Source organism: Pseudomonas sp. EL_65y_Pfl2_R96 (genome assembly GCF_963970905.1).
In the GTDB taxonomy this organism is placed as follows: Bacteria; Pseudomonadota; Gammaproteobacteria; order Pseudomonadales; family Pseudomonadaceae; genus Aquipseudomonas.
On the sequence record NZ_CAXAQH010000036.1, the window covers coordinates 1 to 57,671 of the forward strand.

At 61.8% G+C, this 57,671-nt stretch carries 24 protein-coding genes and 2 pseudogenes (1 of these 26 running past the window's edge); 11 read left to right on the forward strand and 15 right to left on the reverse strand.

Going from position 1 to position 57,671, the window contains the following annotated elements; all coding sequences use genetic code 11:
• From AACY49_RS25880 to AACY49_RS25895, 4 genes and pseudogenes are all read right to left on the reverse strand, one after another.
• Window positions 1-598, reverse strand: a pseudogene (locus tag AACY49_RS25880) (type IV secretion protein Rhs); the annotation flags it as partial.
• Between the two features lie 225 nt (window positions 599-823).
• Window positions 824-2,269, reverse strand: coding sequence for a mechanosensitive ion channel domain-containing protein (locus AACY49_RS25885; protein ID WP_339527260.1), 1,446 nt, complete (start codon window positions 2,267-2,269; stop codon window positions 824-826).
• A 189-nt stretch (window positions 2,270-2,458) separates the two neighbouring features.
• Complete coding sequence (gene ycaC / locus AACY49_RS25890; protein ID WP_258699909.1) at window positions 2,459-3,085, reverse strand: isochorismate family cysteine hydrolase YcaC; 627 nt, start codon at window positions 3,083-3,085, stop codon at window positions 2,459-2,461.
• 126 nt (window positions 3,086-3,211) lie between these two features.
• Window positions 3,212-4,078 carry a pirin family protein gene (locus tag AACY49_RS25895; RefSeq protein ID WP_339527262.1) on the reverse strand — a complete coding sequence of 289 codons (867 nt, stop codon included), beginning with the start codon at window positions 4,076-4,078 and terminating at the stop codon, window positions 3,212-3,214.
• A gap of 105 nt (window positions 4,079-4,183) precedes the next feature.
• Here AACY49_RS25895 and AACY49_RS25900 point away from each other — a divergent pair, with 105 nt between their 5' ends.
• A complete protein-coding gene (locus AACY49_RS25900) occupies window positions 4,184-5,092 on the forward strand; it encodes a LysR substrate-binding domain-containing protein (RefSeq protein ID WP_258699907.1) in 909 nt (302 codons plus the stop codon).
• 201 nt (window positions 5,093-5,293) lie between these two features.
• Window positions 5,294-6,097: a 2,5-didehydrogluconate reductase DkgB gene (dkgB, locus tag AACY49_RS25905; RefSeq protein ID WP_258699906.1), complete on the forward strand. Its 804-nt coding sequence runs from the start codon at window positions 5,294-5,296 to the stop codon at window positions 6,095-6,097.
• Between the two features lie 3 nt (window positions 6,098-6,100).
• Here the strand turns inward: dkgB and AACY49_RS25910 are convergent, their stop codons facing one another.
• From AACY49_RS25910 to AACY49_RS25935, 6 genes are all read right to left on the reverse strand, one after another.
• Entirely contained in the window at window positions 6,101-9,331 is a 3,231-nt protein-coding gene (locus AACY49_RS25910; RefSeq protein ID WP_339527265.1) for a transporter substrate-binding domain-containing protein, read from the reverse strand.
• Window positions 9,332-9,952, reverse strand: a complete 621-nt coding sequence (locus tag AACY49_RS25915) for a response regulator transcription factor (protein WP_258699904.1) — start codon at window positions 9,950-9,952, stop codon at window positions 9,332-9,334.
• A gap of 153 nt (window positions 9,953-10,105) precedes the next feature.
• The gene (locus AACY49_RS25920) at window positions 10,106-10,558 is read right to left on the reverse strand and encodes a response regulator (RefSeq protein ID WP_339527267.1); all 453 of its coding nucleotides are present in this window, start codon (window positions 10,556-10,558) and stop codon (window positions 10,106-10,108) included.
• 221 nt (window positions 10,559-10,779) lie between these two features.
• Entirely contained in the window at window positions 10,780-13,497 is a 2,718-nt protein-coding gene (gene mgtA, locus AACY49_RS25925; RefSeq protein WP_339527269.1) for a magnesium-translocating P-type ATPase, read from the reverse strand.
• A 524-nt stretch (window positions 13,498-14,021) separates the two neighbouring features.
• Window positions 14,022-15,359: a lysine N(6)-hydroxylase/L-ornithine N(5)-oxygenase family protein gene (locus AACY49_RS25930; protein WP_339527271.1), complete on the reverse strand. Its 1,338-nt coding sequence runs from the start codon at window positions 15,357-15,359 to the stop codon at window positions 14,022-14,024.
• Between the two features lie 130 nt (window positions 15,360-15,489).
• Complete coding sequence (locus AACY49_RS25935) at window positions 15,490-15,972, reverse strand: sigma-70 family RNA polymerase sigma factor (RefSeq protein ID WP_309475868.1); 483 nt, start codon at window positions 15,970-15,972, stop codon at window positions 15,490-15,492.
• Between the two features lie 333 nt (window positions 15,973-16,305).
• Between AACY49_RS25935 and AACY49_RS25940 the strand changes: the two genes are divergently transcribed.
• The 3 genes from AACY49_RS25940 to AACY49_RS25950 are packed head-to-tail and all read left to right on the forward strand — an operon-like array spanning window position 16,306 to window position 20,854.
• Entirely contained in the window at window positions 16,306-17,478 is a 1,173-nt protein-coding gene (locus AACY49_RS25940) for an efflux RND transporter periplasmic adaptor subunit (RefSeq protein ID WP_339527274.1), read from the forward strand.
• A complete protein-coding gene (locus AACY49_RS25945; RefSeq protein WP_339527276.1) occupies window positions 17,479-19,452 on the forward strand; it encodes a MacB family efflux pump subunit in 1,974 nt (657 codons plus the stop codon).
• 7 nt (window positions 19,453-19,459) lie between these two features.
• Window positions 19,460-20,854 (forward strand): efflux transporter outer membrane subunit, encoded by a 1,395-nt coding sequence (locus AACY49_RS25950; RefSeq protein ID WP_339527278.1) that lies wholly within the window; start codon window positions 19,460-19,462, stop codon window positions 20,852-20,854.
• A 130-nt stretch (window positions 20,855-20,984) separates the two neighbouring features.
• Here AACY49_RS25950 and pvdP read toward each other — a convergent pair whose 3' ends face one another.
• Window positions 20,985-22,613, reverse strand: coding sequence for a pyoverdine maturation tyrosinase PvdP (gene pvdP, locus AACY49_RS25955; RefSeq protein ID WP_339527280.1), 1,629 nt, complete (start codon window positions 22,611-22,613; stop codon window positions 20,985-20,987).
• A 327-nt stretch (window positions 22,614-22,940) separates the two neighbouring features.
• Here pvdP and pvdM point away from each other — a divergent pair, with 327 nt between their 5' ends.
• The 6 genes and pseudogenes from pvdM to AACY49_RS25985 all read left to right on the forward strand — a co-directional run bounded on the left by pvdM (window position 22,941) and on the right by AACY49_RS25985 (window position 32,632).
• Window positions 22,941-24,311, forward strand: coding sequence for a pyoverdine-tailoring dipeptidase-like protein PvdM (gene pvdM, locus AACY49_RS25960; RefSeq protein ID WP_339527282.1), 1,371 nt, complete (start codon window positions 22,941-22,943; stop codon window positions 24,309-24,311).
• Window positions 24,308-25,588, forward strand: a complete 1,281-nt coding sequence (gene pvdN, locus AACY49_RS25965) for a pyoverdine-tailoring periplasmic protein PvdN (RefSeq protein WP_339527284.1) — start codon at window positions 24,308-24,310, stop codon at window positions 25,586-25,588. Before pvdM ends, pvdN begins: the two co-directional genes overlap by 4 nt.
• A gap of 10 nt (window positions 25,589-25,598) precedes the next feature.
• Window positions 25,599-25,715: pseudogene (locus AACY49_RS25970) on the forward strand (metal ABC transporter ATP-binding protein); the annotation flags it as partial.
• Window positions 25,716-25,749: 34 nt separating this feature from the next.
• Window positions 25,750-26,637, forward strand: coding sequence for a dihydropyoverdine dehydrogenase (gene pvdO, locus AACY49_RS25975; RefSeq protein ID WP_339527286.1), 888 nt, complete (start codon window positions 25,750-25,752; stop codon window positions 26,635-26,637).
• A 131-nt stretch (window positions 26,638-26,768) separates the two neighbouring features.
• A complete protein-coding gene (locus tag AACY49_RS25980; RefSeq protein ID WP_339527288.1) occupies window positions 26,769-28,427 on the forward strand; it encodes a cyclic peptide export ABC transporter in 1,659 nt (552 codons plus the stop codon).
• Window positions 28,428-28,456: 29 nt separating this feature from the next.
• Window positions 28,457-32,632 (forward strand): amino acid adenylation domain-containing protein, encoded by a 4,176-nt coding sequence (locus tag AACY49_RS25985; RefSeq protein ID WP_339527289.1) that lies wholly within the window; start codon window positions 28,457-28,459, stop codon window positions 32,630-32,632.
• A 170-nt stretch (window positions 32,633-32,802) separates the two neighbouring features.
• On the opposite strand, the gene AACY49_RS25990 is transcribed toward AACY49_RS25985, so the two are convergent.
• The 4 genes from AACY49_RS25990 to AACY49_RS26005 all read right to left on the reverse strand — a co-directional run.
• Window positions 32,803-35,283, reverse strand: a complete 2,481-nt coding sequence (locus AACY49_RS25990) for a TonB-dependent siderophore receptor (protein WP_339527290.1) — start codon at window positions 35,281-35,283, stop codon at window positions 32,803-32,805.
• Between the two features lie 343 nt (window positions 35,284-35,626).
• Window positions 35,627-38,860 carry a non-ribosomal peptide synthetase gene (locus AACY49_RS25995; RefSeq protein WP_339527291.1) on the reverse strand — a complete coding sequence of 1,078 codons (3,234 nt, stop codon included), beginning with the start codon at window positions 38,858-38,860 and terminating at the stop codon, window positions 35,627-35,629.
• The gene (locus tag AACY49_RS26000; RefSeq protein WP_339527292.1) at window positions 38,857-52,374 is read right to left on the reverse strand and encodes a non-ribosomal peptide synthase/polyketide synthase; all 13,518 of its coding nucleotides are present in this window, start codon (window positions 52,372-52,374) and stop codon (window positions 38,857-38,859) included. Before AACY49_RS26000 ends, AACY49_RS25995 begins: the two co-directional genes overlap by 4 nt.
• On the reverse strand, window positions 52,374-57,671 hold part of the coding region annotated (locus AACY49_RS26005; RefSeq protein WP_339527293.1) for a non-ribosomal peptide synthetase (this coding region is incomplete at its 5' end). 5,546 nt of the annotated region lie beyond the right edge of the window; 5,298 of 10,844 annotated nt are visible. The genes AACY49_RS26000 and AACY49_RS26005, both read right to left, overlap by 1 nt.

Below are 57,671 nucleotides of genomic sequence, written 5' to 3' on the forward strand. Positions count from 1 at the left end.
TGCCGTCCCACACACCTTCAATGGCCGCCCAACTGCCCGCGAGCATTCCATTGCCTACAGCCACCGAAGACGATTGCGACCACTTCGGCTTGAACGTCCGCCACTCATCTCGCAGCCAGCTGTCGAGTTCCTTCGTCAGGCCATCGTAGGAAGAGAAAAGATCTTCAACTTGCTGTGGTGTGACTTCGTTGTGGACGTGAATGCGGTAGAGCTTGCCCTCTTCCCCTCGGAATGTTCCCTTGCCGTTGTTATCGAGTGTGACCGGCGTCGACTCCCCGCCCTCCTGCGCAATCACATCGACCTGAATATTCCCCACGGGAATGTCATAAACCGATTCGAACTTGCTCTCGATTTCGAGCTTTCCGCCTTTCGGGCACTGCACGACGGTGGAGATAAACTTGTCGTCACCGCTGCTGACAACGGTGCTGGAGCCTCCGAACCGGATGATCCGCTCCATGCCCATCAGCGAAGGCAGATCCGCCACGTGGCTGGCCTTGTCGGCGGCTCGGTTGAACCAATGCTTGAGCTGTTCGCGATAGAGCGAAAGGGTGTGCGGGAAGCTGTCGAGTTCCTGCTCGATGCGGATAACGTGCTCCATCAACGCACCGAAAAGTACGGAGTTGCTAGAGAAAAGGAGTCGAACATGAGCAATCCCTCGCGCAGAAAATTAGGCGCGGGGACTGTGCGGGGGATCGATCAGGAAAGAAGTCGGGAAAGGTGGAAATGGATGTAGGAAGATTCGCTGATTAACAGCGAGTAAATAACGCGCAATCCAGGTGGGAGCGAGCCTGCTCGCAAAGGGCCGGAACAGGCCACCAACACATCAGCCGCTACGCTTGCGCAACCACTGCAAAAACCCCTTCTTCTCCACCACCTTGGGTGTTTCCTGAATCAGCGTCTGAGCCTTGTTCAAGCGGAAATCCAGCAACGCCTTCATCGCTTCGCCGATGTCATGCCGCGCATCCAGGCACGGCTGGAGGTATTCCCTCTCGATCCGGTACAACGTGCAGACCGTCTTGGCGCTAAAGTCCGCCGGCATCGCCATATCGGACAAAATTCCGCCCTCGCCGATCACCTCTCCCGGCCCCATGCGCCCGGTTTCGAACTTGACCCCGCCACGGCTCAACTCCACCGACACGACGCCGGATTCGATGATGAACAAATGATCGCTGACCTCCCCCGCCGGCAGGATCATTTCACCGGGGCGGAAAGTTTGCAGTGTCATGTTCTGGCTGAAGGTTTCTTTCTCTTCCTGACGCAGGGTCGAGAAAATGTTCGAGGCGTCCAGCAATGCCCGTGGCCGCGACAGGTTGGCAGGTGCATTCGGTTCGACGTTCGACAACAGGCTGACACCGCTGGCCTGCAAGTGCCGGAACGCCAGGTCGAACAGCAGATTGCGGACCATGCGTTTCTGGTCCATCGAGACGACGAAACCACTGATTTCGTATTCCACGCCCGTGGCACTGGAGCCTTTCAACGCTACGCACGGCGCCGGTTTATTCAATAGATAGCGGCATCCTTGCATCGCCCGTTCCAGCGCGTCGATCACCGTTTGCGGACGTGCGTGCGGGCTCAGTTGCAAGCTGATGGAGACGCCGAAAATGTCACTGGGCCGGCTGAAGTTGATGAGCTTGGCCTTGGCGGCCAGGGAGTTGGGGATCACCGCCATGCTGCCCTGGGCCGTTTGCAGGCGCGTCGCGCGCCAGTCGATGTCGATGACCCGGCCTTCGGTGCCGTCGATGGAGATCCAGTCATCGAGTTGATAGGGTTTGGTGGTGTTGAGGACGATCCCGGAAAACACGTCGCTGAGGGTACTTTGCAAGGCCAGGCCGACGATGATTGCCAACGCGCCGGACGTTGCCAGCACGCCCTTGACCGGCAGATCGAGTACATACGCGAGGGCGGCGATAATCGCGATCAGGAAGATCACCGCGCCAAGCAAATCCTGCAGCAAGCGCCCGGTGTGCCCGACCCGTTGCATCATCACCGCACCGATCAGCACCGTCAGAGTGCGCGCACCAAACAGCCACCAGCCGATCTGCAAACCGGTGGCCGCCAGGTGCAGCGGGACGTTGTCGACCCAGGGCGCCGTCTCCATGGGGTTCATGCCTTCGTTGAACAGCAGCATGCTGAACAGCGCGAAAATCACCACCCGCACCGCCAGTTTCCAGTTGCTGCCGCTGGCCGTGATCAAACGCCACAATCCCAGATCGATCAGGATAAGAATCAATGCGCTGATCAATGGGTGTTCGGTGAGCAGTGACAGCATCGAGCGACTCCAGCAATAGTACGGATGGGCACAGTGTAGGAGGATTTGATGTCTTCAGAACACCACAAAACACTGTGGGAGCGGGCTTGCCCGCGATGGCAATTGATCAGTCACCGGGATGTTGACTGATCGACCGCTATCGCGGGCAAGCCCGCTCCCACAAGTTATGTGTGTATGTGCTGCCAGGGTTTACTTGCTGTTAGTCAGGGTGTTGTAGCTGGTCATCAGGTTGCGGTAGTCCGGGATGTGGTTGGAGAACAGGGTCGCCAGACCTTCCACGTCGTTGCGCCAGTCGCGATGCAGTTCACAGGCCAGGCCGAACCAGGTCATCAACTGGGCGCCGGCCGACGACATGCGGTCCCACGCCGATTGACGGGTCAGTTCGTTGAACGTTCCGGAGGCGTCGGTCACCACGAATACCTCAAAGCCTTCGGCCAGGGCCGACAGCGCCGGGAACGCCACGCACACCTCAGTCACCACACCGGCGATGATCAGTTGTTTCTTGCCGGTGGCCTTGATCGCCTTGACGAAGTCTTCGTTGTCCCAGGCATTGATCTGACCAGGGCGAGCGATGTACGGCGCATCCGGGAACAACGCCTTGAGTTCCGGCATCAACGGGCCGTTAGGACCGGTTTCGAAACTGGTGGTCAGAATTGTTGGCAGCTTGAAGTATTTGGCCAGGTCGGCCAGGGCCAGCACGTTGTTCTTGAAACGGTCCGGATCGATGTCGCGCACCAGAGAAAGCAGACCCGCCTGGTGATCGACCAGCAGAACGGCGGCGTTATCCTTGTCGAGACGTTTGTAGGAAGTAGTCATGGGTAATCCTCGCTTTTTATCGATGCCGAACGGGCCGGCGTGAGTGAACACTGATTTTTCGTTAAACCGCGGCCAAGCAAGCGTAGTGAGTCAAGCCCGGCACGCCACAGCCTTACAACAATGATTTCAGCCGCTCATCCGGCCGAACCGACCGGACTGGAAGTCGGCGAAGGCCTGATGAATCTCCTGCTCGCTGTTCATCACGAACGGGCCGTGGCCGACGATGGGTTCGTCGATCGGCTCGCCGCTGAGCAGCAACACCACGGCGTCGTAACTGGCTTCCAGGCTGAGCTGATCGCCGTCGCGCTCGAACAGTGCCAACTGCCCTTCACGCACCTGTTCCTTTTGGTTGACCTGAACCGTGCCACGCAGCACCACCAGTGCCGTGTTGCGCCCTTCGTGCAGATCCAGGGTCAGCAACTTGCCGGCGTTCAAGCGAACATCCCACACGTCGATCGGCGTGAAGGTCCGCGCCGGGCCGCGATGGCCGTCGAACTCACCGGCAATCAAACGCAGGCTGCCAGCGTTGTTCTTGAGCGGGAGGCTCGGGATGTCACCGTCGACAATCGTCTGGTAACCGGGGGCGGCCATCTTGTCCCTGGCCGGCAGGTTGACCCACAGTTGAACCATTTCCAGCGTGCCGCCGGTTTTGGCGAAACCTTCGGAGTGGAATTCTTCATGGAGAATCCCCGAGGCCGCGGTCATCCATTGCACGTCGCCGGGGCCGATCTTGCCGCCGCTGCCGGTGGAGTCGCGGTGCTCCAGCTCGCCCCTGTAGACGATGGTCACCGTTTCGAAACCGCGATGCGGGTGCTGGCCGACGCCACGACGCTCGGTGGTGGGGGTGAATTCGGCGGGACCTGCGTGATCCAGCAGCAGAAACGGGCTGATGTGTTTGCCCAGGTTGTCGTAGGAAAACAGCGTGCGAACCGGAAAACCATCGCCGACCCAGTGAGGTCGTGGGCTGGTGTAGACACCGATGATGTTTTTCATTTTTTCCTCCAAATCTGTTGTGTGACGCGATGGACAAAGCTTAAAACCGGCGCCTTTTGTGCGCTAGACTGCAAAAATCAGCCTTAGCGTTCTATTTGGAGAACGATGGTGGAAGACCTCAATACCCTTTACTACTTCACCCAAGTGGTGGAACACCGCGGTTTCGCCCCGGCCGGGCGCGCGCTGGACATGCCCAAATCCAAGCTCAGCCGACGCATTGCCGAGCTCGAAGAACGCCTCGGTGTGCGCCTGCTGCACCGCACCAGCCGGCATTGCTCGTTGACCGAAATCGGCCAGGCTTATTACCAGCGTTGCCTGGCCATGCGGGTGGAAGCCGAAAGTGCCGCCGAGCTGATCGAACGCAACCGTTCCGAACCGCAGGGCCTGGTGCGCATCAGTTGCCCCACCGCGCTGTTGAACACCTGGGTCGGGCCGATGCTGACCCGTTACATGCTCAAGTACCCGTTGGTCGAGTTGTTCATCGAAAGCACCAACCGCCGGGTCGATCTGATCCACGAGGGGTTCGACATCGCTCTGCGGGTGCGTTTTCCGCCGTTGGAAAACACCGACATGGTGATGAAAGTGCTGGGCAACAGCACCCAATGCCTGGTGGGCATTCCCGCGCTTGTGCAGCGCTTGTCGTCACCGCCCACGCCGGCCGACCTCAGCGGTCTGCCGAGCCTGCATTGGGGTGGCGCGCAGCGTGAATATCAGTGGGAGTTGTTCGGCGCCGACGGTGCCAGCGCGCTGATTCGTCATACCCCGCGAATGGTCACCGACGACTTGCTGGCCTTGCGTCACGCGGTGCTCGCCGGGGTCGGCATCGCCCACCTGCCCAAAGTGGTGGTGCGTGATGAGATTGCCGCCGGTCGGCTGGTGGAACTGGTGCCGGGCTGGACACCCAAGTGCGGGATCGTGCATGCGATCTTCCCTTCACGACGCGGGTTGCTGCCGTCGGTTCGTACCTTGATCGACTTTCTGGGCGAGGAATTCAGCCACAGCGATATGGCTTAGGGGCGGGGTTAAATTCCGACACCGAGTCGCGCCTTTCGCGAGCAAGCCCGCGAAGGCGTCAGACCACACACCATCAATGCCACTGAACCCTCACCCATTCATGACTTACGGTAAACAGTGCTTTGCCGATCCAGCGGTTTTTCTCAAGGGTCCGGCCGGGGATACTCCCGCCTGTTCCCACTGCAACCCCTGGAGTCATTGATGTCTATCCCTGCATTCGGTCTTGGTACGTTTCGCCTGCAAGGCCAGGTGGTCATCGATTCGGTGAGCACCGGTCTTGAACTGGGCTACCGGGTCGTCGACACCGCGCAAATCTACGAGAACGAAGCCGAAGTCGGCCAGGCCATCGCCGCCAGCGGCATTGCCCGTGAAGCGTTGTTCATTACCAGCAAAATCTGGGTCGCCAACTTTGCCAAAGACCGGTTGATCGACAGCCTCAAAGAGAGCCTGAACAAACTGCAAACCGATTACCTGGACCTGACGCTGATCCACTGGCCGTCGCCGGAAGATCAGGTGCCGGTCGAAGAATTCATGAACGCGCTGCTCGAAGCCAAACGACTGGGCCTGACCCGGCAGATCGGCGTGTCCAACTTCACGGTCGACCTGATGCAGCAGGCCATTGCCGCGATTGGCGCCGAGAACATCGCCACCAACCAGATCGAGCTGCACCCGTACCTGCAAAACCGCAAGGTCGTCGAATTCGCTCAACGCCAGGGCATCCAGATCACCTCTTACATGACCCTGGCCTACGGCGAAGTGCTGAAGGATCCGGTCATTTTGCAGATCGCCGATCGCCTTCAGGCAACACCGGCCCAGGTCACCCTGGCCTGGGCCATGCAACTGGGGTACGCGGTGATCCCCTCTTCCACCAAACACGCCAACCTGCAAAGCAATTTGCACGCCTGCACCCTGACCCTGAGCGACGCCGACATGGCGCTGATCGCGGGCCTGGATCGCGGCCTGCGGCTGACCAGCCCCAAGGGTATTGCGCCGCAGTGGGATTGAGTTTCAACCCCGGCTCAAGTGCTTATCCAGCGCTGACATCGCGAGCTGCAATCGATCGACAGCTTCGTCGAGCAGCGCCGAATCCCCCACGTCGATGACACGCTCCAGTTGCTCGCAATGCTCGATCAAGCGCTGCGCCCGAACCATGCGCGCACCGCCCTTGATGCGGTGCGCCAGTTCTTGCAGGCCTGGGCGATTGCCACTGGCGTGCGCCTGGAGCAGATCATCCCGATCCACCCGGTTGGTCACCGTCAGTTCGCGCACCAGACAATCAATCAACGTACGGTCCGCACCGACGTATTGCTCCAAGCCACTGAGGTCCATTTCCGGCGTTGAGGGTTCCTCAATAGGTTCTGGCACCTGACTGGCAAACCTGGACGCCAGCCAAGCGTTCAAATCCGCTAGCAGGATGGGTTTGAACAGGCAGTCGTCCATGCCCGCCTCCAGACAGCGCAGCTTCTCCTCGGGCTGCGCATTGGCGGTAAACCCCAGAATCAGCGTCGGCGGCAAACGTTGGGCACGCTCTTCATCGCGTATGGCACCGGCCAGCTCATAACCACTGAGCATCGGCATATTGCAGTCGGTGACGACCAGATCGAAGCCATGTTCGCGCCATAGCTCAAGCCCCCGCGCGCCCTCTTCAGCCTCCAGAACACGATGCCCCAGGTGGCTCAGCTGCCGTGAAAGCAACAATCGATTGGCCGGGTGATCGTCAACCACCAGAATCGTCAGTGGCCGCGTCGGCGCCTGCAACCCGATATTGCCCCCCACACTGGAAGGCAACGGTTGCAACGCGATCAGCTCAAGGTTGATATCAACCTGCGTGCCTTGTCCGAGGACGCTGTCGAGTTGCAAGCGGCCACCCATCATTTCGCACAGGGTGCGGCTGATCACCAACCCCAGGCCAGAACCGCTTCGAGCTGACTGTCGGCCGTTATCAGCCTGGATGAACGGGCTGAACAGCCGTTGCCGGTCGACAGCACTGATGCCAATGCCGGTGTCTTCAATACGCACGTTGACCGCCAGCTGCCCCGACGCAACGGGCGCCACCCGCAGTGTCAGGCTCACCTCGCCCTCTCGGGTGAATTTGATGGCGTTGCTCAGCAGATTGGACAGCACCTGCTTGAAGCGTGTGGGATCAATCAACACCTCGCAGTCGCTGTGTTCGTCCAGATCGATTCGCCACGCCAGCTCGTTCTGCCGTGCAAGGCCTTCGAAAACCCGACACACCGACGCCACCAGCGCCCGCAGATTGGCCCGTTCAGGGATCAGGGATAAATGCCCGGACTCGATACGCGCGATATCCAGAATGTCGCCGATCAGCGCCAGCAATTGTTGTGCGGCACTGGACGCCACCTCAATGGCGCAACGGTCGGTGACCCCCTCATCCGCACGCTTCAGCGCCAGTTCGAGCATGCCGATCAGGGCGCTCATCGGCGTGCGTATCTCATGACTCATGGTCGCCAGAAAGGTCGTTTTGGCACGGTTGGCATCGTCCGCCAGATCCTTGGCGTCCTGCAATTGCTGCAACCATTGCTGGCGCTGGCGGATCTGCCGACGCTGCCAGGCGATCCAGCCCAGGGCGAGCAACAGCAAGACGCCAGCCACGGCAAACGCCTGAAGAATGCCCTGGCGATGACGCAGCCAATAGCTGTCATCCACCACCACATCGTGGCTCCAGCGCGTCACCAGATCGTCCATTTCCTGAGGCGAAATGCTCAGCAATGCCTTGTTCAGAATCGAGTGCAACTCCAGCGCATCGCGGGCGGTGGCCAAGGCGATGTGGGCGGGTTGATCGCCTACGGTGCTGCTGACGCGCAGACGCTCGCGATACTGCCGGGCGATCAGGTAACGGGCGACGATCAATGAACTGAGCGTCGCGTCAGCCTGCCCCTCGATCACCCGTTCCATGCCCTCGGCCGGGCTTTGCACCTCGACCAGGCGCACCTGCGGCGCCTGGGCCTGGATGAACCCGAACAACGGATGACCGCGATAAATCGCCAGGCGCTTACCAGCCAGATCATCCAGCATCCTGGGGCTACCCTGGGTCGTTGCACTGACCAGCACAAACGGATTGCTGAGGTAGGCACGGGTAAAGAGCAACGTTTCTTCACGTTCGACACTGGGCGTGACCACGGGCAACAGGTCGATCTCACCGTCCTGGAGTTGCTCGATTTGCCGGTCCAGCGAGTGGCCGCGTTGCACCTCAAAGGTCAACCCGCTGCGCTGGCTGATCAGCGTCAGCAACTGCGCGGTCAACCCGCTGAGCCGGCCCTGGGCATCGTAGAACGTCAGCGGGGCAAAGTCGTCGATCGCGCCGACAGTGACCGTCGGATGCCGGTCCAGCCAGCGTTGTTCACTGGCGCTCAGACGCACCTGTTGCTGCCCCGCCGTACTGGCCCTGCCAGCACTCCAGCGCAACGTGATGACCGAGCGCTGGTCCATGGGAATCGCCGCCAGAGCCCTGTCGATGATGCCTTTGAGACGCGGGTTATCCGCCGCCAAAGCGAAGCCGAACGGATTGGCATCCAGACCGGAAGGCCCCGTCAGATGAACATTATTAAGGTAGTTGTTGTTGATCAGGTAATTGGCACTGATAAAGTCCCCCAGGTACACATCGTCTGGCCCGAATGCCACCGCGCCGAGCGCATCGAGTGCCGAGGGGTAGCGCTGCAAGGTCGCGTCGGGATAGAAGGTCTTGACCGTCTGGGCCGGCAGATAGTCTTCGACCATGGCGATACGTTTACCGGCCAGGTCGACGGGCATTCGCTCGTCCACTCGGGTGACCAGCATCGGCTGATCTTCGGCATAGGCTCGAGACCGGGTCAGCGCGGGGTCGGCCGCCTCGAAGTTGTTCGATGTTCCGAGCAGATCCAGCTCATGGCGTTTGAGGGCATCCATGGCGGCTTCACGAGTGGCATAGCGCAGCACGTCGATCTTGACGTGCAGCAGTTGCCCCAGCAGCTCGGCGTAATCGGCCGTGATGCCCTCCAGCTCATCGCGGTGGCGCGTCACCTCGAACGGAGGATAGTCCGGCCCCGTCACCCCGAGGCGCAGGACCCGTTTATCGCGTAGCCATTGCCAGTCCTTTTCATCCAGCTTGACCTCAAAACCCTCCACTGTGGAGCGCCCCAGCAGATACAACCGCTGCGGTTCGTCGGCCAGCGCCGGCGGAACCTGAATCACAAGGCACAGCATCAAGGCCATCAGAAAGATGCGCACGGTCGGGCTCACTCAGATCAGATGATTGCGCTTGGCGAAATCCCGCAGGTGCACCGCTGCGCTCAGCCCCAGTTTTTCGATCAATCGGTGTTTGTAGGTACTGACGGTCTTGACACTCAAATGCCGATGCTCGGCGATTGTCTTGTTGGGCATGCCCAGGGCCAAATCCCGCAGGATGGTCAGCTCACGGTTGGAGAGTTTGTCGACCATCTGTTTTTCGCTGTATTGCAGGGGGTCTTGCGATCCCGAAGGCAGCCGGGCGAAAAAGGTGTAGCCGGTCATGACCGCATGCACGGCTTTTTGCAACTGACTCAGGACGTTGCTCTTGGCGACATACGCCATGGCCCCGGCGCGCATGCAACGATCCTGAAAAAACTGCGGGTCCAGCGACGTGAACACCAGCACCAGGCACGGCAAGTCACTGGCCTTGATCCGCTCCAGCACATCCAGCCCGTCACCTTCGGGCATGACCAGATCCAGCACCACCAGATCGGGTGAATGCTCACGGAGCATCGACAACACCTCGCTACCGCTGGAGGCCTCGTAAATTCGTTTGAACCCCTCCTTCTCCAGTACGATTTTGACTGCGGCGCGTACCACCGGATGATCGTCCACAATCAGCACTGACTTCATGACAACTCCCTGTGCAAAGACTCGACGATTGCGCACGAATACGCTCCGGATAACGACGGACCGGACGCAACGGCTACCCAACGACTGTGGCATGGGAGGCAGGAAGAATATACCTGTCAGAAATGACAGTTCAGACGAACGGTAGCCCCGGAATCAACCGATCCGTTGTCGATTCCACTCGTGATCCGGGGACGGTGCGGCTTCACATACAGGCGAATCGATGAGCGCCATCAGCCGTTGAATGGACGCAAGATCCGGCTGCGCTGCGTGGCTTACCTGAACCCTCTGCTGAACCTTCTGTGGAAAACCGGCGGCGGCAGAAACCGGCGGCAACTGTGCCCGCCGGCCATCGTAGATCAAGGCGTGATGAACCTGACGGTTATCGAGGAAGAACCCGAACAGGTCCAGCGCCCCACCCGCCAACGAGGCATTGATGAGCACCAGATCGAACGGTTCGCAACCGTATTCGACCAGGGTCAGCATTTCCACAAGGCTTTGCACCGGAGCCACCCGGTAATAACCGAGCTGGTTGAACAACCGCTCGGTTTTCATCCGGTGAAAATGCTGCTCGTCGGCGATCAGGATACGCAAGGCTTTGTTCGGCAAAGTGGGGCCCCTGAAGGGTGACAGATTCGTGGTGGGGCAAGGCTACGGAAGACTTGTCGTGCTTTCTGTAGGACTTTTCCTAAAAAATGAGTGCCTCTGTTCGACTTGACGATCAAAAAATCACAGCCTGTGTAGGAGCTGGCGCAGCCTGCGATCTTTTGATTTTTATTAAAGCAAGATCAAGAGATCGCAGCCTTCGGCAGCTCCTGCGTTTGGCAGCATTACTGCCAACCAAACCGCCGGATGTAGAACCCTTTCACCGCTTGGGTCAGCGCCATGTACGCCAGCAGAATCGCCGGCAGGAACACGAAATACAGCGACGGCAACGCCTGCAGTTTGAAGTAATGCGCCAGCGGCCCCATCGGCAGGAAGATGCCCACGGCCATGATCACGCCGGTCATCACCAGCAACGGCATGGCAGCGCGGCTTTGCAGGAACGGGACCTTCGGCGTGCGGATCATGTGCACGATCAGCGTCTGGGTCAGCAGCCCGACCACGAACCAGCCGGACTGGAACAGGGTCTGGTGGTCCGGGGTATTGGCATCGAACACGTACCACATCAAGGCAAAGGTGCTGATGTCGAAGATCGAACTGATCGGGCCGAAAAACAGCATGAAGCGCCCGACGTCCGCCGGCTGCCAGCGTTGTGGTTGTTTCAGCATTTCTTCATCGACGTTATCGAACGGGATGGCAATCTGCGAAATGTCGTAGAGCAGGTTCTGCACCAGCAGGTGCATCGGCAGCATTGGCAGAAACGGGATGAACGCACTGGCCACCAGCACCGAGAACACGTTGCCGAAGTTCGAGCTGGCGGTCATTTTGATGTACTTGAGCATGTTGGCGAAGGTCCGTCGCCCTTCCAGCACGCCCTCCTCCAGCACCATCAGGCTCTTTTCCAGAAGGATGATATCCGCCGCTTCCTTGGCGATGTCCACCGCGCTGTCCACCGAAATACCGATGTCAGCAGTGCGCAACGCCGGTGCATCGTTGATGCCGTCGCCCATGAAGCCGACCACATGGCCGTTACCCTTGAGCAGACGGACGATACGCTCCTTGTGCGACGGCGTGAGTTTGGCGAAGACGTTGGTGGCCTCCACCGCCACCGCCAGTTCGGCGTCGCTCATGCGTTCGATGTCGTTGCCCATCAGCAGGCCTTGCTGCTCCAGCCCGACTTCGCGGCAGATTTTCGCGGTCACCAGTTCGTTGTCGCCGGTCAGCACTTTCACTGCCACACCGTGGGCGGCCAGGGCCTTGAGCGCTGGCGCGGTGCTTTCCTTCGGAGGGTCGAGGAAAGCCACGTAGCCGATCAACGTCAGTGCCTGTTCATCGGCCAGGCTGTAAGTGTCGCGCCCCGCGATCATCGGCCGCGCTGCAACGGCAACGACACGCAGACCTTCGGCATTGAAGGTGGCAGTGACCTGACGAATCCGCGCCAGCAATTCATCGCTCAGCGCCTCGTCGGCATCGCCGTGGCGCACTCGGGTGCACACCGCCAGCACTTCTTCCACCGCGCCTTTGCAGATCAGCAGGTGCGGCTGGTCACGCTCGGCCACCACCACCGACATGCGCCGACGGGTGAAATCAAATGGAATCTCGTCGACCTTGCGAAACGCCGTGCCGACTTTCAGCTCACGGTGGATTTCCACGTGCTCCAGCACCGCCACGTCCAGCAGGTTTTTCAGGCCGGTCTGGTAATAGCTGTTGAGGTAGGCCATTTCCAGCACGTCATCGGAGTCATTGCCCCAGACATCGACGTTGCGCGCGAGGAAGATTTTGTCCTGGGTCAGCGTGCCAGTCTTGTCGGTGCACAGCACGTCCATGGCGCCAAAGTTCTGGATCGCGTCGAGGCGTTTGACGATGACTTTTTTGCGCGACAGGAACACCGCGCCCTTGGCCAGGGTCGAGGTGACAATCATCGGCAGCATTTCCGGGGTCAGGCCCACGGCGATCGACAGCGCGAACAGCAACGCTTCGGTCCAGTCACCCTTGGTGAAGCCGTTGATGAACAGCACCAGCGGCGCCATGACGAACATGAAGCGGATCAGCAACCAGCTGACTTTGTTGACCCCGGTCTGGAACGAGGTCGGCGCGCGATCGGTGGCACCGACCCGTTGCGCCAGCGCACCGAAATAGGTGTTGTTGCCAGTGGTGAGAATCAACGCCATCGCCGTTCCGGACACCACGTTGGTGCCCATGAACAGAATGTTGTCGAGGTCCAGCGGGTTGTGGGTGTCGTTGTCCTGCTGGCGGGGAAATTTCTCCACCGGCATCGATTCACCGGTCATCGCAGCCTGGCTGACGAACAGGTCCTTGGCGTTGAGTACCCGGCAATCGGCGGGAATCATGTCACCGGCCGAGAGCACGATCAGGTCGCCCGGCACCAGTTGTTTGATCGGCAGTTCGAGGCGTCGCGCACCGTTGTCCGCCAGCTCCCGACGCATCACCGTGGCGGTGTTGCTGACCATCGCCTTGAGGGCGTCGGCGGCCTGGTTGGATTTGGTTTCCTGCCAGAAACGCAGCAAGGTCGAGAGCACCACCATCGAGAAAATCACGATGGCGGCTTTCAGGTCTTCGGTCAGCCAGGAGATGACCGCCAGCAAGGTCAGCAGCAGGTTGAACGGATTTTTGTAGCAGTGCCACAGGTGCGTCCACCACGGCAGCGGTTGCTCGTGCTCGACTTCATTGAGGCCGTATTGTTCGCGCAGCGCATCGGCCTCGGGTTCACTCAGGCCGTCAGGGTGGCTGCCGAGGGTGTCCAGCAATTGGCCGGTGTCGCTGTTGGCGGCGACGACCAGGGTTTGCGCAAGCGTCGGCGGGACTTCACGACTGACCGTGGTGTCAGTGAAGCTTTCCAGCAACGCCAACCGGCGGAAGTGCCTGCCGATATGGCGGGTACGCAGGAATCCGGCGAAGAATTCTTTGAGCAAGGTAAGGTTCATGGCAGTGCCCCCCAGGGTCAGCCGGGAAACCGTCGAGCAGGCGTGTCGAGGTGCTGCGATGGCGACACGGAGTCGAACATCACACGCGGTTGAGCGTCGATGAGAGGGACGTCGGGAGTCGGGCCGAAAACCGGCCACGATCGGGATGCCGCTACTCGCTTTCCGGCGAGATAACGGCACAAAAGGCTGCGCGTTATCTTGCCGGGAAAATGCCGGTTACCGAGACCGGCCGACAACTGTCACTCGAACAAGTACCCACTGTGGGTCTCCGCTATTGATGAAAACGCGCGAAGCTTACGCCGGGGGTTCTGCCGAGTAAACGCTGCACTGGCGTGTGATGGGGGGAATCGCGGGGTTCTTCAGGAAGGGTTCAGGATTGAGCTTCGGTGGTGCTTTTTAGGGCCCTATCGCGAGCAGGCTCGCTCCCACAGTGGATCTTCAGTGAACACAGATTTTGTGTAAGACAACGATCAAATGTGGGAGCGAGCCTGCTCGCGATGGCGGCCTTACTGTCGCAACAAATGTCAGCTGGCAGTCGCCAACAACAAATCCCTCACCGACCGGCCATGCCCACGGGATTTGCCATGGTCATACAGAGAGCCGGCAATTTCATCGGCACGGATCGGCAGGATCGACAGCAAGGTGTCGCTCAAGCCGTGGCTGGCCTGGCAGAAGCCCTGCATGTAGATGCCGGCCTTGCAACGCTCGTCAGTGATCAGCTTGTAGTTGCGATCGACCTCGAAATCGCCCAGGTACTGTTCCAGAGGCGCCAGCATTTTGCGGTGCATCTGGCGCTCGTAACCGGTGGCCAGCACCACAGCGTCGTAATGGCGAACCGTGATTTCACCGGTAGCATTGTTGCGCACCGCCAGCTCGATACCGCGCTCGGTGGCGGTGGCTTTTTCAACGGTGGTCAGGGTACGGAACGCATGGCGCGCGATGCCCGAGACTTTCTGCCGGTAGAAGATCCCGTAGATGCGTTCGATCAGGTCGATGTCCACCACCGAATAGTTGGTGTTGTGGTACTCGTTGACCAGACGCTCGCGTTCACTGCTGGCCTGCTGGAACACCAGGTCGGTGAACTCCGGCGAGAACACTTCGTTGACGAAGGGGCTGTCATCGGCCGGCTTCAGGGCCGAGCCACGCAGGATCATATCCACCTGCACCGACGGGAAGCTGTCGTTGAGGTCGATGAAGGCTTCCGCCGCGCTCTGCCCGCCGCCGATGATCGCGATGCTCATCGGTTGGTTGTTCACGCATGGCTGCCTGGCCATGCGCTCCAGGTACTGGGAGTGGTGGAACACCCGAGCGTCATCTTTGAGCGCCTTGAACGCTTCGGGAATGCGCGGTGTACCGCCAGCACTGACCACCACCGAACGGGTGGTGCGCACCTGCTGCAAACCCTGGGTATCGCGAGAAATCACCCGCAGTGCCTCGACCTGCTGGTTATGCAACACCGGCTCGATAGCCAGCACTTCCTCGCCGTAGCGGCTCTGCTCGGTAAATTGCCCGGCGACCCAACGCAGGTAGTCGTTGTACTCCATGCGGCACGGATAGAAGGTGCCAAGGTTGATGAAGTCCACCAGACGACCGTGGTGCTTGAGGTAGTTGACGAAGGAATACGGGCTGGTCGGGTTACGCAGCGTCACCAGATCCTTGAGAAAGGAAATCTGCAGTTCGCTCTGGGTGACCAGGGTGTTGCCGTGCCAGCGGTAGTCCGCCTGCTTGTCGAGAAACAGCACATCCAGCTCGCCCTGGCTCGGCCCGCGCTCTTGCAGGGCGATGGCCAGGGCCAGGTTCGAAGGGCCGAAACCGACGCCGATCAGGTCGTGAACGATGGGCGATGCAATTGCCTGTGTCATTTCCAGTGTCCTCTGGATAAACCCCGCAGCTGCGGGGATAAAGCCTGGGTGACCTGACCGGCCTTGTGCGGCAGCAGATCGTCTGTTGAATAGGAACGAGGACAATGAAAAAAAATTTAACGCGGCCTGATTAAGGAGCATCCCACTGGCGCATGCGCACCCGGCAATGCTTCATGGCATTGACGATGTGCTTTTCCACCAGCGCCCGGGAAATCCCCAGGTGCTCGGCGATTTGCGGGTGCGACAAGCCTTCGATCTTGCGCAACAGAAAACTCTCGCGACACAGCCGTGGCAACTCCGCCAGCGCGCGCTGGAGCATGTCCAGGCGCTGACCGTGATCGAGGCTGTTGTGGGGCGAGGGGATGAAGTAGCGCTCTTCGCTGTCGAGCACGTCCAGGGATTCGACCTGACGCAAGGCATTGCGGCGGTGGTCGTCGATCACCAGGTTGAGCGCGGTGCGATAAAGGAACGCCCGGGGTTGCTCGATCGGCGTGTCGCTGGAACGCTCCAGTACCCGCAGATAAGCGTCATGCACCACATCTTCGGCCACCTGACGGTTGCCTAGCTTGGCGTTCAGGAAACACACCAGCTCGCGATAGTAGTTTTCCAACATGACTCCCGGCCGCAGAGGGTGCGGTTTCTATCCTTGAGCCAGATCCGCGACCGCCAGGTAGGCAGTGGCACGATGCTGGCGATTTCGAGTGTGTAATTTATAGTAATTCTCATATAGATTTAAAGCGCTGTTTCCATTTGCCTGATAAATAGTGCTGTCCTATACCTGTAACCCTTGTCTGTCACGCTATGCGTCCACGCTTAAATTCCGCGCCTCCTCCATCGTTTACAGGACAGCTCCCCGTGTCTGTCGGCCCTCCGACAGCGTCCAGCTGTCGGCAGATGTTGCCTATCGGCTGAGCGACGGGCCGAATCCTATTGGCCGGAACCCTGCATGAAACGTCCCCGTCACACCCGACGCGCCCTGCTTGTAGCCCTTTGTCTGATCCCCGTTATCGCCGTCGCGGCCTGGCAGTTTCTGCCTCCCGGCCGTGATCGGTTCGCCACGGTCCAGGTCGCTCGCGGCGACATTGAAAGCAGCGTCACGGCGTTGGGGACCCTGCAACCGCGACGTTATGTCGATGTCGGTGCCCAGGCCTCGGGGCAGATTCACAAGATCCATGTGGAGGTCGGTGACGTGGTCAAGGAAGGCCAGTTGCTGGTGGAAATAGACCCCTCCACCCAACAGGCCAAACTCGACGCCGGACGCTTTTCCATCGACAACCTCAAGGCACAGCTTCAGGAGCAACGGGCACAACACGACCTGGCCCGGCAGAAATATCAACGCCAACAGCACCTCGCCGCTGGCGGCGCCACACGGGACGAAGATGTGCAAACGGCCCAGGCCGAACTGCGCACCACCCAGGCCCGCATCGACATGTTCGAGGCGCAGATCCGCCAGGCCCAGGCCAACCTGCGCAGCGATCAGGCCGAACTCGGCTATACGCGCATTTACGCACCGATGAGCGGAACGGTCGTCGCCCTCGATGCCCGGGAAGGCCAGACCCTCAACGCACAGCAACAAACGCCGCTGATCCTGCGCATCGCCAAACTGTCGCCCATGACGGTCTGGGCCGAGGTCTCGGAGGCTGATATCGGTCACGTCAAACCCGGCATGACCGCCTGGTTCACCACACTCAGCGGCGGCAACCGGCGCTGGAGCAGCACGGTACGGCAGATCTTGCCGATACCACCCAAACCGCTGGACCAGGCCAGCCAGGGCGGCGGCAGCCCGGCCAGTTCCAATAAAAGCGGCACCGGTCGCGTGGTGCTGTATACGGTGCTGCTGGACGTCGACAACACCGACAACGCGCTGATGGCGGAAATGACCACCCAAGTGTTCTTCGTCTCCCACCAGGCCAAAAACGTCCTGACCGCGCCGGTCGCGGCGTTGCAGGGCGGCCCGCAGGCAGACCGTCAAACGACTCGGGTGGTCGCCCAAAACGGTGCCATCGAACAACGGACGGTGCGCACCGGCATCAGCGATCGCCTGAAGGTGCAGATCCTCGACGGGCTGGACGAAGGCGATCACCTGTTGATCGGCCCCGCCGACGGCAGTGGAGGTTGAATGCAAACGCCCCTGATCGACCTGCAGGACATTCGTAAATCCTATGGTGGCGGTGACGCGCCGCACGTCCACGTCTTGCGCGGCATCGACCTGTCGATCCACGCCGGGGAGTTTGTGGCGATCGTCGGCGCTTCCGGCTCCGGCAAGTCGACGCTGATGAACATCCTCGGTTGCCTCGACCGGCCAACGTCCGGCGAGTATCTGTTCGCCGGCGAAAACGTCGCCCGACTCGACAGCGATGAACTGGCCTGGCTGCGCCGTGAGGCATTCGGTTTCGTGTTTCAGGGTTACCACCTGATTCCCTCCGGCTCGGCCCAGGAAAACGTCGAGATGCCAGCGATCTACGCTGGCACCCCAGCGACCGAACGCCACGCCCGCGCCGCCGCCCTGCTCGACCGCCTGGGCCTGGCCGAGCGCACCGGCAACCGTCCGCACCAGCTCTCCGGCGGGCAGCAGCAACGGGTGTCCATCGCTCGCGCCTTGATGAACGGCGGCCACATCATTCTCGCCGACGAACCCACTGGCGCCCTCGACAGCCACAGCGGCGCCGAGGTCATGGCCCTGCTCGACGAACTGGCGAGCCAAGGCCATGTGGTGATCCTCATCACCCACGACCGCGACGTCGCGGCCCGGGCCAAACGCGTGATCGAAATTCGCGATGGCCTGATCATCAGCGACAGCGCCCGCGACAACCCTTCCGCCCAGACCTCGGCCAATCCCGGTGCGCTGCAAGCGGTGGATTTGCGCAAGCGGCTGAGCGAAGGCAGCGAGGCCACCGGTGCCTGGAAAGGTGAACTGGTGGATGCCGTACACGCGGCCTGGCGGGTGATGTGGATCAACCGCTTCCGCACCGCCCTGACACTGCTGGGGATCATCATTGGCGTGGCCTCGGTGGTGGTGATGCTGGCCGTCGGTGAAGGCAGCAAGCGTCAGGTCATGGCGCAGATGGGCGCCTTCGGCTCGAACATCATTTACCTCAGTGGCTCCGCCCCCAACCCGCGTACCCCGCCGGGCATCGTGACCCTCGATGACGTCGCGGCGCTGGCCAGCCTGCCGCAGGTCATGCGGATCATGCCGGTCAACGGAGCGGAAGCCGGGGTACGTTTCGGCAACCTCGACCACCTGAGCTACGTCGGCGGCAACGACACTCATTTCCCGGCGATTTTCAACTGGCCAGTGGTCGAGGGCAGCTACTTCACCGAGGCCGATGAACGCAACGCGGCCGCGGTCGCGGTGATCGGCCACAAGGTGCGCAGCAAATTGCTCAAGGATGTCGCCAACCCCATCGGCCAATACATCCTGATCGAAAACGTGCCCTTTCAGGTCGTCGGTGTGCTCGCTGAAAAAGGCGCCAGTTCCGGCGACTCCGACAGCGACAACCGGATCGCCGTGCCCTACTCGGCCGCCAGTGTCCGGCTGTTCGGCACCCACAACCCCGAATACGTGGCCATTGCCGCGGCCGATGCGCGCAAGGTCAAAGAGACCGAAAAGGCCATCGAACAGTTGATGCTGCGCCTGCACAACGGCAAACACGATTTCGAACTCACCAACAATGCCGCGATGATTCAAGCCGAGGCGCGCACGCAGAATACCCTGTCGCTGATGCTCGGTTCGATTGCGGCGATTTCGCTGCTGGTGGGCGGGATCGGGGTGATGAACATCATGCTCATGACCGTGCGCGAACGGACCCGGGAGATCGGTATCCGTATGGCCACCGGTGCCCGTCAGCGCGATATCCTGCGCCAGTTCCTCACTGAAGCGGTGATGCTCTCGGTGGTCGGCGGGATCGCCGGCATCGCCCTGGCGCTGATCGTCGGCGGGGTATTGGTGCTCGGCGAAGTCGCGGTCGCCTTTTCCCTGGCGGCCGTCATCGGTGCCTTCGCCTGCGCACTGATCACCGGCGTTGTCTTCGGCTTCATGCCGGCCCGCAAAGCTGCCCGGCTCGACCCGGTCACGGCCCTTACCAGTGAATGATCGATCTATGAAACCGCAACTGAGCCTGTTGACCCTTTGCCTGTTACTCGGCGCGTGTGGCCACCCTGCCCCGCGCCCGGACAGCGGCATTCAACCCCCGCTGGCCTGGCAATCGCCGCACCGCGAAAGTGCTTCCCGGACGAGCCGGCAATGGTGGACGCAGTTTGGCAGCCCGCAGCTTGATCGCTTGATCGAACAGGCCCGCGTCGGCAGCTATGACCTGGCCGCCGCCATCGCTCGCGTGCGCCAGGCCCAGGCCGACACGGTGATTGCCGGCGGCTCGCAGCTGCCGGAGGTCAAGGCCGGCATGAACGCCAACCGGCAGAAACTGCTGCGCGGCAACGGCTACAGCCAACTCGATGCCAATAGCAGCAACAAAGCCGTGGACTACTTTGACGCCAACCTCAGCGCCAGTTACGAACTCGACTTCTGGGGCGGCAAACGCGCGTCCCGGGACAGCGCGCACTATGGGCTGCGAGCCAGCGAGTTCGATCAGGCCACGGTTGAATTGACCTTGCTCAGCGGGGTGGCCAACAGCTACGCGCAAGCCTTGTCGCTGGGTGAACAAAGTCGCATTGCCGAGCTGAACCTGGCCAATGCACAGAACGTTTTGAAACTGGTGCAGACCCGTTTCGACTCAGGCTCGGCCACCGCACTGGAACTGGCGCAACAGAAAAGCCTGGTGGCGGCGCAACAACGGCAACTGCCGCTGATTCGCCAGCAAGCCCAGGACGCACGGATCAGCCTCGCCGCCCTGCTTGGCCGGCCGGTCCAGCAACTGCCGCCTGGCCAGGAGTCCTTCGATCAACTGCAGTGGCCCGCCATCGGTGCCGGGCTGCCCAGCGAACTGCTCAGCCGTCGCCCGGACATCGCCCGCGCCGAAGCGCAACTGGCCGCCGCCCAGGCCAACGTCACGGTCGCTCGCGCCGCCATGCTGCCCGCCGTGACCCTGAGCGCCAGCATCGGCTCGGGCGCCAACACCGCCAACGATATTCTGCGCAGCCCTTTCTACAACCTCACCGCCGGGCTGGTCGCGCCGATTTTCAATAACGGCCGCCTCGGCGCCGAGCGCGACAAGGCCACGGCCCGTCAACAAGAACTGCTGGAAACCTATCGGGGCGCGATCATCAACGGTTTTGCCGACGTCGAAAAAGCCCTCAATAGCATTCGCGGCCTGGATGAGCAGCGGGAGTGGCAACGCGAAGAGCTGAACCAGGCACAGACCGCGTTCAACATTGCGCAAAGCCGCTATCAGGCCGGGGCCGAGGATTTGCTGACGGTGCTGGAAACCCAGCGCACGCTGTACGCGGCGCAGGATTCGAATGTGCAGCTGCGGTTGTCGCGGTTGCAGGCGAGCGTTGCGTTGTACAAGGCGCTGGGTGGGGGGTGGCAGGCGCTGTAATTTGCGTCGTCAGTGAGCCCGCCATCGCGAGCAGGCTCGCTCCCACAAGGGTTTGTGTTTGCCGGATGATTTGGGCACGACACATAACCTGTGGGAGCGAGCCTGCTCGCGATTGAACGATGACTCGGTCTCAGCTGGTAATCGGCTTGACCTTCAGATTCCGCGCATACCACGGCCGTTGCGGCACCCGCCGGAACAAATCCGCCAGTTTCTTTTCATCAGTGCCGAAGGTGATGCGCAGCGCCAGCTTCATGGTTTCCGGGTCCATTTCCACCGACTTGCCGACCTGCAATCCCGGCGTGGTGCTGCAGCCGTGGGTGCTCGGACCAAGCCACGGATCATCGACTTCAACCCAGCGCCCCGGCGCGAACCAGCGCACGCCGTTGACCTCAAGCCGGCTGACCTCCCCCGGATGGAAACGTTCGTGGGCGCGGAACCAGTCTTCCAGACGATCGTCGATCCAACCGTGAAAGTGCCAGAACACAGGGTTCACGTGGGATGAAAACGGGTCACCGAGGAAGTCGTTTTCCGGCGCATACCAACGCGCGGAAAAGTCCGCCGGATCCCGGGCGAAAGGCACCGGCTGACCGTTGGACGGATCGCGTGGCACCGAGGCCCAGCGCATGTGCAGCCAGTCGTGCAGGCCCAGCTCGACCTCTGAACCGAACTGCCCCAGGGTCATCTTCGACAGATAACGCGGGTCGCGATAACGGGACTCCCAGACCTGAAAATTGCTGTGGTAGGTCTCGGCGGTCTTGATGTCGCTGACCCACCGGGTGTACTCGGTGTCTTCGGCTGCCAGCCAGGTGGGCGGCAGCGCCGTGCCATCGTGATTGTCGAAATAGCGGGCGAAGCCCTGACGGTCGCGTTCAAGCTCCGGCTGCGGCATCGGAAAGCTCGACCAGGACGGCAGGTCCTGCATCGAACGCGCCGTGCCGAGCATGTGCCGGTGCATGAAGAAAAAGTCGACCCCCGAACCATTACGGTCCTTGCGCGGCCCCCGGGCATCGCGCTCATTGCCTCGCGGTCCCGGCTGCCAGCCGATACCGCGCAAGGCACCGCGCTGGGCTTCGGAGAGTTTGTGCCATTTGTCCCGCGTGGCATGCCAGAGCTGGTGGAACAAGCGGTGTTCGGCGGAAATCAGCCACGCCAGCAACGGCGGATTCAGACCGACCCGCTCCCGGGCTTCGGGAAACAGTCGTTTGCGCGCGACAAATCGATTGTCCAGTTCCGGCAAACCGAGCGGGTGATCCAGACGCAGAATCCGCCCGCTGAGCGTGCCACTGCCGGCATTGCCGAAATCAGCCCAGACCTCATCGAGCATGACCGCCAGCTCATAGGCCGGCGCACCGTTGGCCGATTGTGTGTCGACCAGGCGCCAGTACAACTGGCTGGCGTCAGGCGACACCAGATCGCCGATCACCCGGTAACGCGGTTCGGCTTCGCTGCGTAACTGCTGCGCGGTATCGAGGCAGCCACGCAGGCCACGGCCACGCTGGGCGATGTCGATAAACAGCTCCAGCCCGCTCTGCGGTAAACCGTCGAGACCTGCCCGGGATCCTTCAAAGCGGATATCCCAGATCCCTCGCAGCGAGTTGGCCAACTGCTGACCCGCAGTGTCCGCCAGGTCGACCGTCGCTTCGCCAGGGGTGATCGTGGGGTCGGGTTTCGTCCATTCGCGATGCCCATAATAAGCCGCAGGCACGGCAGCGCCAGTCAGCGCCAGGCCTGCCATGAACCATCGTCGAGAAATCGTCATTGCCCTACCTGTGTCAGCCATGAAGCAGGCTTTATCCAAGCTAGAACGTTTGTTGCGCGGGGAAATTTAAGCGTGCCAAACACAATCCCCTGTGGCGAGGGAGCTTGCTCCCGCTCGGCTGCGAAGCAGTCGTAAATCCGGCGCATGCGGTGTGCCTGGCAGAACGAGGTTGCAGGTTTCAGGACTGCTTCGCAGTCCAACGGGAGCAAGCTCCCTCGCCACAAGGTACCGCACAGAATCCTAATTTTTTCTGCCAGCCACTCGTTCCTCCCAGATAGCAAAGGCCCCTGCGCCTGCACCGGGGCGGCGAACCTGACAGAGATGGCAATGACAAAACCACGTTCGAAAAAGGCTCTTTACATCGGCCTGCCGCTGGCCTTGGCGATCAGCGCCGGCGCAGGCTTGGCGGTCTGGTATTACGTGTTCAAGGACAACCCCGGTTACCCGATCAAGGTCATGAAACAGGCCGACGAGTTGCACGAGCGCATGCTCTCCTTCGACAGCCACATCAGCCTGATGCAGAACTTCGGCACCCAGGGCAACGAAGCCGACAAGGACGGCAAGGGCCAGTTCGACCTGGTCAAGGCCAACCGTGGACAGCTGTCCGGCGCGGCCCTGACGATTTTCGGCTGGCCGGAACTGTGGAATGGCGCCAACGCGCCGCACAGGCCCACCGCCGGTTTCGTCGAAGAGGCACGCAACCAGCAAGAGATCCGCTACAAGATTATTTCCGGCATGGTCCGCGACTTCCCCAACCAGGTCGCCATCGCCTACACCCCCGATGATTTCCGTCGCTTGCACGGTGAAGGCAAGTTCGCGATTTTCATCAGCATGCTCAATGCCTACCCGCTGGGCCATGACCTGAACCTGCTGGACCTGTGGACGGCACGCGGCATGCGCATGTTCGGCTTCAGCTACATCGGCAATAACGACTGGGCCGACTCTTCGCGCCCCCTGCCGTTTTTCAACGATTCGCCAGACGCCCTCGACGGCCTCTCCAACCTGGGCAAGCAAGCGGTGCATCGCTTGAACGACCTGGGCGTGATCATCGACGTGTCGCAAATGTCGACCAAGGCCCTGGAACAAGTCGCGCAATTGAGCCGTACACCCATGGTCGCTTCGCACTCGGCGCCACGGGCAATGGTCGATATCCCGCGCAATCTCAGCGACAAGGAAATGCAGCTGATCAAGAACAGCGGCGGCGTGGTGCAGGTGGTCGGTTTCTCCCAATACCTGCGCCCGCTGACCCAGACCACCCAGGACAAACTCAACGAATTGCGCAAAGAGTTCGACCTGCCGCCCCTGCCGAACCTCGCCGTGGCATTGATGCCGGGCGATCCGGTCATCGCGGCCTGGCCGGAGAAAAAATTCGGCCAGTACGCCAGCCGTCTCTACGCGATTCTTGAAGAAGAACCCAAAGCCACCCTCAAGGACCTCGGTGACGCCATCGATTACACAGTGCGAAAAATCGGCATCGACCATGTCGGCATCAGCTCCGACTTCAACGAAGGGGGCGGCGTCAAAGGCTGGGAAAACGTCGGTGACATTCGCAATGTCACGGCGGAACTGATCTCCCGTGGCTACTCCGAGGCGGACATCGCCAAGCTCTGGGGCGGCAACTTCCTGCGGGTCTGGGATCAGGTGCAGAAAGCCGCCAAGCCGGCGCTGATTTCACAACAAGGCACGAGCAAACCATGAGCGATCGTCGCACCTTTCTGAAACAGGCCGGGATCCTCGCCGCCGGCCTGCCCTTGACGGCCGGCCTGGACAACGTCGCCAGCGCCACGCCACAGCCCTCGCAGCCTGGGGACAAATGGGCGCAGCTGCGGCAGCTGTTCGACCAGGATCCGGACTACCTGCATTTCTCCAATTTCCTGATCACCTCGCACCCCAAACCGGTACGTGAAGCGATCGAGATGCACCGTGCCGCCCTCGACAAAAACCCCGGGCTGGCGATGGACTGGGACCTGGGTGTGATCGAGCCGCGCGAAGAAGAGGTGCGCGTCTGGGCCGGTCGTTACCTGCAAGCCAATGCCAAACAGATCGCCTTGACCGGCAGCACCACCGAAGGCCTGGCGATGATTTACGGTGGCGTTCATGTGCGCCCGGATCAGGAAATCCTCACCACGGCCCACGAGCATTACGCGACCCACACCATCCTCGATCTGCGCACCCAACGGGACGGCACCCGGGTGCGCAAGATCAGTTTGTTCAAGGACCCGCAGACGGCCTCCAAAGCGCAGATCCTTGCCGTGATCGACCAGAACATCAAACCCGAAACCCGCGTACTGGGCATGACCTGGGTGCACTCTGGCAGCGGCGTGAAACTGCCGATCGCGCAAATCGGCGCGCTGGTGGAAAAGCACAACCGCCACCGCGCCGAGCAGGACCGCATTATTTACCTGGTCGACGGCGTGCACGGTTTTGGTGTCGAGGACCTGAGTTTTCCAACGATGAACTGCGACTTCTTCATCGCCGGCACCCACAAATGGATGTTCGGCCCCCGTGGCACGGGCATCGTGTGCAGCCGCAGTGAGGAGGTCAAATACGTCACGCCGATCATTCCGACCTTCTCCGAAGCCACGGCGTTCTCCACCACCATGACGCCGGGCGGCTACCACTCGTTCGAGCACCGCTGGGCGCTGAACGAAGCCTTCAAGCTGCATTTGCAATTGGGCAAGGCCGATGTTCAGGCGCGTATCCATGCCCTGAACAGCTATATGAAAAAACGCCTGCAAGCGCACCCGCAGATCGAACTGGTCACGCCCCTGAGCCCCGAACTGTCGTCCGGTTTCAGCTTCTTTCGGGTCAAGGGTCAGGACAGCGACAAGATCGCCGCCTGGTTGATGCAAAACCGCGTGATCGCCGATGCCGTGGAGCGCGACGTGGGTCCGGTGATCCGCACGGCGCCGGGGCTGCTCAACACCGAAGCAGAAGTCGACCGCTTCATCGCGTTGCTCGGCAAACAGCTCTGATCCCAGCCCCATGATGAATAGCGCAATCCATGTGGGAGCGAGCCTGCTCGCGAAGGCGTCCAGTCAGTCAACATCATCGTTAAATGACACACCGCATTCGCGAGCAGGCTCGCTCCCACAGGTTTCGCGCCTTTCCTTTCAACTTTTTATCGAGAGCAATGATGAACAGTGAGCTGCGTAGTTTTTCCTTGAAGACGCTCCCCGCACTGGCCTTCGCCGCCGTGGTTGCCGGCCTGCTGCCGGGCATCGCTCAGGCCGCCGCACCCGCCCCGCCCGGAAAGGTGTTCAAGGACTGCAAGGACTGCCCGGAGATGGTCGTGCTGCCCACCGGAACCTTCACCATGGGCACCCCGGACAATGAAGTGGGGCGCGAACCCGACGAAGGCCCGTTGCACCCAGTGACCTTTACCAAACCGCTGGCCATCAGCCGCTTTCAGGTGCTGGCCGGCGAGTGGGACGCCTACCTGCGCGACAGCGGTTACGTCATGCCCGACGGCGACACCCGGCCGGGCCGCGAGTGCAAGGCCGGCGTGCCGCGCTATGAGCGCACGGCCAGGCATCCAGCGGTGTGCATGGACTTCCCCGAGGTCAATGCCTACGTGACCTGGCTCTCGAAGAAGACCGGCAAACACTATCGATTGGTCAGCGAATCGCTGCGTGAGTATGCCGCCCGCGCGGGCAGCAGCGGCCCGTTCCCCTTCCCGTTCGATGAAGGCAAGGAATACAGCATCGCCAAACACGCCAACACCTACGGCGCCGCCGATGGCTACAACTTCACCTCACCGGCGGGCAGTTTCCCGGCCAACGCCTTCGGTGTGTATGACATGCACGGCAACGTCTATGAGTGGACCGCCGATTGCTACAACGAGAATTACGTCGGTGCACCGAGCGATGGCAGTGCGTGGTTGACCGGCGAATGCACAGCCCGGCGCATTCGCGGCAATGACTGGGGTGAAGCACCGGTGTTCTCGCGTTCGGGCAACCGTAATGCCACCTACCCCGACACCCGTGGCGACTGGATCGGTTTTCGCGTCGCGCGAGATCTTTGAGGCTCCCTCCTCCTGTCGCATGACCTGCAACAAACCCGTGCGCGGCTAAATCGCCGCCCACGGGTTTCGTCTTTTAAGCAGCCAAACTCTTGAACCTTTGCCCTTTAGCGGCACTTGAAGCGGAAACTTCCATGACCTCAAAATCCCGCGGAGCCTTCAGTGAAGTCCTCGGCCTGCTCAGGCCTTTCCGGGTCATCGTTGTGGTGTCGATCATGCTCGGCATGCTCGGTGGCCTCAGCATCACCGCATTACTGGCGACCATCAATGACGCGCTGAACGCCGCCGACACCCCGTCAACCCGGGTGTTGGCAACGTTTATCGGCCTGTGCGCGGTGGCGTTGCTGACGTCGATCCTGTCGGACATCGGCACCAACCATGTCGGGCAGCACATCATTGCCGGGCTGCGTAAATCCCTGGGGGAAAAAGTCCTGTTGGCACCGATCGAACAGATCGAGCGCTTCCGCAGTTATCGGCTGATTCCGGTGCTGACCCACGACGTCGACACCGTCAGTGATTTCGCCTTTTCCTTCGCGCCGCTGGCCATTGCGTTCACCGTCACCCTCGGGTGCCTGAGCTACCTGGCCTACCTGTCGTTGCCGATGTTTGCCTTGCTGCTGGTGGCCCTGGTGATCGGCACCGCGCTGCAATACGTGGCCCGGGCCAAGGGCATCAAGGGTTTCCAGGCGGCTCGCGAAGCCGAGGACGAACTGCAAAAGCACTACAGCGCGATTGCCGCCGGCGCCAAGGAACTGCGCATCCATCGTCCGCGCCGCCAACGCATGTTCAGCCAACGCATCGAAGGCACCGCTGATTTCATCTGCAACACGCACATCCGCGCGGTCAACACCTTCGTGGTGGCCAAGACCCTTGGCTCGATGCTGTTTTTCGTGGTGATCGGCCTGGCGCTGGCCCTGCAATCGCTGTGGCTGGGCACTGATAAAGCGGTGCTCAGCGGGTTCGTGCTGGTGCTGCTGTACATGAAGGGCCCGATGGAATACCTGGTCACCACCCTGCCGGTGGTCAGCCGCGCCAACATTGCGTTCAAGCGCATCGCCGATCTGGCGGAGCAGTTTTCTTCACCGGAACCGCACCTGCTGCTCAGTGACAAAGACGCGCCGAAACCGGTGGTCGAACACCTTGAATTGCGCGACGTGCATTTCGCCTTCCCGGCGGTGGACGGCAGCAAGCCCTTCGCCCTCGGGCCGGTCAACCTGTCCATCGTCCAGGGCGAGATCGTGTTTATCGTCGGCGAGAATGGCGGCGGCAAGACCACGCTGATCAAGTTGTTGCTAGGGCTGTATGCGCCGCAGGGCGGGGAAATCATCCTTAACGGTAAGCCGGTCCTGGCGCATGACCGCGACGACTATCGCCAGTTGTTCACCACGATTTTCGCCGACTACTACCTGTTCGACGAATTGGTGCAAGGCGAACAGAACGTTCCCGAAGACGCCAACCGTTACCTGGAACGCCTGGAAATCTCGCACAAAGTCAGCATCCGCGATGGCGCCTTCAGCACCACCGACCTGTCCACCGGCCAGCGCAAACGCCTGGCCCTGTTGAACGCCTGGCTGGAAGAACGCCCGGTGCTGGTGTTCGACGAGTGGGCGGCCGACCAGGACCCGGCCTTCCGGCGCATCTTCTACACCGAGCTGTTGCCGGAACTCAAATACCTGGGCAAGACCATCATCGTCATTTCCCACGACGACCGTTACTTCGATGTCGCCGACCAATTGGTGCGGATGGAAGGCGGCAAGGTCGTCGCGCAAAAAAAACCGTTGGCGACCGCCTGAACGATCCACCGCCGACTACGAGAGCCCCGATGAACGATTTGATCGATGATGATGTACTGGCGCTGTTGCTGGCCGATGCCGGTGATCAACCCCAAGGGATAACCACCCGCGCCAACCAGCGCCCGGCGCCGCTGTCTTTCGCCCAGCAGCGGCTGTGGTTTCTCCAGCAACTGTCACCGGACAACGCGGCCTACAACCTGCCCCGTGTCATGCGCATCACCGGCCCCCTGGCGCCCCGGCGGCTGGAAACAGCCCTGAACAAGGTGCTTGAGCGTCACGATATCTTGCGCAGTGCCTTCGTCGAAATCGATGGTTGCGCAATGCAGGTGGTCGATGCGCAGGCAACACTGGTGCTCGGCCATGAAGACCTGTCGGGTTTGTCGGACGAGGCCCGCGCCAACCGGATCGCGCTACGTATCGAGGCCCAGGCCGGCACGCCGTTCGATCTGCGTCAGGCGCCGCTGATGCGGGCGACACTGCTGCAGATTTCGGCCAACGAGCATCTGTTGCTGATGAACATGCACCACATCGTTTCCGATGCCTGGTCCAATGCCATTCTGATGCAAGACCTGACACGGGCCTTTGCCCAGGCCGGCAGCGGCGATACATCACCCTTGCCCCGCCCGGCCATCCAGTACGCCGACTATGCCGCCTGGCAGCGTGGCGAATACCTGCACAGTGCAACCTGCGCCAGCAGCGCCGAATACTGGCAAGAGTATCTGGGGCAAACATTGCCGGCCCTCGATCTGCCGGTGGACTTCCCACGAAATGCCCGGCACAGCCACCCTGCCGGGCAGTATGACTTCAGTGTGCCCGCGCCCCTCGCGCAAGCCCTGAACCGCTTCTGCCAGCAGCAAAAACTGACGCCTTTCGTCGTGACCCTCGGGGCCTGGCAATTGTTATTGAGCCGCTACAGTGGCCAATACGACTTTACCGTCGGCGTACCCAACGCCACCCGCAATCGCAGCGAAACCCAGGATCTGGTCGGCTTTTTCGTCAGCGCCCAGGTGTATCGGACGCGCATTGATCCGCTGCTGTCCTGCGCAGACTTTCTCCAGCGGCTGCGGCGCGAATCGCTGGCGGCGCTGGACCATGCGGATTACCCGCTGGAGTTGAGTTTCGATGCCCTGCAATTGCAGGCCAGCGCACAAGCCAATCCGCTGTTCCAGGTGCTGTTCAACTGGCGGGCCGACAGCGTGGAGCCTGCGCACATCGATCTGGACGGACTGGTGTTGGAGTTTCTTGACGCGGGGTCGGGTCAGGCCAAGTTCGATTTGTCGCTGGACGTCGCGTACTCGCCACACGGCCTGGCGGCGAGCCTGGAATACAGCCGCGACCTCTACACCCCCGAGACCATCGAGCGTCTGGCCGGGCACTGGCAGAATCTGCTACAGGCACTGGTCGATGATCCTGATCGCGCGCTCGGCGAACTGCCGTTGCTGGGCGAGGATGAGCGACAAGTGCAGTTGCAGCAGTGGAACCCGCCCGTGTCGGCCCAACCCGAGGAAGGCGTGCATCAATTGTTCGAACGCCAGGCGCTGGCCACACCGCACGCGGTGGCGCTGATCTGCGACGATCTTCAGCTCAGCTACGCCCAGCTCAACGCCGCCGCCAACGGCCTGGCCCACTCCTTGATTGCACAGGGTGTCGGACCGGAAGTGCTGGTGGGCATTGCCGTGGAGCGTTCGGCGCAGATGATCATCAGCCTGCTGGCGGTGCTCAAGGCCGGCGGCGCTTATGTACCGCTGGACCCCGACTACCCGCGGGAACGCCTGGCCTGGATGATTGAAGACAGTGGCCTGAGCGTGTTGCTGAGCCAGCGTTCGCTGCTTGATCGGCTGCCGTCGTTGCCTGGCGTCCAGCGACTTTGCGTCGACGACATCAATGTCCGGGGGACGCTGCCCGCCCCCAACCCGCCTTGCCGCACTACTGGCAAGAACCTCGCCTATGTGATGTTCACGTCCGGCTCCACCGGTCGCCCCAAAGGGGTCGGCATCACCCAGGCGGCGTTGACCCGTCACGCCCAGGTGGCATTGGCGTTTCTTGGCCTGACCGCACAGGACCGTTCCCTGCAGTTCGCCACGTTCAACTTCGATGCCTTCGTCGAGCAGCTTTACCCGGCGTTGATCTGCGGCGCCTCGGTGGTGCTGCGCGGGCCGGATATCTGGGACAGTGAAACCTGGTACCGCGAACTGCTCGACAAACAGTTCAGCGTCAGCGACCTCACCACCACCTACTGGAACATGCTGGCCAAGGACTTCGCCGCAGCCGGTCAGCGCGACTACGGTGCATTGCGGCAAGTGATCGTCGGTGGCGAAGCCATGCCACCGGAGGGCGTGGCGGCCTGGGGCAAGGCCGGGCTCGGGCACGTGCGGCTGCTGAACACCTACGGGCCGACGGAAACGACGGTCAGCGCCACGGTGCTCGATTGCAGCGACTACGTGACGGGGCATATCGCCCTGCCCAAAAGCATGCCGATCGGCCAACCTCTGGCCGGACGTGCGATTTACCTGCTCGATGCCGGCGGCCAGCCGGTGCCGGTGGGCGTCGTGGGTGAACTGGTGATTGCCGGCGACCTGCTCGCACGGGGTTACTTCAAGCGACCTGAGCTCACGGCCGAGCGCTTCATCCCCGACCCGTTCGATGCTCAGGGCGGCGGCCGTCTCTATCGCACCGGCGATCTGGCGCGCTACCGCGCCGACGGCGTGATCGAGTATGCAGGCCGGTTGGATCACCAGGTGAAGATTCGCGGTTTCCGCATCGAACTCGGGGAAATCGAGTCATGCCTGCTGCAATCGCCCCAGGTCCGTGAGGCGTTGGTGGTTGCCCGGGAAGGCGCGGCGGGTTTGCAGTTGACCGGCTATGTCGTGGCGCAAAGCGACTCGCTGAACGAGCAGCAACACCTCGACCTGCGCGAAACCCTCAAGACTGAACTCAAGGTCAATCTGCCGGACTACATGGTGCCCAGTCATCTGTTGATACTGGCCGCCATGCCGTTGAGTCCCAACGGCAAGCTGGACCGCAAGGCCCTGCCGCTGCCCGACCTCAGCCAGACACAGCGGCCCTTCATGGCGCCCGACACGCCGCTGGAAAAAGCGCTCGCCGAACTTTGGCAAGAAGCGTTGCAGGTCGACCGTGTCAGCCTGGACGACAATTTCTTCGAACTGGGCGGCCACTCGATTCTGGCCATTCAATTCATCTCGACCCTTAACACGCGCCTGGGTATCAAACTGGCGCTGCAACAAATGCTGGCTCACCCCAATGTCCAGGCGCTGGCCAGATTCATCGCCCTGGAACATCAGCAGAATGCGCAGTGCGTGGTCGAACTCAATGCCTCGACCGCGTCGGCACCGCCACTGTTCTGCCTGCACCCCAGCGGCGGTATCGTGTTCTGCTATCAGCCGCTGGCGAAAAAACTCAGCGCCCACGCCCGGACCTTCGGCGTGATGCACAAGGGCTTCGCCGACAAAGACTCGAACCCACAGACCTGGGCCGAGATGATTGCCGACTACAGCGCACAGATCGTCGAAAAACAGCCCCACGGCCCCTATCGATTGATGGGCTGGTCATTGGGTGGCGCGATCGCCATGGACGTCGCCGCTCACCTGGAACGCCAGGCCAAGGAAGTAACCTTCCTCGGCCTCGTCGACACCACCTTGCCCGAACATGACTTGCCCGCGGATCTGCCGCGCAAGCCTCTGGAAGAAGACAACCCGAACCACCTCAGCGCGGAAAACGAACTGCTGGCAGCACTCGAAGTATTCAACCTGATGTTCGCGCATCTGGAACCGGCGGCGGCGAACTTCATCGCCCGGAACCCGACGGCCGACCTCAAGGCCTTCTATCGCTGGGCCAGCGCACAGACGGCGACCGGGGAACAGGAAATGATCGCGACCCTGGAAGGTATCAAGCAGGAGATCATGAACGCCCAAGCCTATGCGATACATGAGCGTCTGGTGGCGGCGTTCGAAGAGTTCTCGCTGCCGCTGCTCAAGGTCCAGGTCAGTTGCTGGTGGTCGCTGTCGCATAAAACCCTGGAGCAGGTGCTGCATTCGGAACAACTGCTCAGGGCCCACAACGTGACAGGCCAATTGCACACCTCGATCCACTCACCGCTGCCACACCGCAGCATGATCTACGCCGAGTCGCTACTCGAGTCGTTTACCGAAGTGTTCCTCGGCTGCCAAGGTGAGTCATGTAGCTGACCTGGCGACGGCAAAAAAAACGCAGAAACCATGGCTTCTGCGTTTTTGTTTGTACTTCAGGTAATCGATCAAAAGATCGCAGCCTCGCGGACTCGGCAGCTGCTACAAGCATTAGCCCGCGCCCCTGGTAAAAGGGCGCGGGCCGGGACATTGACGCTAGTGCAAAGGACTCAGAACTCCGGTGTGTACTTCACGCTGAACATCACGTTGCGTGGATCACCGTAGTTGTTGTTGCCGTTAATCTGGTTGTAGGCCGCTGCGAAGTAGGTCTTGTCAAACAGGTTGTTGGCATTCATCGCCAGCTCGATTTCCGGGGTGAGCTGGTAACCGACTCGGGCATTCCACACGGTATAACCCGGAACGTTGACGGAGTGGTCGAAACCTACCGTGTGGGTTTGTGCGGTAAAGCCCACGCCGGTACTCACACGGCTCCAGTCGCCGCTCAACTGATAATTGCCCCACACACGCAGCATGTGTTTAGGCGTCCACCAGCTGAAGATTTTGCCTTCGTTATCAGGGTCGTCGAGGTATTGGGTGGTGTTGTAGGTGTAGCCGGCAAACAGTTGCAGATTGTCGATCACTTCGCCGCTGATTTCAGCGTCCAGACCCTGGCTGCGCACTTTGCCCGATGCCGTCGAGCAATACCAACCGTCGCAGGTTTGCGCACCCTGCGTATCGAGAACGGCACGGTTTTCCTGGTCGTAACGGAACAGGGCCACGGATGTATTGATCCGGCCATCCATCAACTCGCCCTTGAGACCCACCTCGTAGTTACTGCCGACAATCGGTTTAAGTACCGAGCCGGCGGTATCGCGTTCAGTTTGCGGTGTATATACGTCGGTGTAACTGGCGTAGACCGCCCATTCACGGCTCAGGTCATAAATGATGCCGGCGTAGGGCGTGACTTCCCCGGTTTCGGTGGCGGTGCTTTTTGGATCGTCTGTAATGCCGGTCGCGGTCTGGGTCGAAGACTTGTAATTGTAGTCGTACCAACTGACCCGCGAGCCGAGCACCAGGGTCAAGTCTTCAACAGGCTTGACCCGCCAGCTGCCGTACAGGCCTTTCTGGCGGATGTCGTATTGGCTGGGAGTCCCACGACCACCGGGGCTATTGATCAAGCCTTCGTAGCTGATCTGCGGACGGTCGTGATCAATGTCGAAGATATTGTCGGAGCTGTCATTGAAGGTTCGGGCGTATTTGTCGTCCGAGGTGTATTTGGAATAGTTGCCGCCCACCATGATTTCCTGCTGCATGGACAAGGCTTCGAACTTGCCGGTGAGGTTCATGTCCAGAGCGACTTTGGTGGAGTCCATGTCCGTCACGAAGTCAGCGTATTGCACGCCGCTGCCATCGGGATTGATGCCATCGCCGGAGGATTGCACCCGCTGGTTCTTCGCCTTGTTGGTTTCCGTCATGCGCACGGCGCCGACCTTGAAGGCCCAGTCGTCGTTGAAACGGTGTTCCAGATCGGTGTAGAGCGTGGTGACGTCGATATCCGAATGGTTCCACTTCGCCCCGGTGTACGTGCTGCGCGGCAGGTCGATGGGTTTACTGTCGGAGTAACGCGGGAAGCCGCGGACATTCGAGCGCGATTCGCCGTCGGACTGGCTGACCGCCACGCCCACGGTAGTGGCTTCGCTCAGATCGAAGTCCAGCGCGCCGTACAGCGAGGTGGTCTTGTACCATTCGGAATCAACGAACGTGTGGGTGTCGTCCTGGTCGACAAGGAAACGTCCACGGATGGTGCCGTTCTGGTTCAACGGCCCACCGGCGTCCAGTTGCAGACCGTAGTGATCCCAGGAGCCGGCCTTGCCGGTCAGGGTCACGGTCGGTGTGGCCTGACCGCGCTTGCGCACCAGGTTGACCGCGCCACCCGGGCTGCCGGTGCCTTGCAGCAAGCCCGACGCACCGCGCAGCACTTCCATGCGGTCGAAGAAAATCAAGTCCTGCGTGGCCCAGTTGCCCAGCGCGTAAGTGTTGCGCGGGATCGGCACACCGTCGTACTGCCAGTCATCGATCTGGAAACCGCGCGAAGAGAGGATCAAACCTCTGCCAACGCCTTGGGCACCGACCAGTCCGGTGGTCTTGTTGGCCGCGTCCTTGAGATCGACGATATCCTGATCATCCATTTGCTTGCGGGTCATCACCGTGACCGACTGCGGGATTTCCTTGAGGGTGTGGGTGCCCTTGCCGATGGTCACGGCATTCGAGGTGTAGGAATTCGAACCTTCGGTGGTCGCGCCCACCTGTTGCGCGTTGATGGTGGTGGCGCCCAGTTCCAGACCCTCGGTCGAACTGCCGCGTACCAGCATCAGCGTGTTGCCTTCAAAGCTGTAGTGCACGCCCGTGCCCTTGAGCAATTGGGCAATCGCCGCTTCGCTGCTCAACTTGCCGCTGACGCGTGTGCTGCGCAGGCCGGCCATGTCATCGGCGTTGTAGATCACCTGCTGATTGGTCTGCGTGCCAAACGCCTGCAGCGCCTGAGGCAAAGGCTGGGCAGGAATGTTGAGGGTGAAGTCTTCGGCGTGGACCTGCGCGCTGAGCGGCAGCAGGCAAGCCATGCCCAGACCGGCCAACGAGCGACGCGAGCACAGGGTTCTGGCAATGACCAAGGCCTTGAACAGAGGTTTCAACTCATGAATTGCTGACATCGTGCTCTCTATTTTTAATTGAAATGGATAGGATCCATGGGCAACCGAGTGCCCTGCCGCTGCCTGGACCTGTGAACCGCCTGGATCGGCTGCCATCTCGGGCAACACGTCGCAAGTCGATGACCGGCCCCTCCCCGGGCTCGATCGTTTGTCCGGGCAGCGGTAAAAATGTGTACGGCTGGGAAAAACTGAACCCTGTGGCTACCCTGCCCGGCTCGATTTATCTGCTTACGTAAGTAAGACGCAGCACCGTGCAAAAACCGGAATGAGTTTATTTATCATTTGCGCAAAAATTCAAAAAAAAGGCCGACGCATTGGGCGTCGGCCTTTTTTTTCTGCTACTTCAACCGTTTTGTGCAGCCTTGGCGTTTTGCAGTTGCCGGGCTTTTTCGGTGAGCAACGCTTTTTCTTCGGGGCTCATGTTGTCCAGACGCAGCCTCGCCTGGGCCATCTTCTCCAACTGACCCGGACTGCTTTCCCGGGAGCGCAACGCCGCCGCCAGACCCGCCACGGTCGGATGGTCAAACACCACGCCCGGCTGGATTTCGCACTGCAACAACTTGCGAATGCCGGCCACCAGTTTGATCACCAGCAAGGAATGCCCCCCGGCGGCGAAAAAGTCCCGGTCGATGCCCAGACGCTCACCCCCCAGCAACTGCGCCATGCGCGTCACCAGCAATTGCTCAAGAGCATCGCGGGGCTGCATGCCTCCATCGTCAGCCGAGGTGGACGCGAGTTGTTGCAAGGCCTTGCGGTCAACCTTGCCGTTGGCCAGTCGCGGGAAGCTGTCGATCAACTGCAAGTGCTGCGGCAGCATCACACTGGGCAGGCGCAACGCCAGTTCGTCGCGAACGGCATCGAGCAAAGTCGCCGAAGGCGCCTGATGCGGCACGATGAAAGCGAGCATCCCGTCTTGCGCGGACGGCCCCGGCAACACCAGTGCTTGCGCGACCTGTGGCAAACGCAGTAACTCGGCTTCGATCTCTGCCAGTTCGATGCGAAAACCCCGCACCTTGATTTGCTGATCGCGCCGACCGTGCAACGCAATCGACAGATCCGGGCGATAACGGGCCAGGTCGCCGGTGCGGTACAGGCGCTCCTGCGGATTGAACGGGCTCTGGATAAACACTTGCGAATCGGCCTCGACATTCACGTAGCCGCGACACAACTGCGCGCCGCCGAGGTACAACTCGCCCAGCAAACCGACCGGCGCCAGTTGCAGGTTATCGTCGAGTACAAACACCTGATTGTTGCCCAACACCCGGGACAGAACGCCGGCGTCAGGCACCGCCGCCTCCAGATCCAGCGGATGAACCAGCACGCCGACGGTGGCCTCGGTCGGGCCGTAGTGATTGAACACCCGGCAATCACTGCGCAAACCGGCGATCCGTTGCACCAATGCCTGGGCAATCGGCTCGCCGCCCAGCACCAGCGTGCGTGGCAGTTGCGCGCGTTCGCTGTCGAGCAGCGCAGCCAGGTGCGACGGAACGATCTTCAGGCAATCGATGGCTTGCCGTTGCAGGAAATCGGCAAACAAATTGCCGTCCTGCATCTGCTCATCGCTGGCCACATGCAGCGAGGCGCCGTTGAACAAGGCGCCGAACAGCGCCGTGTTGCCCAGGTCCGCCGCCACCGTGGAAGTGAAGCCGAACTGCTGGCATTGATCCAGCCCCAGAGCCTGGCTGACGTGAGCGGTGTAATTGAGCAATTGCCGGTGCTCGATGACCACGCCTTTCGGCATACCGGTGGAGCCGGAGGTGAACAGCACGTACGCGGCCTGATCGCCCTGTGTGTCGAGGCTGATGGCCGACGTGCTCGCCGGGGCCGATTGCAGCACCCGGTCCACGGTCGCCAGAGGCAACGGATAATCGTGCCATTGCGCGATGTGCCCGGCGTCGACCAGCAACAACGCAGCGCCGGCCTGTTCCAGCATCAATGCTTGACGGGCTTGCGGCCATTGCGGGTCCAGCGGCAGGTACGCCGCGCCGATGCGCCACGCCGCGAGCATGGCGATCACCAGCTCCGCCGAGCGTGGCAAGGCCAGCGCGACGATAGCTCCCGGCGCCATGCCCTGGGCTTTCAATGCCTGGGCCAACACCTCGACCTTCGCCTGCAACTGCCCGTAACTCAGGCGTCGATCGCCGTCAGTCAGGGCGATGGCTTGCGGCGTGGTCCGGGCCCAGTCGGCAATGCGCTGCGGCAAGAACCGGTTATCGACCAGTGCTCGCGCTGGCGGGTTGATCGACAGCAAGCGCTGTTGTTCGGCGGCTTCCAACACGTTCAGTTGACCGAGTTCGGCTTGAAGATTGGCAACGATGTTTTCGAGCAATACGCGCAACTGCGCCAGCAACCCTTCCATCGCCTGGACCGAGTAGCGGGACGGGTTGTAATGCAGGTGGAACGCGTGGGCGTTGCCCGCCTCGTCCGTTTCCAGTTCAAGCATTAATTCAAACAGTGCTTCGCGCACTGTCGAACGCGGAGTCCATTGCAAATCAGCGGACGTCGCGGCTTGCGTGGCCCGGCAAACAGCAAAACCATACGCCGGGCGAGCCGCCGTCGACGCCAGTTCAGGCGACCAGTATTCCTGCCACGTCCGGTGCTCATCCAGACGCGCCGCCAACTCCGCCACCCAGGTGCTGAACGCAGCATTCGCCGTCAGTGACAGGTTCAGCGGCAGGGTTTTCTCGAACACGCCCACGGCATCGCTGAAGTATTCGTAATCTTCGCGACTGTCATGCCACACACCGACCAGCACCTGTTGATGCCCGCTGAGTCGACCCAGCAACAGCCACCAGGCCGCTTGCAGCACCACACTCGGCGATTGCTCCAGCGACCCGGCCACTTGCTGCAAACCGCTGCGCAGTGCCGGATCGAGCGTGAGCGCCAGCAATTCAGTGGTCGACGACAATCCAGGATTCCCGTTGCGATAGGCCAGCCACGGAGTACTCAAATCGGGATCGGCGCCTTGCAGGTGTTCCTGCCAGTAAGTACGTGCATCGGCCGCGTCTTCGTCGAGCACCACTTCACTGCGCCATTCCAGGTACTGGGTGAATTCACCGGTCTCTTCATCGTCCGCCGCCGACTGTTGCCCATAGGCCCGCACCAATTGCCGATACAGCAACCGCACGCCGCTTTCATCGAGGCTGTACCGGGCCAGGCCCAATACCAATTTCCATTGATCATCGGCCAGGCGATAGAGCACCGCTTGCGCGCCCTCGAACTCACCGACGACAAAAGAACGTTCCGCCCATTCGGTGAGCTGAGCCTGAATACCGGCCGGGGTATCGACCCGCGCCTGCACGCTCAGCGGGAAGTGCTCCGCCCCCCCGATGAACTGCCGGACACCATGGAAACCCGGCGCCTTGCCCAGCCGCGCGACCAGCATTGGCTGTTGCGCCAGCACCCGATCCAGTGCGTTTTGCACCTGCTGCGGATCGAGGGCGCCGCTGATCTCGATCTCCAGGAAATGCAGCGCATCGCCACAGGCCGGGGCCTTGGGCAACTGCTCCAGCAACCGTTGCTGTTCAGGCGTCAAGGCGTAACCCAGGTCCTGCTGGTCCATCGATACCTCGTTCATGCTCCGGTTTCCTCGGTGTTCATTACGCGTTCAAGGGCACTGCGGTCGAACATGTCGCCCATGGCCACGACAATCTTGCGCGGGCCTTCGAACGGATCACGGGCGTGGGCCACCAGCATGTTGTCGAGCAGGATGGCGTCGCCTTTTTGCCAGTTGAAACGCACTGCGCATTCTTCATACAAGTCACCGATGCGTTGCATCACTTCGTCTTCGATCGGCGTGCCGTCGCCGTAGAACACATGGCGCGGCATGCGGTCCAGGCCGAACATCGACAACAGGTCTTCCCGCACGTCCGGCTCCAGCCAATAGATGTGATGCAGTTGCACCTGGTTGAAGAACGATTTGGCGCCGGTCACCGGGTGACGAATGATGGCCGGGCCTGGGGTGCGGGTTTGCAATTCGTTGTTGTCGAGCCAGCGCCATTCGATGCCACCGGCCCGGCAACGGGCCTCGACTTCGGCACGGTCTTGAGTCTTGAAGAAATGCTGCCAGGACACGTCGAGGTTGTCGGTGAATGTGCGCACGTAGAGCAAGCCCTTGTCTTCGAACTTTTCACGCAGGTCCGCCGGCAGTTTTTCGTACATCAACCGGCAATCGACCACCGGAGTCGCACCGCCAATGGGCGCGGCTTGCTCGCAATAGAACATCTGCTTGCGCGGCCAGCGGTCCTGATGGGAGCTCTCGTTGTGGAACAGGATCATCTTGCGTTCCGGGTACGGCGTGGAGCGGTAGGTGTTCTTGCCGCCCTCTTTCTTCGGCAGATCGCCGTAATGGCCGTAAAGCCCTGGCTGGATCGCTTCGGCAAACGCCTCGAAGCCCTGAATGCCATCCAGCTCAAAACCACGGAACAGAATCCCGGCATGCTTGACGAGTTTTTCTTCGATCAGCGGCCGGTTGTTGTTGATCCACTCGATCAAGTCCAAATGCGGCTCGTTCGGTTCCAGCAGCAGCGGGAACGGCTGTGGCGCGGCGATCAGCGATTCGCGTATCGGTGCCGGTCGGGCCTTGGCCGCCGGGGCGGCACCGCGCTTGAGGAACTTGCCGAGTTTGTCGGCCTTGGGTCCGGGGACGGCAGGCTTGGCGGCCACCGCTAAATTGTCGACTGGCATGCTGATAGCTCCCAATAGAATGTCCTGATCAGCGACGATCTGTTCCAACAGGGCTATCCAGGCCTTCACCAGGTGCTGAATGCGCTCGTGTCCGAACAAGGTTGTGGCGAATTGCCAAGTACCCAGCAATTGCCCTGCTTCATCGTCAACGAACAACGCCATGTCGAATTTAGAATGGGTCTCCAGCGCCGGCAGCGATTCCACGCTCAAACCGCCCATGGCCTGGGTGCGGCCCGGCAGGTTGTTCATCACGAACAACACCTGCACCAACGGGTTCATGCCCTTGTGCCGCGGCACGTCCGAGGCGTCGACGATCATGTCGAACGGCAGGTCCTGATGCTCCATGGCACCGAGCAGGGATTCCTGGGTCTGGCCCAGGAATCGGGCGAACGGCGTGGCGGCGTCGAACTGCGAACGCAATGGCAAGACGTTGACGAAGAAGCCGATCAACCGCTCAAGCTCCGGCTGTTCACGCCCGGCCACGTCGGCACCGACCAACACATCCGCAACGCCGCTGACCTGGTGCAACAACACCTGGAACGACGCCAGCAGCGTGCTGTACAGCGTGACGCCCGCGTCCATGGACAACTTGCGCAAGGCCGTGCTGAGTGGCGTGGTGAGCTGGAACTGCACCGCGTCACCCGCATAGGACGGTGTCAAACCACGGGGGTTGTCCGATGGCAACTTCAGTTGCCCGTCATAGCCTGCGAGCCGCGCTTTCCAGTACTCGGCCTGACGCGCCAGCACGCCTTGCTGCTCCAGTGCCTGCTGCCACAGCGCGAAGTCGGAATACTGCACGTCCAGCGCCGGCAACGGGGTCAGGTCACCGGCCTTGATGCGGTGGTAAATCTGCACCAGTTCGTTGACCAGCAAGCCCATCGACCAGCCGTCGGAAATGATGTGGTGCATCGCATAAAGCATCACATGCTCGGTCGGCCCCAGGTGCAGGATCCGTCCACGCAACAGCGGTGCGTGTTCCATATCAATCGGCGTGCGCGCGTTTTCCAGTGCCGCTTGTGCCACCCGCTCTTCCTGGGCACTGCGGGACAGACCGGACAAATCGATCACCGGGAAATCCAGTTCAACCTGCTCGGCGATCACGGCAATCGGGTCACCTTCATCGTCCTGGGTATACGCGGTGCGCAGCACTTCATGGCGGCGCACCACCTCGGCGAAACTGCTGATCAGCCGTTCCACCGACAACTCACCGCGCAAACGCAAGGCCATCGGCATGCCATAGGCCGCGGTGCCGCCGGACAATTGCTCGGCAATCCACAAGCGGCGCTGCACCAGCGACAACGGTGCGCTGTGCCGGGTGCCATGGGCCTTGAGCACCACACCGTGGCCGTTCGGCTCAGCTGTGCCCTGCTGCTGCGCGATCCACGCCGCCAGGTCCTTGAGTCGCGGATGGCTGAACAGGTCACGCAGGCTCAACGTACAGGCCGTGAGTTTGCGCAGGCGCGACACCGCTTGCGTCGCGAGCAGGGAATGCCCGCCCAGTTCGAAAAAGTGATCGTCGCGGCCGACCTGTTCCAGTTCCAGCACGTCCTGCCAGACCGTAGCGATCTGCTGTTCCAATGCACCTTCAGGCGCGACAAAGTCCAACGCCGCCAGACGGGCATCGACGCCCGGCAAGGCCTTGCGATCGATCTTGCCATTCGGGCTCAGGGGCAGGCCTTCGAGGAACAACACATGGGCCGGAACCATGTATTCCGGCAGGCTGGCCTTCAGGCGTGCCTTGATGTCATCGCGCAACGCCGCCAGCGTGGATGAATCGGCACTGACGTGCGCCGGATCGTCGAACACCACGTACGCCACCAATTGCTGACCGATGGCACCCGGTTGCGCCACCACCAGTGCCTGACGCACCGCAGGAACCTTCAGCAGATGGGTTTCAATTTCACCGAGCTCGATGCGCAAACCACGAATCTTCACTTGATGATCGACCCGCCCGACGTACTCCATCACGCCGTCGGCGCGATAACGCGCGAGGTCGCCGGTGCGGTACACGCGGCCACCGCCCAGTGGATCGAACGGGTCGGGAATGAAGCGCTCGGCGGTCAATTCCGGGCGCCGGAAGTAGCCCCGTGCGAGCAGCTCACCGCCAATCACCAGTTCACCGACCACACCCACCGGCGCCGGTTGGCCCTGGGTGTCGAGCACATGAATCCCCCGGCCGCCCAACGCCCGGCCAATCGGCATGGTCACCGGCAACGAGCTGCGGCCGGACACGTAGTCGCTGCAATCGAGCACCGTGGCGCTGACCGTCGCTTCGGTCGGGCCGTAGGTGTTCAGCAGGCGCACATGGCCCAGCCCGGCCTGGCCCCAGGCGGCAACACCTTCCGGCGGCATGGCTTCGCCACCGACGATCACCTGGCGCAACGCGCCATAGTCACGATGACCCGCCGCCGCGAGGTCCTTGGCCAACATATTCCAGTAGGCAGTGGTCAGGTCGCTGATGCTGAACTGCTTGTCGAGCAATTCGCGATACCAGGTCTCGCTGTCCCAGATGTCCGGCCCGCGCAGCACCACCGAGGCACCGCAAATCAGCGCCGGGTAAAGCTGCTCGACAAAGGCATCGAAGTTGAACGTGGCGAATTGCAGCGAGCGGTCCTGCGGCGTGAGGCCGAGGAAATCCAGGGCCACCCGGGCATGACGGGTCAGCGCCGAGTGGGTGATGCCGACCCCTTTCGGGCGCCCGGTGGAGCCCGAGGTGAACATCACATACGCCAGGTTTGGCGGGCCGCTGCGCTCCGGCAGATTGTCGGCCTGGGTCGGGTAATCCAGTTGATCCAGGCTCAGGACGGTCACGTCCGCAGCTTCTGGCAACGCCGCCGCGAGGTGACTTTGGGTCAACAACACACGCAGACCGCTGTCCTCGATCATCGCACCCAGTCGCTCGGCCGGGTATTCCGGGTCCAACGGCACGTAGGCGCCCCCGGCCTTGAGCACCGCCAGCAGGCTGATAATCATCTGCGTCGAACGCTCGACCGCAATGCCCACCAGCACTTCGGGGCCGACGCCATGTTGCAGCAGCACGCGGGCCAATTGGTTGGCCTGGGCATTGAGCTGGGCATAGCTCAGGCGTTGCTCGTCGAAAATCAGCGCCAGCGCTTGCGGTGTGCGCTCGGCTTGCAGTTCAAACAAGCGCTGCACGCACACGTTATCGACCGGCAGCGCCAGCGGCTCGCGCACAGCGGTCGAGACCAGGGCCAGATCGCCCACGGCACTGGCTGCAGGTGCCTCGACCATCTGCAACAGCAGGTGCGCGAGATGCCCGGCCAGTTGTTCAATCGCGGCGTCATCGAACTGCTGACGATCGAAACTCAGTTGAAACGACAACTCGGCGCCGAGGTTGACCGCCAGGGTCAACGGGTAATTGGTTTGCTCGAAGTTACCCACTTCACCGAAGCGCAGATCTCGCGGTGCGCCCTGTTGCAGGGCTTCGGAGATCGGGTAGTTCTCGAACACCAGAATGTTGTCGAACAGGGCTTCGCCGCCCTGCCCGGCCCAACGCTGGATGTCGAACAGCGCGGTGTGTTCTTGCTCACGCAAGGCCAGGTTCTGCGCCTGCACCTGTTGCAGCCACTGCGCCAGCGGCTGTTCGGCCCGTGGGCTGGCGACCACCGGCAAGGTGTTGATGAACAGACCGATCTGCTGTTCGACCCCGGTCAGTTGCGCCGGACGTCCGGACACCGTGGCGCCGAAGCTGACCGTGTCCAGCCCGGTATAGCGTTGCAACAGCAACAGCCAGGCTGCTTGCACCAGGGTGTTGAGGGTGACTTTCTGTTCCCGTGCAAACGTATTGAGCCCGGCGGTCTGCGCCTGGTCCAACGTCAGATAGTGCTCGCCTTGAGCGGTGTTGGCCGCATCGCTGCCGGTCCACACCAGCGCCTTGGCCAACCGGGTCGGCTCATCGAACGCGGCCAACTGGCCCTTCCAGAAACCTTCGGTGACCTGCGCGTCCTGTTGCGTCAGCCATTCGATGTAATCGCGATAACGCCCCGCCGTGTTCGCCGGCACCTGGCCGCTGTAGCGTTGCAGCACTTCCCCTAGCAGCTGCGAATTGCTCCAGCCGTCCATCAAGATGTGATGGCTGGTGTAGATCAGGTGAAAACGCGCGGCGTCGAGACGCACCACCGTCAGGTTCAGCAACGGTGCGGCGGCAAGGTCAAAACCCTGCTGGCGCTGCGCGGCCGCCAGTTCGCTGAGCGCCAGGGCCACATCGCTCCGGGCGCGCCAGTCATGGAAGGTGAACGGCACGGCCAGTTGCTTGTGAATCACCTGCAACGGACGCTTGAACTCACCGTCCCAGACAAAACTGCTGCGCAGCACATCGTGGGCATCCAGCGCCGCTTGCCAGGCCTCGCGGAAACGCTCGACCTGCAACCCCTCAACGTCCACGCACAGCTGATTGATGTAATCGCCGGCCTGCTGCTCGTAGAGGGTGTGGAACAACATGCCTTGCTGCATCGGTGACAACGGGTAAATGTCTTCGACCTGGCGTGGCGCCACGGGCAACCCATCGAGCTGGCGTTGCGTCAACCCGGCCAACGGGAAGTCCGACGGTGTCAGCCCCTGGTGCCGAGCCTCACAGCAGTGCTCGATCAAGCGCCCCAGTTCCCGCGCATAAGCCTGCGCCAATCGGGCGATGGTCGACTGATCGAACATTTGCCCGCTGAATGTCCAGCCGATACTCAACTCGCCGCCGTACACCCGGCCATTGAGGGTCAGCCAGTTGTCCAGAGGCGCCAGCGGACTTTGCTCCGCGCCCGCCGATTCGCTGGCCGGGGTGAACAGTGCGCCGGCCTCGTCGCCGAATCCGGCATCGAACTGGCCCAGGTAGTTGAAGGTAATGCGTGGCACGGGCAAGGCTTGCAGCGCATGCCGGGTACTGTCATTGCCCAGATAGCGCAGCGCGCCAAAGCCCAGGCCTTTATCGGGGATCGCCCGCAGTTGTTCCTTGATCGTTTTGATCGAGTCCTGCGGCGTGCTCGCCGGGGTCAGCCGAACCGGGAACAGACTGGTGAACCAACCCACGCTGCGGCTCAAATCGAGTTCGTCGAACAGCGCTTCGCGACCGTGGCCTTCGAGCTGGATCAGGGTCGAGGCTTCACCCGTCCAGTCCGCAATCACCCGCGCCAGCGCCGTCAGTAACAGATCGTTGACCTGTGTGCGATAGGCCGCCGGTGCCTCCTGCAACAGCTGGCGGGTCTGCTCTTTGTCCAGACGGGTGTGCACATGCAAGGCGTGGCGGTTGTGCAACTCGCCCTGGGGTCGATCGCAGGGCAAGTCATTGCGTGAATCCTGCAATTGCCCTTGCCAGAACGTCAGCTGAGCCTGCATCGCCGGGCTGTCGGCATGTTGTTGCAAGCGTCGCGCCCAGGCCTGGGTGGCGCTGGTCTTGGCCGGCAATGTGAGCGTTTGGTCCGCCTGCAACTGCTCGCAGGCCTGTTGCAGGTCTTCGAGCAGAATGCGCCAGGACACGCCGTCGACCACCAGGTGATGGATCACCAGCAACAGTCGCTGACTGCCATCGGCCATGTTCGCCAGCACCGCGCGCAGCAAATTACCGCTCGCCAGTTCGAGGCTGCGCTGTGCCTGTTCGCCCAATTGTTCGAGTGCCTCGGCATCGGCGACCTCGGCGGTCCACAGCAGCGGCGACTGTTGCCAGAGCGTCTGCTGCTCGGCCAGGGAACGATGCTGCGCGGTCCAGCTGTCGCCCTGACGGGTGAAGGCCAGGCGCAACGCGTCGTGATGGCTGACCAGCGCCTGCAACGCACGCTCCAGGTGTCGGGCGTGCAGCGGTTTGGCGGACTTGAGCAGCACCGACTGGTTCCAGTGGTGCGGCTCGGCCATCTCGCGTTCAAAGAACAACTGCTGGAATGGCAGCAACGGCGTGTCGCCAGTGACCGGGCCCTGGTCGATGCTCAAGCCGCTGTCGCCGACGGTCGCCACCGCCGCGAGGCTTTGTATGTTCTGGTGCAGGAACAGGTCTTTGGGACTGAAATGAATCCCCGCCTGGCGCGCCCGGCTGACCACCTGGATCGAGATGATCGAATCGCCGCCCAGCTCGAAGAAGTTGTCGCTGATCCCCACCTGCGGCCGCCCCAGCACGCTTTGCCAGATCGCCACCAGCGCCTGCTCGGTGGCGCTGATCGGGGCGACGTAAGCCTTGCTGCTGGCCGTGGTGTCAGCCTTGGGCAACGCCTTGCGTTCCAGTTTGCCGTTAGGGCTGACCGGCATTTTTTCCAGCCACAGCCAATGCTGCGGGACCATGTAGTCCGGCAATGTCTGGCTCAGGTGTTCCTTGAGGCTACGCTGCAAAGCACTGCGAACGTCATCGTCGGCGTGCAGCAATGCACCGCGCGCTGGCACCACATACGCCACCAACAGCGTGCCGTCCTGGGCGATCACCACCGTTTCACGGACTTCGTCGTGTTCGGCCAGGCGCGCTTCGATCTCGCCCAACTCAATGCGCAGGCCGCGGATTTTCACCTGATGGTCCATGCGCCCGGCGTATTCGATCACCCCGTCGGCGCGATAACGCGCCAGGTCGCCGGTGCGGTACAGGCGCTGGCCGTCACCGAACGGGCTGGTCGCGAATCGCTCCGCCGTCAGCGAAGGGCGACGGTGATAACCCCGGGCCAGGCCTTCGCCGCCCAAGTACAACTCGCCGATCACACCCACCGGTACCGGCGACAACTCGTGATCGAGAATGTAAGTGCCCAGGTTGGCGATCGGCTGGCCGATTGGCACGCTGTCGCGCCCTTCCTCGATGCACGTCCAGTGCGTGACGTCGATGGCCGCTTCGGTCGGGCCGTAGAGGTTGTACAGCCCGGCGTTGGGCAGCTTGGCAAACACTTGCTGCTGCGCATCCACTTGCAGGGCTTCGCCACTGCACACGATCCGGGTCAGGCTGGTGCACTCGCCCACCGAAGGGTCCTGCAGGAACGCCTGCAACATCGAAGGCACGAAGTGCAGCGTGGTGATGCGTTGCGCGGTGATCAACTCGATCAACTGCGCCGGATCACGATGAATGCCCGGCGCGGCCACTACCAGTGTCGAGCCGGCCAACAGCGGCCAGAAGAACTCCCAGACCGACACGTCGAAACTGAACGGCGTTTTTTGCAGCACGCTGTCCGTGGCGTCGAGCCGATAGGCCTGTTGCATCCAGCACAGGCGATTGACCAGCGCCGAATGACGGTTGCCCGCGCCTTTCGGTTTACCGGTGGAACCCGAGGTGTAGATCACATAGGCAAGGTTTTCGCCGTCGAGGTCAATGCCAGGGTTGGCATCGCTGCGGCCTTCCAGCCAGTCGCCGTCCTGATCCAGCACCAGGCTGCGAATGCCTGTCGGGATCGGCAATTGCTCAAGCAAGTGGCTCTGGGTCAGCAACAGCTGAATGCCACTGTCTTCAAACATGTAGGCCAAACGTTCCTGCGGGTATTGCGGGTCCAGCGGCAAATAAGCACCGCCGGCCTTGAGAATCGCCAGCAAGCCCACGACCATTTCCACCGACCGCTCGACCGCGATGCCCACCAGCACATCCGGGCCGACGCCCTGCTCGATCAGCGCGTGCGCCAATTGGTTGGCTCGAGCATTGAGTTCGGCGTAGCTCAGGCGTTGCTCGGCAAACACCAGCGCACACGCCTGCGGGGTTTTACCGACCTGTTCTTCGATCAGCGCCTGCACGCTGCGATGCAACGGGTAGTCGACAGCGGTGGCGTTCCAGTCGACGACCGTCAGTTGACGCTCCCGGTCATCGAGCAATGGCAATTGCCCCACCGGACGGTGAATGTCCTCGACCAGGCCTTGCAACAGATTCAGCCAGTGCCGGCCCATGCGCTCGATGGTCGATGGCTCGAACAAATCAGTGGCGTAGGTCAGCGACGCGTGCAGGCCTTGCGGGTTATCACTGGTGTCCAGGGTCAGGTCGAACTGCGCGGTGCGGTGTTCCCAACTGAGATTGGCAAGCTCGATGCCCGGCAAGGATTCGGCCAGCGTTGAGGTCGCTTCGCTGCGATGGTTGAACATTGCCTGGAACAGCGGGCTATGGCTCAGGTTGCGTTGCGGTTGCAGCGCATCGACCAGTTGCTCGAACGGCAGGTCCTGATGCATCTGCGCCGCCATGGCGGTCTGCTTCACCTGTTGCAGCAGTTGAGCGCCCGTCAGTTGGCCGTCGAACTCGGTACGCAGCACCTGGGTGTTGACGAAGAAACCGATCAGCCGCTCGGTTTCCAGCCGATTACGGTTGGCAATCGGCACGCCGACGCGGATATCCGCCTGGCCGCTGTAGCGATGCAGCAAGGTCTGGAACGAACCGAGCAACAGCATGAACAGCGTGACGTTTTCGCGCAGGGCCAGCGCCTTCAGGGCATTGCTCAGGGATTCGTCGAGGGTGATCGGCAGACGCGCCCCGCGAAAACTTTGCTGCGCCGGACGCGGATGATCCAGTGGCAGCTCCAGCAGCGGCTGTTCGCTGCCGAGTTTTTCGCGCCAGTAGGCCAATTGCCGGTCCCGCTCGCCGGCGGCCATCCATTGACGCTGCCACACCGCGTAGTCGGTGTACTGCACCGGCAATGGTGGCAGTGCGGCCGGCCGGCCCTGGCTGATCGCCGCATACAGGTCCATCAAATCATCGATCATCACCTGCAACGACCAGGCGTCGGAGACGATGTGGTGCAGGGTCAGAATCAGCACGTGATCCTGCTCGCCCACCTGCAGCAGAACGAAACGCACCAACGAGCCGTCGAGCACATCGAACGGGCGTTGCGTCTCCTGTTCGACGAAGGCCTTGATGCTGGCCTCATCGCTGACGGCCAGCCGTTGCTCGACAAAGCTCACGCGACCTTGCGGGCGGATCACCTGCCAGGTGCGGCCATCTTCCTCGATGAACGCCGTGCGCAGGCTTTCGTGGCGCTCCACCAGTGCCTGGAAGCTCAGTTGCAGTGCGCTTTTGTCCAACTCGCCGCGCATCCGCAGAGCGGTCGGAATGTTGTAGGCGGCGCTGTCGGGGTCCATTTGCCACAGGAACCATTGACGCTCCTGAGCAAAGGACAGCGCCAGCGGTTGGTCACGGTCGACCCGGGTCATCGGCGGTGACTGCTCGCCCGGTTCGGCGCCCAGTGCCTGGACGAAATCCTCCAGGGTGCTGTGCTCGAACAAGCTGCGCAACGGCACCTGGATGTCCAGCACCCGCCGCACCCGTGACACCACTTGGGTCACCAGCAGGGAGTGCCCGCCCAGCTCGAAGAAGTTGTCGGTCAGGCCCACGCGGTCCAGTTTCAGCACGTCCTGCCAGATCGCGGCGACTTGCCGTTGCCGTTCGCTCTGCGGCGCGACATAACGCGTCTGCAACTGGCTGGCGTCCACCGCCGGCAACGCCTTGCGATTGAGCTTGCCATTGGGCGTCAGCGGCAGGCTGGCGAGGAACAGCACATGCGCCGGGACCATGAATTCCGGCAGGCACTCCTTGAGCCGCGCCTTGAGTTCATCGCGCAGACGCAGTTGATCATCGGCGGCATCGAGGTCCAGTTGTGGCGCGACCACATAGGCCACCAGTTGCTGGCTGCCCACGGCTTCCTGCGCCAGCACCGCCACTTCGCGGACCGCTGGCTGCTCCAGCAGACGCGCTTCGATTTCACCCAGTTCGATGCGGAAACCGCGGATCTTCACTTGGTGGTCGATGCGCCCCATGTATTCGAGCACGCCGTCGTGCCGATGGCGCGCCAGGTCGCCGGTGCGGTACAGCCGCGCGCCGTTGCCGAACGGGTCGGGCAGGAAGCGCTCGGCGGTCATCGCCGCACGGTCGTGATACCCACGGGCCAGGCCGTCGCCACCGATCAGCAATTCACCAATCGAGCCTGCGGGGTTTGGCGCCAGATCGTCACCCAAAATGTACAGCATGGTGTTGGCAATCGGTTTGCCGAGGTACGGCTGGCGCTGCTCGCGGGTCAGTTGCCAGGCCGCTGACCAGATGGTGGTTTCAGTCGGGCCATAAAGGTTCCAGACCTGCCCCGCCAGGCCAAGCATGCGCTGGGCCAGGTCATCAGCCAGCGCTTCGCCGCCGCAGAGGAATTTACAGCCCTGGAGGATGGGCGCCTGTTCGTGGTCGAGCAACATACGCCAGGTCGACGGCGTGGCTTGCACCACGGTGACTTCCTGTTGCCGGATCATCTCCAGCAACGCTTGCGGATCCTGGGCGGTTTGCTTGTCCACCAGCACCACACGGGCACCGCTGAGCAGCGGGCCGTAGATTTCCAGGCCGAAAATATCGAACGAGAACGTGGTCAGCGACAGCATGCGGTCCTGGGCCTCGATGCCCGGCGCCTTGACCATGCTCACCACGAAGTTCACCAGCGCCTGATGGCGCACCATTACCCCTTTGGGTTTGCCGGTGGAACCGGAGGTGTAAATCGCATACGCGAGGTGTTCACCGCTGATCGATACCTGCGGATCGGCTTCGCTGTAAGCGCGAGCGTGCTCGCCTTGCGGGTCGAGCAACAGGGTCTGCACGCCAGCCGGAATCGGTAGTTGCCCGGTCAGATGAGCCTGGGTCAGCAGCAGTTGCAGGCCGCTGTCTTCGATCATGTGCGCCAGACGGTCTTCGGGGTATTGCGGGTCGAGCGGCACGTAGGCACCGCCCGCCTTGAGAATCGCCAACAGCCCGATCAGCATTTCCAGGCTGCGGTCGATGGCGATACCGACCAACTGATCCGGGCCGACACCCAGTTCGATCAGCCGGTGCGCCAACTGGTTGGCCTGGCGATTGAGTTGTGCATAGCTCAGTGATTGCCCGTCGAACACCAGCGCGGTGTCCTCTGGCGTGCGCAGGGCCTGGGCTTCGATCAACTGATGGATGCAGCGGTCAGTCGGGTATTCGGCGGCGCTGCGGTTCCAGTCGACCAGCACCTGCTGTTGTTCGGCTTCGTCGAGCAGGGCCAGATCGCCCACCCGCTGCTGCGGATCGGCAACGATACTGCCCAGCAGGTTTTGCCAATGCCGCGCCAGACGCTCGATGGTCGCGCCGTCAAACAGGTCGGTGGCGTAGGTCAGCTGTGCGCCAAGGCCCTCGGGGCCGTCGAACGTTTCCAGGGTCAGGTCGAATTGCGCGGTGCGCGATGGTTGATGCAAGTGGCGGATCGTCAGCGCTGACTCGCCCGTGCCCTGCCGACTTTGGCTGGCGCCGGTGCTCTGGTGGTTGTACATGACCTGGAACAGCGGGCTGTAGCTAAGGCTGCGTTCCGGTTGCAAAGCCTCGACCAGTTGCTCGAAAGGCAGGTCCTGATGCGCCTGGGCGGCCATCGCGGTCTGTTTGACCTGGGCCAGCAGCGTGCTGAACGTGGCCTGAGCATCGAACTCCGTCTTGAGCACCTGGGTGTTGACGAAGAAGCCGATCAGCCGTTCAGTCTCGACCCGGTTGCGGTTAGCGGTGGGCACGCCGACACGGATGTCGGCCTGGCCACTGTAGCGATGCAACAAGGCCTGGAACGACGCCAGCAACAGCATGAACAGCGTGACATTTTCGCTTTTGGCCAACGCCCTCAGGCGCTCGCCCAGAGCCGGCGGCAACGCCAGCTCATGACGGGCGCCACGCAGGCTCTGCACCGCCGGGCGCGGGTAATCGGTGGGCAACTCCAGCACCGGATGCTCGCTGCCCAAGTGCGTCTGCCAATACTCCAGCTGCCGCTCGCGCTCCCCGGCTTCCATCCAGTGCCGCTGCCAGATGCCATAGTCGGCGTACTGGATCGACAGCGCCGGCAAACTGAGTTCCTGGCCCTGGCGGTAGGCGCCATACAGTTGCAGCAATTCGTCGACCATGACCCGCATCGAGGCGCCATCCGAGGCGATGTGGTGCTGGGTCAGGGTCAGCACGTGCTCCTGCGCGCCAAGGCGCAGCAGGCTGACACGCAACAGCGGCCCGTTGACCAGGTCGAACGGCTGCCCGGTCTGTTCGGCGACGAACGCTTGAATCTGCGCGTCTGGCGACAGGGCGTCGGGGCGTTCATCCAGTTCATGCACGGCGACGGTCAGGCTCATGTGCGGATGAATCACCTGCACCGCCCGCTCATCCTGCTGCTGGAACGTGGTGCGCAAGCTTTGATGACGAGTAATCAGCGCATTGAAACCGCGCTCGAGCGCCGCTACGTCAAGCTCGCCCTGCAACTGCATGGCACTGGGGATGTTGTAGGCGGCGCTGTCGGGGTCCATCTGCCAGAGAAACCACTGACGTTCCTGAGCAAAGGACAGCGGCACCGGATCGAACTGCGACTGGGTTTCGGGAATCGGCAGGTTCGCCGGCGAAACACCTTCCTCGAGCATCTTCTGCAGATAGACCCTGCGCTTGTCGAGCGGCAGAGTAATGAAGCGCCGGGCGATCTTCAAAGCGACATTGGTATCCATCAAGCTTCCTCCATTTCGTCAAGCAGGGCGTCCAGCTTGCTCAGTTTCAACGTATCGACCTGCTCACCTGCGGTTGCCAGACTGCTGACGAAATCCGTGAGTACGGGGTGTTGAAAAATCAGTTGTGGGGTCAGTTTCAGGCCCAGTTCCAATTGCAGGCGTGAAACCACATTGACGGCCAGCAACGAGTGGCCGCCCAGTTCGAAAAAGTTATCCAGCAAGCCGACACGCTCGACTTGCAGTACGTGCTGCCAGATCGCCGCGACCTGCTGCTCCCGCTCGCTCTGCGGGGCGACATAACGCACCTGCAAATGACCGCCCTCCACCGTCGGCAACGCCTTGCGGTCGAGTTTGCCGTTGGGCGTCAGCGGCAATTGTTCGAGGAACAACAGGTGCGCCGGGACCATGAATTCCGGCAGAGATTCCCTGAGCCGTGCCTTGAGTTCATCGCGCAAAGATTGCTGATCGTCGGCGGCATCGAGGTCCAGCTGTGGTGCGACCACATAAGCCACCAGTTGCTGATTGCCCAGGGCTTCCTGCGCCAGCACCGCCACTTCGCGGACCGCTGACTGCTCCAGCAGGCGCGCTTCGATTTCACCCAGTTCGATGCGGAAGCCGCGGATCTTCACTTGATGGTCGATTCGCCCTCGGTACTCGATCACACCATCGGCCTGATAACGGGTCAGATCGCCGGTGCGGTACAGGCGCTCGCCATGGCTGGCAAACGGGTTCGGCACGTACTTCTCGGCGGTCATGCCCGGCCGCCCCAGGTAACCACGGGTGATGCCGGCGCCGGCCAGGTACAGCTCGGCGGACACGCCCAGGGGCACCGGTTGCAAATCGGCATCCAGCAGGTAACTGGCGGTGTGCTTGAGCGGCCGGCCAATGTTCGCCGTGCCACCCGCCTCGCGACGGGTCCAGGTGGAATAGGTGGTGTCTTCCGACGGGCCGTAAAGGTCGTAGACATGCGCCACGGTCGCTTGCCCATAAAGTGCGTCGACCAGCGACTGCTTGAGCGGCTCACCGGCGAGGTTGATGATGCGCACGCTCGGCGGAATCTGCCCGGCACTGTGCAGCGCATTGATCGCCGACGGTACGGTGTTGATCAGGCGCACCTGATCCCGCGCCGGCAATTGCGGCAATTCCATGGCGTTGCGGGCGATGATCAGCGAGCCGCCGTTGGCCAGGGTGACAAACAACTCCCACACCGACAGGTCGAAGCACACCGAGGTCGAGGCCAATACCCCTTGAATGTCGTCGCGGCTGTACACCGATTGCGACCAGTCGATCAGCGCCAGCACGTTGCGATGGGCGATGGCCACACCTTTGGGCTTGCCGGTGGAGCCGGAGGTGTAGATCACGTAGGCCAGGTTATCCGGTGTGACACGGGTGACCGGGGCGCTGCGCGGATAATCCGCCAGTTGTGCCTCGATCCGCTCCATCAGCAGCACTTGGGTGTGCGCCGCCACGTTTAATGTTGCCGCAACGGCCTGCTCGGTCAGCAGCACCAGGGCGCGGCTGTCTTCGAGCATGTAGGCCACGCGGTCGACCGGGTAATCCGGGTCCAACGGCACGTAGGCACCGCCGGCCTTGAGCACCGCGAGCAGCGCGACCAGCAGGCTGTCCGAGCGCTGCATCGCCACGCCGACCCGCACTTCCGGGCCCACGCCCAATTCGATCAGCTTGTGGGCGAGACGGTTGGCGCGGCTATCGAGTTCGGCGTAAGTCAGCTGTTGGCTGGCGAAGGTGACCGCCAGCGCGTCCGGTTGGGCGGCGACTTGGCGGTCGATCAACTGATGAATGCACAGGTCTTGAGCGAAATCTTCGTCAGCACGGTTCCAGTCCAGCAAGACCTGTTGCTGTTCGGTCTCATCCAACAGCACCAACTCGCCGAGGCAGCGTTCACCGGTGTCGATCATCTGGCTCAACAAGTGCTGCAAATGAGCCGCCAATTGCGCCACCGTCGCCGATGCAAAACTGCCGCGCTGATAGCTGAAGTGCATCGACAGTTGGGTGTCGAGGCTCACCAGCAGGGTCAGTGGATAGTTGGTCTGCTCGACACTGGCCACCGGACCAAAGCGCAACCCTTGCGGGGCGCCCTGCTCCAGGGCCTGGGCAATCGGGTAGTTCTCGAACACCAGAATGTTGTCGAACAGCGCTTCACCGCCCTGCCCGGCCCAGCGCTGAATATCGAACAGCGCGGTGTGTTCGAACTCGCGCAAGGCCAGGTTTTGCCCTTGCACCGCTTGCAGCCAGCTATTGAGCGATTGCTCGGCCCGAGGGCTGGCGATCACCGGCAAGGTGTTGATGAACAGGCCGATCTGTTGCTCGACACCCGGCAAATCAGCCGGACGACCGGCGACTGTCGCGCCGAAGGCCACGGTGCTCTTACCGGTGTAGCGTTGCAGCAGCAGCAACCAGGCCGCCTGCACCAGCGTGTTGACGGTGACTTTCGCGGCCCGGGCGAACTCGCCCAGACGCAAGGTTTGATCGGCCTCCAGCACCTGGAAATGATCGCCATAACCTTGGGCTTCGATAGACGCTTGAGGCTTCGCGACGGTCTGGGCCAGGCGCGTCGGCTCCTCCAGCGCCTGCAGCGCCGGGGTCCAGAACGCTTCGCTGGCGGCTGAGTCCTGGCGTTGCAGCCAGGCGATGTAATCGCGGTAACGTCCGCTGTGAGCGGCGTTGAACTGGCCGCTGTAACGCTGCAGCACTTCGCCGAGCAACTGCGAGTTGCTCCAGCCATCCATCAGGATGTGATGGTTGGTGTAGATCAGGTGATGACGGTGGTCGTCGATGCGCGCAATCACCAGCCGCAACAAGGTCGACGCGTTCAAGTTCAGGCTTTGGCGTTCAGAGTCGGCAAGCGTCTGCAAGGCCTGATCGCGCTGCGGATGCCTGCGCACATCATGCAGGCTGTAAGGCAACTGCGCGTGTTTGCTGACCACTTGCACCGGGTTTTCCAGTTCGCCCTGCCAGACAAAACGCGTGCGCAGAATGTCGTGGGCATCCACCGCCGCTTGCCAGGCCTGATGGAAACGCTCGGGGTCGAGCCCGTCGACGTCCAGGCGTATCTGGTTGATGTAATCGCCGGTGGTTTCTTCGTACACGGCATGGAACAACATGCCCTGCTGCATCGGCGACAGCGGATACAGGTCTTCGATCGACTGCGGCGCCAGCGGCAAGCCGTCCAGTTGTGCCTGGCTCAAGCGCGCCAGCGGGAAGTCCGACGGAGTAACGCCGTGCTGCCCGGCCTCGCAGCAATGGGCGATCAGCGCTTGCAGTTCCTGGGCGTAATCGTCGGCCAGCGCTTGAATGGTCGACTCATTGAACCGTTCGCGGCTGAAGGTCCAGCCCAGGTTCAGTTCGCCGCCATACACCTGACCATTGAGGGCCAACTGGTTGGCCAATGGCGCACGGGCGTCCAGTTCATCGCCGGCCGCGTCACTGCACGGTACGAACAAGGCGCCGTCGGCTGCGCTGAAGCTGCCGTCGAACTGGCCCAGGTAGTTGAAGGTCAGGCACGGGACCGGCAATTGGCTGAGGGTTTGACGTGCAACGTCGTCTCCCAGATGGGCCAGGGCACCAAAACCGAGGCCCTTGTTCGGGATCGCGCGCAGCTGTTCCTTGATCTGTTTCAGCGAGCCACCGAGGTCAGCGACCGGCGTCAGTTTTGCCGGGTACAGGCTGGTGAACCAGCCGACGGTGCGGGTCAGGTCAACGCCGTCGAACAGCTCTTCACGGCCATGGCCTTCGAGCTGGATCAACGCGCTGTCGGTGCCGGTCCAGCGCACCATGACCCGGGCCAGAGCGGTGAGCAGCAGGTCGTTGACCTGGGTGCGATAAGCCGCCGGAGCGTCTTGCAGCAGTTGCCGGGTCAGTGCCTTGTTCAGTTGCGTGCGCACCGTCAGGGCATGCTTGTTCTGTTGCCCGCCTTCGGGGTTATCCGCCGGCAACGCCACGTCGGCGCCTTGCAATTGCTGTTGCCACCAGGCCAGTTCGCTGCGCAGTTCCGCACGGCGGGCGTAGGTTTGCAGGTGCTCGGCCCAGACTTTGGCCGCACTGGTTTTGGCCGGCAATTGCAGGGGCTCGCCGGTCAACAGCTGACGGTAAGCGGTTTGCAGATCGTCAAACAGAATCCGCCACGACACGCCGTCCACCACCAAATGGTGGATCACCAGCAACAGTCGCGCAGTGCCGTCATCAAGGTTCGCCAGCACTGCGCGCAGCAGCGGCCCGTGTTGCAGGTTCAGGCTGCGTTGCGCTTCGTTGGCCACCGCTTCCAGTGCCGTGGCGTCGGCGACGTCGACCGCCCAGACCAACGCCTCGGTCTGGCTGCCCGGCGCGCGGTATTGCGCCTGCCAGCCCTCGGCCTGCTCGACGAAGCTCAAGCGCAAGCCATCGTGGTGCGTAACCAGCGCGCCCAACGCCTGCTCAAGCAGCGCAGCCTCCAGGGTTTGCGTCGGCTTGAGCATCACCGCCTGGTTCCAGTGTTGACGCTCGGGGATGGCCTGTTCGAAGAACACCTGTTGCACCGGCAACAACGCCAGTTCGCCCGTCACCGGCCCTTGATCGATGACCTGAGCCTGCTCACCCAACCGCGCCACCGTGGCCAGTGCCTGAATGGTCTGGTGCTGGAACAGGTCTTTGGGCGTGAAGCGGATACCGGCCTGACGGGCGCGGCTGACCACTTGAATCGAGATGATCGAATCGCCGCCCAGTTCGAAGAAGTTGTCGCTCAAACCGACCTGATCGAGTTTCAGCACGTCCTGCCAGATCGTCGCCAGTTGCTGCTCCAGCGCGCTTTGCGGCGCCATGTAGGCTTGCTGCAATTGGCTGACGTCCGGCTTGGGCAGGTTCTTGCGGTCGAGTTTGCCGTTGGGGGTCAACGGCAGGCGCTCAAGCAGCAGCAAATACGCCGGGACCATGTGCGTCGGCAGCGCGGCTTTAAGTTGCTCGCGCAGGCTGTCGGCGAAATCAGCCCGTTCGGCATTGAGCGCATCGGCGACCACATAAGCCACCAGGCGCTTGCCGCTGCCGGCGGTGCCTTCCTGGGCGACCACCACCGCTTCGCGTACCCCGTCGAGGGCTTGCAGGCGCGCTTCGATTTCCCCCAGTTCAATACGGAAACCGCGAATTTTCACCTGGTTGTCGATGCGATCCAGATAATCGAACGTGCCATCGGCACGCTGCCGCACCAGGTCGCCGGTGCGGTACAGCAAGCCACCGACCGCGCTGAACGGATCGGCGACAAAGCGTTCTGCCGTCAGCCCGGGACGGTTCAGGTAACCCCGGGC

Excerpts from the sequence above, each read along its gene's own strand:
- AACY49_RS25885 (WP_339527260.1), bottom strand. The coding sequence starts at position 2,269 with ATGCTGTCACTGCTCACCGAACACCCATTGATCAGCGCATTGATTCTT.
- ycaC (WP_258699909.1), bottom strand. The coding sequence starts at position 3,085 with ATGACTACTTCCTACAAACGTCTCGACAAGGATAACGCCGCCGTTCTG.
- AACY49_RS25895 (WP_339527262.1), bottom strand. The coding sequence starts at position 4,078 with ATGAAAAACATCATCGGTGTCTACACCAGCCCACGACCTCACTGGGTC.
- AACY49_RS25900 (WP_258699907.1), top strand. The coding sequence starts at position 4,184 with ATGGTGGAAGACCTCAATACCCTTTACTACTTCACCCAAGTGGTGGAA.
- dkgB (WP_258699906.1), top strand. The coding sequence starts at position 5,294 with ATGTCTATCCCTGCATTCGGTCTTGGTACGTTTCGCCTGCAAGGCCAG.
- AACY49_RS25915 (WP_258699904.1), bottom strand. The coding sequence starts at position 9,952 with ATGAAGTCAGTGCTGATTGTGGACGATCATCCGGTGGTACGCGCCGCA.
- mgtA (WP_339527269.1), bottom strand. The coding sequence starts at position 13,497 with ATGAACCTTACCTTGCTCAAAGAATTCTTCGCCGGATTCCTGCGTACC.
- AACY49_RS25930 (WP_339527271.1), bottom strand. The coding sequence starts at position 15,359 with ATGACACAGGCAATTGCATCGCCCATCGTTCACGACCTGATCGGCGTC.
- AACY49_RS25935 (WP_309475868.1), bottom strand. The coding sequence starts at position 15,972 with ATGTTGGAAAACTACTATCGCGAGCTGGTGTGTTTCCTGAACGCCAAG.
- AACY49_RS25940 (WP_339527274.1), top strand. The coding sequence starts at position 16,306 with ATGAAACGTCCCCGTCACACCCGACGCGCCCTGCTTGTAGCCCTTTGT.
- AACY49_RS25945 (WP_339527276.1), top strand. The coding sequence starts at position 17,479 with ATGCAAACGCCCCTGATCGACCTGCAGGACATTCGTAAATCCTATGGT.
- AACY49_RS25950 (WP_339527278.1), top strand. The coding sequence starts at position 19,460 with ATGAAACCGCAACTGAGCCTGTTGACCCTTTGCCTGTTACTCGGCGCG.
- pvdP (WP_339527280.1), bottom strand. The coding sequence starts at position 22,613 with ATGACGATTTCTCGACGATGGTTCATGGCAGGCCTGGCGCTGACTGGC.
- pvdM (WP_339527282.1), top strand. The coding sequence starts at position 22,941 with ATGACAAAACCACGTTCGAAAAAGGCTCTTTACATCGGCCTGCCGCTG.
- pvdN (WP_339527284.1), top strand. The coding sequence starts at position 24,308 with ATGAGCGATCGTCGCACCTTTCTGAAACAGGCCGGGATCCTCGCCGCC.
- pvdO (WP_339527286.1), top strand. The coding sequence starts at position 25,750 with ATGAACAGTGAGCTGCGTAGTTTTTCCTTGAAGACGCTCCCCGCACTG.
- AACY49_RS25980 (WP_339527288.1), top strand. The coding sequence starts at position 26,769 with ATGACCTCAAAATCCCGCGGAGCCTTCAGTGAAGTCCTCGGCCTGCTC.
- AACY49_RS25985 (WP_339527289.1), top strand. The coding sequence starts at position 28,457 with ATGAACGATTTGATCGATGATGATGTACTGGCGCTGTTGCTGGCCGAT.
- AACY49_RS25990 (WP_339527290.1), bottom strand. The coding sequence starts at position 35,283 with ATGTCAGCAATTCATGAGTTGAAACCTCTGTTCAAGGCCTTGGTCATT.
- AACY49_RS25995 (WP_339527291.1), bottom strand. The coding sequence starts at position 38,860 with ATGAACGAGGTATCGATGGACCAGCAGGACCTGGGTTACGCCTTGACG.
- AACY49_RS26000 (WP_339527292.1), bottom strand. The coding sequence starts at position 52,374 with ATGGATACCAATGTCGCTTTGAAGATCGCCCGGCGCTTCATTACTCTG.